This is a genomic window from Saccharopolyspora halophila (genome assembly GCF_039531955.1).
GTDB lineage: Bacteria > Actinomycetota > Actinomycetes > Mycobacteriales > Pseudonocardiaceae > Saccharopolyspora > Saccharopolyspora halophila.
The window spans coordinates 56785-114455 of the sequence record NZ_BAAARA010000015.1; the positions used below are offsets into that span (position 1 = coordinate 56785).

At 70.2% G+C, this 57671-nt stretch carries 52 protein-coding genes (1 of these 52 running past the window's edge); 11 read left to right on the plus strand and 41 right to left on the minus strand.

From position 1 onward, the window contains the following. From ABD289_RS18700 to ftsZ, 11 genes are all read right to left on the minus strand, one after another. On the minus strand, nt 1-266 hold the 5' portion of the coding sequence (locus ABD289_RS18700; RefSeq protein WP_344134226.1) for a hypothetical protein. Its footprint begins 10 nt before the window's first position; only the first 266 of its 276 coding nucleotides appear in the window; the start codon lies at nt 264-266; the stop codon falls past the left edge of the window. A 99-nt stretch (nt 267-365) separates the two neighbouring features. Beyond that, nucleotides 366-1250, minus strand: coding sequence for an RluA family pseudouridine synthase (locus ABD289_RS18705; protein ID WP_344135034.1), 885 nt, complete (start codon nt 1248-1250; stop codon nt 366-368). 41 nt (nt 1251-1291) lie between these two features. Next, on the minus strand, nt 1292-1873 hold the full coding sequence (lspA, locus tag ABD289_RS18710) for a signal peptidase II (protein ID WP_425564729.1): 582 nt from the start codon (nt 1871-1873) through the stop codon (nt 1292-1294). A gap of 131 nt (nt 1874-2004) precedes the next feature. Next, a complete protein-coding gene (gene ileS, locus ABD289_RS18715) occupies nt 2005-5157 on the minus strand; it encodes an isoleucine--tRNA ligase (protein WP_344134229.1) in 3153 nt (1050 codons plus the stop codon). 281 nt (nt 5158-5438) lie between these two features. Further along, complete coding sequence (locus tag ABD289_RS18720; RefSeq protein ID WP_344134232.1) at nt 5439-5852, minus strand: hypothetical protein; 414 nt, start codon at nt 5850-5852, stop codon at nt 5439-5441. 105 nt (nt 5853-5957) lie between these two features. Then, the gene (wag31, locus tag ABD289_RS18725) at nt 5958-6809 is read right to left on the minus strand and encodes a DivIVA-like cell division protein Wag31 (RefSeq protein ID WP_344134235.1); all 852 of its coding nucleotides are present in this window, start codon (nt 6807-6809) and stop codon (nt 5958-5960) included. A gap of 51 nt (nt 6810-6860) precedes the next feature. After that, nucleotides 6861-7148, minus strand: coding sequence for a YggT family protein (locus ABD289_RS18730; RefSeq protein ID WP_093413156.1), 288 nt, complete (start codon nt 7146-7148; stop codon nt 6861-6863). A 20-nt stretch (nt 7149-7168) separates the two neighbouring features. Next, a complete protein-coding gene (locus ABD289_RS18735; protein ID WP_344134240.1) occupies nt 7169-7780 on the minus strand; it encodes a cell division protein SepF in 612 nt (203 codons plus the stop codon). 72 nt (nt 7781-7852) lie between these two features. Beyond that, a complete protein-coding gene (locus ABD289_RS18740) occupies nt 7853-8587 on the minus strand; it encodes a YggS family pyridoxal phosphate-dependent enzyme (RefSeq protein WP_344134243.1) in 735 nt (244 codons plus the stop codon). Nucleotides 8588-8633: 46 nt separating this feature from the next. Then, entirely contained in the window at nt 8634-9350 is a 717-nt protein-coding gene (gene pgeF, locus ABD289_RS18745) for a peptidoglycan editing factor PgeF (protein WP_344134246.1), read from the minus strand. A 110-nt stretch (nt 9351-9460) separates the two neighbouring features. After that, on the minus strand, nt 9461-10966 hold the full coding sequence (gene ftsZ, locus ABD289_RS18750; RefSeq protein ID WP_344134249.1) for a cell division protein FtsZ: 1506 nt from the start codon (nt 10964-10966) through the stop codon (nt 9461-9463). Between the two features lie 452 nt (nt 10967-11418). Between ftsZ and ABD289_RS18755 the strand changes: the two genes are divergently transcribed. Next, entirely contained in the window at nt 11419-12336 is a 918-nt protein-coding gene (locus ABD289_RS18755) for an SDR family oxidoreductase (protein WP_344134252.1), read from the plus strand. Between the two features lie 211 nt (nt 12337-12547). Here the strand turns inward: ABD289_RS18755 and ABD289_RS18760 are convergent, their stop codons facing one another. From ABD289_RS18760 to ABD289_RS18810, 11 genes are all read right to left on the minus strand, one after another. Next, nucleotides 12548-13777 (minus strand): nitric oxide synthase oxygenase, encoded by a 1230-nt coding sequence (locus tag ABD289_RS18760; RefSeq protein ID WP_344134255.1) that lies wholly within the window; start codon nt 13775-13777, stop codon nt 12548-12550. 59 nt (nt 13778-13836) lie between these two features. Then, the gene (locus ABD289_RS18765) at nt 13837-14565 is read right to left on the minus strand and encodes a cell division protein FtsQ/DivIB (protein WP_344134258.1); all 729 of its coding nucleotides are present in this window, start codon (nt 14563-14565) and stop codon (nt 13837-13839) included. 2 nt (nt 14566-14567) lie between these two features. Then, nucleotides 14568-16010: a UDP-N-acetylmuramate--L-alanine ligase gene (gene murC, locus ABD289_RS18770; protein ID WP_344134261.1), complete on the minus strand. Its 1443-nt coding sequence runs from the start codon at nt 16008-16010 to the stop codon at nt 14568-14570. After that, nucleotides 16007-17131, minus strand: a complete 1125-nt coding sequence (gene murG, locus ABD289_RS18775) for an undecaprenyldiphospho-muramoylpentapeptide beta-N-acetylglucosaminyltransferase (protein WP_344135040.1) — start codon at nt 17129-17131, stop codon at nt 16007-16009. The genes murC and murG overlap by 4 nt, the downstream gene beginning before the upstream one ends. Nucleotides 17132-17151: 20 nt before the next feature. Beyond that, entirely contained in the window at nt 17152-18582 is a 1431-nt protein-coding gene (gene ftsW, locus ABD289_RS18780) for a putative lipid II flippase FtsW (protein WP_425564730.1), read from the minus strand. Nucleotides 18583-18589: 7 nt separating this feature from the next. After that, nucleotides 18590-19990 (minus strand): UDP-N-acetylmuramoyl-L-alanine--D-glutamate ligase, encoded by a 1401-nt coding sequence (gene murD, locus ABD289_RS18785; RefSeq protein WP_344134264.1) that lies wholly within the window; start codon nt 19988-19990, stop codon nt 18590-18592. 170 nt (nt 19991-20160) lie between these two features. Further along, nucleotides 20161-21231, minus strand: a complete 1071-nt coding sequence (gene mraY / locus ABD289_RS18790) for a phospho-N-acetylmuramoyl-pentapeptide-transferase (RefSeq protein WP_344134267.1) — start codon at nt 21229-21231, stop codon at nt 20161-20163. A gap of 1 nt (nt 21232) precedes the next feature. After that, nucleotides 21233-22687 carry a UDP-N-acetylmuramoyl-tripeptide--D-alanyl-D-alanine ligase gene (locus tag ABD289_RS18795; protein ID WP_344134270.1) on the minus strand — a complete coding sequence of 485 codons (1455 nt, stop codon included), beginning with the start codon at nt 22685-22687 and terminating at the stop codon, nt 21233-21235. Between the two features lie 117 nt (nt 22688-22804). Beyond that, complete coding sequence (locus ABD289_RS18800) at nt 22805-24376, minus strand: UDP-N-acetylmuramoyl-L-alanyl-D-glutamate--2,6-diaminopimelate ligase (RefSeq protein WP_344134275.1); 1572 nt, start codon at nt 24374-24376, stop codon at nt 22805-22807. A gap of 100 nt (nt 24377-24476) precedes the next feature. Next, complete coding sequence (locus tag ABD289_RS18805; protein WP_344134278.1) at nt 24477-24911, minus strand: hypothetical protein; 435 nt, start codon at nt 24909-24911, stop codon at nt 24477-24479. A 50-nt stretch (nt 24912-24961) separates the two neighbouring features. Then, the gene (locus ABD289_RS18810; RefSeq protein ID WP_344134281.1) at nt 24962-25234 is read right to left on the minus strand and encodes a hypothetical protein; all 273 of its coding nucleotides are present in this window, start codon (nt 25232-25234) and stop codon (nt 24962-24964) included. 236 nt (nt 25235-25470) lie between these two features. On the opposite strand from ABD289_RS18810, the gene ABD289_RS18815 reads away from it, so the two are divergent. Beyond that, a complete protein-coding gene (locus ABD289_RS18815; protein ID WP_344134284.1) occupies nt 25471-25968 on the plus strand; it encodes a CHAP domain-containing protein in 498 nt (165 codons plus the stop codon). A gap of 67 nt (nt 25969-26035) precedes the next feature. On the opposite strand, the gene ABD289_RS18820 is transcribed toward ABD289_RS18815, so the two are convergent. The 5 genes from ABD289_RS18820 to mraZ form a co-directional block, all read right to left on the minus strand. Further along, nucleotides 26036-27757, minus strand: coding sequence for an IlvD/Edd family dehydratase (locus ABD289_RS18820; protein ID WP_344134287.1), 1722 nt, complete (start codon nt 27755-27757; stop codon nt 26036-26038). 341 nt (nt 27758-28098) lie between these two features. Further along, entirely contained in the window at nt 28099-29940 is a 1842-nt protein-coding gene (locus ABD289_RS18825) for a peptidoglycan D,D-transpeptidase FtsI family protein (RefSeq protein WP_344134291.1), read from the minus strand. Beyond that, nucleotides 29940-30794: a cell division protein FtsL gene (gene ftsL / locus ABD289_RS18830; RefSeq protein ID WP_344134294.1), complete on the minus strand. Its 855-nt coding sequence runs from the start codon at nt 30792-30794 to the stop codon at nt 29940-29942. The genes ABD289_RS18825 and ftsL overlap by 1 nt, the downstream gene beginning before the upstream one ends. Before the next feature lie 8 nt (nt 30795-30802). Then, on the minus strand, nt 30803-31792 hold the full coding sequence (rsmH, locus tag ABD289_RS18835; protein ID WP_344134297.1) for a 16S rRNA (cytosine(1402)-N(4))-methyltransferase RsmH: 990 nt from the start codon (nt 31790-31792) through the stop codon (nt 30803-30805). Nucleotides 31793-32003: 211 nt separating this feature from the next. Then, nucleotides 32004-32435, minus strand: a complete 432-nt coding sequence (gene mraZ / locus ABD289_RS18840) for a division/cell wall cluster transcriptional repressor MraZ (RefSeq protein WP_344134300.1) — start codon at nt 32433-32435, stop codon at nt 32004-32006. Between the two features lie 777 nt (nt 32436-33212). Here mraZ and ABD289_RS18845 point away from each other — a divergent pair. Genes ABD289_RS18845 through ABD289_RS18855 form a run of 3 tightly spaced genes read left to right on the plus strand, consistent with a single transcriptional unit; the run spans nt 33213 to nt 37707 of the window. After that, on the plus strand, nt 33213-34241 hold the full coding sequence (locus ABD289_RS18845; protein ID WP_425564731.1) for an AAA family ATPase: 1029 nt from the start codon (nt 33213-33215) through the stop codon (nt 34239-34241). 2 nt (nt 34242-34243) lie between these two features. Continuing rightward, nucleotides 34244-35479, plus strand: a complete 1236-nt coding sequence (locus ABD289_RS18850; protein WP_344134305.1) for a DUF58 domain-containing protein — start codon at nt 34244-34246, stop codon at nt 35477-35479. Continuing rightward, the gene (locus ABD289_RS18855) at nt 35476-37707 is read left to right on the plus strand and encodes a transglutaminase TgpA family protein (RefSeq protein ID WP_344134308.1); all 2232 of its coding nucleotides are present in this window, start codon (nt 35476-35478) and stop codon (nt 37705-37707) included. The genes ABD289_RS18850 and ABD289_RS18855 overlap by 4 nt, the downstream gene beginning before the upstream one ends. Before the next feature lie 239 nt (nt 37708-37946). Here the strand turns inward: ABD289_RS18855 and ABD289_RS18860 are convergent, their stop codons facing one another. Together ABD289_RS18860 and ABD289_RS18865 are read right to left on the minus strand one after the other, a co-directional pair. Then, the gene (locus ABD289_RS18860; protein ID WP_344134311.1) at nt 37947-38375 is read right to left on the minus strand and encodes a DUF3040 domain-containing protein; all 429 of its coding nucleotides are present in this window, start codon (nt 38373-38375) and stop codon (nt 37947-37949) included. Nucleotides 38376-38703: 328 nt separating this feature from the next. Continuing rightward, nucleotides 38704-39432: a class I SAM-dependent methyltransferase gene (locus tag ABD289_RS18865; protein ID WP_344134314.1), complete on the minus strand. Its 729-nt coding sequence runs from the start codon at nt 39430-39432 to the stop codon at nt 38704-38706. A 106-nt stretch (nt 39433-39538) separates the two neighbouring features. On the opposite strand from ABD289_RS18865, the gene ABD289_RS18870 reads away from it, so the two are divergent. Then, nucleotides 39539-40399 (plus strand): ParA family protein, encoded by an 861-nt coding sequence (locus ABD289_RS18870; RefSeq protein ID WP_344134317.1) that lies wholly within the window; start codon nt 39539-39541, stop codon nt 40397-40399. A gap of 6 nt (nt 40400-40405) precedes the next feature. On the opposite strand, the gene ABD289_RS18875 is transcribed toward ABD289_RS18870, so the two are convergent. The 7 genes from ABD289_RS18875 to rimO form a co-directional block, all read right to left on the minus strand. After that, entirely contained in the window at nt 40406-41677 is a 1272-nt protein-coding gene (locus tag ABD289_RS18875; protein ID WP_344134320.1) for a uracil-xanthine permease family protein, read from the minus strand. Between the two features lie 162 nt (nt 41678-41839). Further along, the gene (gene pspM / locus ABD289_RS18880) at nt 41840-42655 is read right to left on the minus strand and encodes a phage shock envelope stress response protein PspM (protein WP_344134323.1); all 816 of its coding nucleotides are present in this window, start codon (nt 42653-42655) and stop codon (nt 41840-41842) included. A 17-nt stretch (nt 42656-42672) separates the two neighbouring features. After that, complete coding sequence (locus ABD289_RS18885; RefSeq protein ID WP_344134331.1) at nt 42673-43506, minus strand: PspA/IM30 family protein; 834 nt, start codon at nt 43504-43506, stop codon at nt 42673-42675. A gap of 272 nt (nt 43507-43778) precedes the next feature. After that, complete coding sequence (locus tag ABD289_RS18890; RefSeq protein WP_344134334.1) at nt 43779-44240, minus strand: helix-turn-helix domain-containing protein; 462 nt, start codon at nt 44238-44240, stop codon at nt 43779-43781. A gap of 204 nt (nt 44241-44444) precedes the next feature. Next, nucleotides 44445-44936 carry a CinA family protein gene (locus ABD289_RS18895; protein ID WP_344134338.1) on the minus strand — a complete coding sequence of 164 codons (492 nt, stop codon included), beginning with the start codon at nt 44934-44936 and terminating at the stop codon, nt 44445-44447. Next, nucleotides 44933-45526 carry a CDP-diacylglycerol--glycerol-3-phosphate 3-phosphatidyltransferase gene (pgsA, locus tag ABD289_RS18900; protein WP_344134341.1) on the minus strand — a complete coding sequence of 198 codons (594 nt, stop codon included), beginning with the start codon at nt 45524-45526 and terminating at the stop codon, nt 44933-44935. The genes ABD289_RS18895 and pgsA overlap by 4 nt, the downstream gene beginning before the upstream one ends. Continuing rightward, entirely contained in the window at nt 45523-46959 is a 1437-nt protein-coding gene (rimO, locus tag ABD289_RS18905; RefSeq protein ID WP_344134343.1) for a 30S ribosomal protein S12 methylthiotransferase RimO, read from the minus strand. Before rimO ends, pgsA begins: the two co-directional genes overlap by 4 nt. 124 nt (nt 46960-47083) lie before the next feature. Here rimO and ABD289_RS18910 point away from each other — a divergent pair, with 124 nt between their 5' ends. The 3 genes from ABD289_RS18910 to ABD289_RS18920 all read left to right on the plus strand — a co-directional run bounded on the left by ABD289_RS18910 (nt 47084) and on the right by ABD289_RS18920 (nt 48930). Beyond that, nucleotides 47084-47596 (plus strand): amino-acid N-acetyltransferase, encoded by a 513-nt coding sequence (locus ABD289_RS18910; RefSeq protein WP_344134347.1) that lies wholly within the window; start codon nt 47084-47086, stop codon nt 47594-47596. A 54-nt stretch (nt 47597-47650) separates the two neighbouring features. Then, the gene (locus ABD289_RS18915) at nt 47651-48169 is read left to right on the plus strand and encodes an amino-acid N-acetyltransferase (RefSeq protein WP_344134350.1); all 519 of its coding nucleotides are present in this window, start codon (nt 47651-47653) and stop codon (nt 48167-48169) included. 194 nt (nt 48170-48363) lie between these two features. Continuing rightward, nucleotides 48364-48930, plus strand: coding sequence for a phospholipase (locus tag ABD289_RS18920; RefSeq protein WP_344134353.1), 567 nt, complete (start codon nt 48364-48366; stop codon nt 48928-48930). A 113-nt stretch (nt 48931-49043) separates the two neighbouring features. Here the strand turns inward: ABD289_RS18920 and ABD289_RS18925 are convergent, their stop codons facing one another. Both ABD289_RS18925 and ABD289_RS18930 read right to left on the minus strand, forming a co-directional pair. Then, the gene (locus ABD289_RS18925; protein WP_344134356.1) at nt 49044-50321 is read right to left on the minus strand and encodes a sialidase family protein; all 1278 of its coding nucleotides are present in this window, start codon (nt 50319-50321) and stop codon (nt 49044-49046) included. Between the two features lie 224 nt (nt 50322-50545). After that, nucleotides 50546-53107 carry an FtsK/SpoIIIE family DNA translocase gene (locus ABD289_RS18930; protein ID WP_344134359.1) on the minus strand — a complete coding sequence of 854 codons (2562 nt, stop codon included), beginning with the start codon at nt 53105-53107 and terminating at the stop codon, nt 50546-50548. A gap of 391 nt (nt 53108-53498) precedes the next feature. Here ABD289_RS18930 and ABD289_RS18935 point away from each other — a divergent pair, with 391 nt between their 5' ends. Together ABD289_RS18935 and ABD289_RS18940 are read left to right on the plus strand one after the other, a co-directional pair. Beyond that, nucleotides 53499-54239, plus strand: coding sequence for a lysophospholipid acyltransferase family protein (locus ABD289_RS18935; RefSeq protein WP_344134362.1), 741 nt, complete (start codon nt 53499-53501; stop codon nt 54237-54239). Between the two features lie 577 nt (nt 54240-54816). After that, a complete protein-coding gene (locus tag ABD289_RS18940) occupies nt 54817-55080 on the plus strand; it encodes a hypothetical protein (RefSeq protein WP_344134365.1) in 264 nt (87 codons plus the stop codon). Nucleotides 55081-55367: 287 nt separating this feature from the next. On the opposite strand, the gene ABD289_RS18945 is transcribed toward ABD289_RS18940, so the two are convergent. From ABD289_RS18945 to ABD289_RS18955, 3 genes are all read right to left on the minus strand, one after another. Further along, the gene (locus ABD289_RS18945) at nt 55368-55559 is read right to left on the minus strand and encodes a hypothetical protein (protein ID WP_344134368.1); all 192 of its coding nucleotides are present in this window, start codon (nt 55557-55559) and stop codon (nt 55368-55370) included. Between the two features lie 50 nt (nt 55560-55609). Next, nucleotides 55610-56818, minus strand: coding sequence for a YcaO-like family protein (locus tag ABD289_RS18950; RefSeq protein WP_344134371.1), 1209 nt, complete (start codon nt 56816-56818; stop codon nt 55610-55612). Nucleotides 56819-56882: 64 nt separating this feature from the next. Continuing rightward, a complete protein-coding gene (locus ABD289_RS18955) occupies nt 56883-57020 on the minus strand; it encodes a hypothetical protein (RefSeq protein WP_344134374.1) in 138 nt (45 codons plus the stop codon). Nucleotides 57021-57671 lie beyond the last annotated feature (651 nt).

A 57671-nucleotide genomic window follows, 5' to 3' on the forward strand; every position in this document is an offset into this window, starting at 1 on the left:
CGGAGGAAGCCCATTCCGCGCGGACGTTCCCGACGCTCCCTGCGCTGCAGGGCTGGCCAGTCACCGGCGTCGCTCTCCCGGTTCTCGCGGGGCTCGGGCGCTCCCAGCACCGACGGCGACGCGGTCCCCAGGTCCTCGTTGTTGATCAGATCGCCCAGGCCGATCCCCTCCGGCGGAGTGTCCATCTCCGCGTTCGGGTCCACGATCGGCATCCCCCGAGGCGGAGTGGGCACATCGGAGCCCGCGAACTCATCCCGCTCAGCCATGCGGCCCCTTTCGGTTCGACGCCTTGGAAGTCACACGTTACCCGGATCGCGCCCCGCGCGAGCGGGATCGGAGCGTGTCGGCGGCATGCGCGCCGGTTCTCAGCCGTCCTGGGCGCGCAGCTCGTCGAGCGCGTGCTGCAGATCGGCCGGGTAGTCGCTCTCGAACTCGACCCAGCCGCCCGAGGGATGCTCGAAGGCCAGGGCCCGCGCGTGCAGCCACTGCCTGCTGATGGCGAGCTTCCGGGCCAGCACCGGGTCGGCGCCGTAGGTGAGGTCGCCGACGCACGGGTGCTTGACCGCCGAGAAGTGCACCCGGATCTGGTGGGTGCGACCCGTTTCCAGCTTGACGTCGATCAGCGACGCGGAGCGGAAGGCCTCCACCATCTCGTAGTGCGTGACGCTCGGCTTGCCGCCGGTGACCACCGCGAACTTGTAGTCGTGCCGCGGGTGCCGGTCGATCGGCGCGTCGATGGTGCCGCGGCTGGGATCGGGATGGCCCTGCACGATCGCGTGGTAGCGCTTCTCCACCGTGCGTTCCTTGAACGCTCTTTTGAGCACCGTGTAGGCGTGCTCGCTCTTGGCCACCACCATCACGCCAGTGGTACCCGCGTCGAGCCGGTGCACGACGCCCTGGCGCTCGCCCGCGCCGGAGGTCGCGATGCGCACGCCCGCGGCGGCCAGCCCGCCGACCACGGTCGGGCCCTCCCAGCCGGGACTCGGGTGCACGGCCACGCCGATCGGCTTGTTGATCACGACGATGTCGTCGTCCTGGTGCAGGATCTCCATGCCCTCGACGGGCACCGCCACGACCTGCGGCCCGGGTTCGGCATCGGGCAGCGTGACCTCGAGCCAGGACCCGGTCATCAGCCGATCGGACTTGCCGACGGGGTCGCCGTCGACGAGCACGTCGCCGGATTCGGCCAGACTCGCCACCGCGCTGCGCGAGAGGCCGAGCAACTTGGACAGCCCGGCGTCGACCCGCATGCCCTCGAGGCCTTCGGGAACGGGAAGGGTTCGCAGTTCGCTCACGAGTCGGTGGCCTTCTTCTTGCGGTGCACGGTTCCGTCGTAGTCGCGACCGAGCAGGGACAGCAGCACGACCAGGACGCCACCGACCACGATGCAGCTGTCGGCGACGTTGAACACCGGCCACACCCGGCCACCAGGGGCGAGGAAGGACAGGAAGTCCACCACGTGCCCCTGCAGCGGACCGGGGGCGCGGAAGATGCGGTCGACCAGGTTGCCGCAGGCACCGCCGAGCACCAGTCCCAGCCCGATCGCCCAGCCCGACGAGCGCAGCTTGGGCGCGAGCCACACGATCACGCCGACCACCACGATCGCCAGCAGCGCCAGCACCCAGGTCAAGCCGGTGGCCAAGGAGAACGCCGCACCCGGATTGCGCAGCACGTCCAGGTAGAAGAGCCCGCCGAGCACCTTCACGGGCGGGCCGCCCTCGATGTTGGCCACCGCCGCCACCTTGGTCACGATGTCGATTCCCAAGGCCACCGCGGCGATGCCGAACAACAAGGCCAACGACTTGCCCGCCCCGCTGCGCGATGCGTCGCGGGGCCCAGCGGGCTCTTCTCCGGAGGACTGGTCGGTGCTCACCACTCCATTGTCCCCGACCCACCCACCACCTCGGCCGCGGGACGGGTCGGAACGACAGTTTTGCCTAAAACCGTGAGCCTTCGGCGCCCAAGCCTCAGAACTGAAGTACCTCCTTCGGCAGAACTGTCACCTCAGCGGCGGGTGACCGCTGCCTTGATCTCCGTGCCCTCGCCGACCGAGCCCGTGGTGCCCTCGGTGAGCTCGGTGAGGGTGAGCTCGTCGGCGAGGGTCTCGCCCGCGATGAAGTCGCGGTGCTTCTCGATCGCCGGGACCGCCTCGGCCGGGGCGTCGATGCGGACCTCGATGCGGTCGGAGACCTGCAGGTCGGCGTCCTTGCGGGCCTGCTGGACCACGCGCACCACGTCCCGCGCCAGGCCCTCGGCGGCGAGCTCGGGACCGACCTCGGTGTCGAGCACGACCAGACCGTTGCCGCCGGGCAGGGCGGCTGCCGCACCCGGGTCGGTGGAGACCAGCTTCTCGGTGTACTCGCCGTCCTGCAGCTCGACGCCGGCGGCGGTCACGACACCGCCGCTGCGCTCCCAGTCGCCCGCCTTGACCGCCTTGATCACCTTCTGCACGTCGCCGCCGAGGCGCGGGCCCGCGGCGCGGGCGTTGACGGCGATCTCGAAATGACCGTGCGCGGCGACGTCGGTGCTCAACCGCAGGCTCTTGACGTTGACCTCGTCGGTGATCAGGTCGCTGAACGGGCGCAGCGCCTCGGCCTCCGGCGTGGCCACCACGAGCTCTGCCAGCGGCAGGCGGACCCGCAGCTTGTTGGCCTTGCGCAGCGCCAGCGCCGAGGAGCAGATCTGCCGGACCTGGTCCATCGCCGAGACCAGCGCGGCGTCGGCGGGCAGCTCGTCGACCAGCGGCCAGTCCGCCAGGTGCACCGAGCGGCCACCGGTCAGACCGCGCCACACGGCCTCGGCCGTCAGCGGCAGCAGCGGCGCCACCACTCGGCTGGTCACCTCCAGCACCGTGTGCAGGGTGTCCACCGCGTCCTGGTCACCCGCCCAGAACCGGTCGCGGGAGCGCCGCACGTACCAGTTGGTCAGCACCTCGAGGAAGTCGCGAACCGTGGCGCAGGTGGTGGCCAGGTCCAGCGAGTCCATCGAGGACTGCACGTCGCCGACCAGCTCGTGGGTCTTGGCCAGGACGTAGCGGTCGAGCACGTGCTCGCTGTCGGTGCGGAACCTGCCCTCGATGCCCTCGGCGTTGGAGTACAGCGCCAGGAAGTACCAGGAGTTCCACAGCGGCAGCACCGCCTGGCGCACCGCGTCCCGGATCCCGCGCTCGGTGACCACCAGATCGCCGCCGCGCAGGATCGGGCTGGCCATCAGGAACCAGCGCATCGCGTCCGAGCCGTCGCGATCGAAGACCTCGTTGACGTCCGGGTAGTTCTTCTTCGACTTCGACATCTTCTGGCCGTCGTGGCCCAGCACGATGCCGTGCGCGACGACGTTGGAGAACGCCGGCCGGTCGAACAGCGCGGTGGCCAGCACGTGCAGCGTGTAGAACCAACCGCGGGTCTGACCGTTGTACTCGACGATGAAGTCGCCCGGGTAGTGGTGCTCGAACCACTCGGCGTTTTCGAACGGGTAGTGCACCTGCGCGAACGGCATCGAGCCGGACTCGAACCAGCAGTCCAGCACCTCCGGCACCCGGCGCATGGTGGACTCGCCGGTCGGGTCGTCCGGGTTGGGCCGGGTCAGCTCGTCGATCTCCGGGCGGTGCAGGTTGGTCGGCCGCACGCCGAAGTCGCGCTCCAGCTCGTCCAGCGAGCCGTAGACGTCGGTGCGCGGGTGGTTCGGGTCATCGGAGACCCACACCGGGATCGGCGAGCCCCAGAAGCGGTTCCGCGAGATGTTCCAGTCGCGGGCGTTCTCCAGCCACTTGCCGAACTGCCCGTCGCGGATGTGCGAGGGGACCCAGTTGATCTGCTGGTTGAGCTCGACCATCCGGTCCTTGAACTGGCTCACGGACACGAACCAGGACGTCACCGCCCGCTGGATCAGCGCGTTGTCGCAGCGCCAGCAGTGCGGGTACTGGTGGTCGTAGGTCTCGTGCCGCAGCAGCAGACCCTTCTCCTTGAGGTCGCGGGCGATGTTCTTGTTCGCCTCGAAGACCTGCATGCCCTCGTACGGCGGCACCTCGGCGGTGAACTGGCCGCGCGTGTCGACCGGCACGACCGGCACGATGCCCGCGGCGTCGGTGACCACCTTGTCGTCCTCACCGAACGCGGGCGCGATGTGCACGATGCCGGTGCCGTCCTCGGTGGTGACGTAGTCGGCTTCCAGCACCCGGTGGGCGTTCTCGCGTCCGGCGAAGAAGTCGAACGGCGGCTCGTAGCCGCTGCCCAGCAGATCGGTTCCCTTGAAGCGGGCCACCACGTGATCGGCGATGTCCTCGCCCAGCTCGCGGGCGTAGGCGCTCAACCGGGCCTCGGCCAGCACGTAGCGCTCGCCGTTGACCGGCGAGGCGACCAGCACGTAGTCGATCTCGGGATGCACGGCGGCGGCGAGGTTGGACGGCAGCGTCCACGGGGTCGTCGTCCACACCAGCGCCAGCGCGCCGTCGAAGTCCTTGCCCGGCGCGCGCAGCCGCAGGCCGACGGTCACCGCCGGGTCCTGACGCGGCCGGTAGCCGTCGTCCATCCGGGTCTCGGTGTTCGACAGCGGCGTCTCGCAGCGCCAGCAGTACCAGAGCACCCGGTGGCCCTCGTAGACCAGACCCTTGTCCCACAGGGCCTTGAACGCCCACATGACGCTTTCCATGTAGTCCAGGTCGAGCGTCTTGTAGTCGTTCTCGAAGTCGACCCAGCGGGCCTGGCGGGTGACGTACTCCTGCCACTCGTCGGTGTAGCGCAGCACCGAGGTGCGGCAGGCCTCGTTGAACGCGCCCACGCCCATCGCGTCGATCTCGGCCTTGGAGGTGATGCCGAGCTGCTTCTCGGCCTCGACCTCGGCGGGCAGCCCGTGGGTGTCCCAGCCGAAGCGCCGCTCGACGCGCTTGCCCCGCATGGTCTGGTAGCGCGGAACGGCGTCCTTGACGTAGCCGGTGAGCAGGTGGCCGTAGTGCGGCAGGCCGTTGGCGAACGGCGGGCCGTCGTAGAAGACGAACTCGTTGGCGCCGTTGGTGCCGGCCTCGCGGTTCTCGACCGAAGCCCGGAAGGTGTCGTCCTGGGCCCAGAAGTCCAGCACCTGGCGTTCGACGACCGGGAACGCGGGCTGGGCCGCCACGCCGCGCTCGTCGGGGTCGCCGAAGGAAACCTTGGGGTATGCCATCGCGGAGCTGCTCCTCGCAGATATGTCGTTGCCGCCACCACGGCGGGGACGACATCCCCGGGCACGCCCGAGGATCCGCGGTACCACCCCGCTTGCCCTCGCGCGGTTGCCCGAGGGCCGCTCAGTTGCCGGCTGTGTCGGGCCGGACCCGTCCGGTTCTACTGAGGCAGTCGATGCCCGTTCTTCCGGAGGCTCCCCGGTGATGGCCGGATCGTCGCCGTGTCTGATTCAAGAGTACCGGGATGCCGCCACCCCGTTTCACGGGTGTCCGGCCCGCCGGATCACGGTCCGCTTCGAGGCTTCTCGGCCGCGATGGTCGCGTTCGGCGCGCACCGGGCGCACGGCGTGAAGCCGAGCTCGCGGGCCTCCCGCAGGGTCAGCTTGATCGTGTCGCTGTCGCCGACCCACTCGCAAGTGGCCACGTGGTAGCGCGGCCGCTCGTCGATCACCACGACTCCGGCGTCCGGGTCGGCCGAGTCGGCGGCGTTGCTGCGCTCCTCGGCGGGCTCGGCGCCCTGCGGGGTCTTGCGGGTCGGCTTGCGCCGCGACCGGTCGTAGACCAGCAGGGCCGCTCCCAGCGCGCTGGCCAGCAGCGACAACCACGCCAGTCCGGCGCCGCCGCCGAAGACGGCTCCCACCAGCGCCACCGCGGCCACCACCGCCAACGCCAGCACGACCAACAGCACGCGCGTCATCCTCGATCCTTCGCCGCACAACGGCCCTGACATGCACCGGCGGCAACGGGTGCGCCGCACCCGTTGCCGCCTGACACGCCGGGGAACCCGTGACCTGTGAGGTCGTTAGCCTGCTTCGGCCGCTCGCGCCCCGAAGTTGTAGCTCGCGGACTGGCCGGACGACCGGTTGCCGTTCCCGTTGCCGCTGCTGCTCTCTTCGGCTGGCGCGGCAGACCCCCGGTCCTGCAGCTCGCGGAGCTGGGATTCCAGGTAGGTCTGCAGTCGAGTGCGGTATTCGCGCTCGAAGGTTCGCAGCGTCTCGATCTTCTTCTCGAGCGCGTTCTTCTCGTTGGTGATGTTGCCCATCACCTCGGCGTGCTTGCGCTGCGCATCGCGTTCAAGGCTGGCCGCCTTGTCACGAGCCTGCCGTTCCAGGGTCTCGGCCCTGGTTCTGGCGTCGTTGAGCATCGTCTCGGCCCGGGTCCGGGACTCGTTGACCATGCTGTCGGCCTTCGAGCGCGCCTCGGAGAGCAGCTGCTCGGACTTGGTCCGGGCCTCCGAGAGCATGCCGTCGGCCTCGGCCTTGGCCTCACCGGTCAGCCGGTCGGCCATCTCCTGCGCGAGGCCGAGCACCTTGGCGGCCTGCACGTGGTGATCGCCACCGGGGTTGGTCTGCTCGGCAGCGGTCGGCGCCGGAACCGGGGTCAGCCGGCGCGGCTCCTCCGGTGGGGCGGCCGGGGCCGAGGCCGCCTGGGCCGCTTGCGAGCGGGCGTCATCCAGGTCGACCTGAGCGGACTGCAGCTGTCCCTCCAGCTGCTCCACCTGGCTCCGCAGGTCGTTGTTTTCCTCAACCAGCCGGGCAAGCTCGGCTTCAACCAGGTCGAGGAATGCATCCACCTCGTCCTCGTTGTAGCCCCGCTTGCCGATCGGAGGTTTGCTGAACGCGACGTTATGCACGTCTGCGGGGGTCAGGCCCACAAGATCACCTCACGCACTCCTTCGGCAGCTGCGGGTCGGTCGGGTTCCCCGTCACCCGGCCGGTTGCACCAGTCGCATCAATATGAACACGACTAGCAGCAGCACCATAATCGATAGGTCCAGTCCGACGCCGCCGATCCGGACCGTCGGAATCACCCGACGCACCAACTTTACGGGTGGGTCGGTCACTGTGTAGATGCTCTCCAACGCGATTGCAACCCCCCCGACAGGCCGCCAATCGCGGGCGAACACCCGAACGAGTTCCACCACGATACGGGCCGTGAGCAGCAGCCAGAAGAAGAACAGAACGTAGAAGAGGACGATCTGTACCGGGTTCACGCTCACAACTGTGCCACCACTCACCCGTAGTTGAAAAAGGCCCCCTCCGCGAGGCGCCGCTTGTCCTCCGCCGCAACGTCCACGTTCGGCGGTGAGAGCAAGAACACGCGGTTGGTGACCTTCTCGATCGAACCGCGCATCGCGAAGGCCAGACCTGCGGCGAAGTCGACCAGACGCTTGGCATCGGCCTCCTCCATCTCGGTCAGGTTCATGATCACCGGAGTACCGTCGCGGTACTGCTCGCCGATCGTGCGCGCCTCGCTGTAACTGCGCGGATGCAATGTTGTGATCTTACTCAAGTTGAACTGGGTGCCCGTGTCGGTCACCGCCCGCAGTCGCGAGACGTTGTCGCCGGAGCGCGCCGCCTCGTTGTGCGAAGCGCCACGCGAGACCACCTCGGAAGCCCACTGCCGCCGCTGCCGCGACGGCTCGCGGAACTCGTCGGCGTAGCTCTCGGTCTCCGCATCGGCGCGGTATCCACCCCGGGTTCCCACCCGACGCGCGCCGGAGCGCTCGTCGTCGTAGGCGTCGTCCTCGTAGTGGTCCCGGTAGGCCAGCTCGTCGTCGTAGGCGTCGACCTCGTCGGCCGGAACCATGCCGAAGTAGGCCTTCAACTTGTGCAAAGCGCTCATCGGCATGCCCTTCCTCTGCGGCTCCTACGCCGAAGCACGAGGCGGCCGGCCTCCGACCCCCTGTTTAGCGGCTCACGGCGAGATTAACCGCCGCCCGCCGAGCAGCGCGGTTCCGACACGCACCCTGGTCGAGCCGTGGGCAACAGCACTTTCCAGGTCGCCGGACATCCCCGCCGATACATCGACAGCCTCGGGGTGATCGACGCGAACACGCTCGGCGATCTCCGAAAGTGTGGCGAACGCCATATCCGGGTCGCCGCCCAGCGGGGCGACGGCCATCACACCACGCAACCGAAGTTCGCTCGTTCTAGTGATCATCTCGGCGAGTCGTGGAACCTCGGCAGGGGGCGCTCCCCCGCGTCCTACCGCCTCGTCAAGGTTGACCTGCACCAACACGTCCAGGGGATGCTCCCGGTCGCCGGCGTCGAGCGCGTTCGCCGTCGCTCGCGCCAGAGCCTCGGCGAGCCGGTCACTGTCGACGGACTCGACCACATCGGCCCACCGGACCACCGAACGGGCCTTGTTCCGCTGCAGCTGCCCGACCATGTGCCAGCGCGCGGAGCCGTCCGGGCGCAACCCGGCGTACTCGGCGACCTTGTTGCGCGCCTCCTGCTCCCGGTTCTCCGCGAAGGAGCTCAACCCCAGCTCGGACAACTTCACCACATCGGAGGCCGGGAAGTTCTTGGTGACCGCGAGGAGCTCGACCTCCGCCGGGCTGCGTCCCGCGGCGCGGCAGGCCCGATCCAGCCGTCCCCGCACCTCCGCGAGGGATGCCGCGAGCTCTTCGCGGCGCGCCTGCTCACTCACACGTTCCCCCCGAGAGATCCGCCACGCGTGTTGTTCATCGCACCGATCACGCGTCCTCCCGATCCATCCAGATCACCGAGGCGAACCGGCCCGTCCTGCCGTCCTCCCGGCGATGGCTGTAGAGCTCCGGAGTCTCCACGGTGCAGCGCGGGTCCGCACCGACCTTCGCGATCCCCACCGCGGCCAGCTGCTCCCACAGCCCGGCGCGCAGATCCAGTCCCGGAGTGCCCTTGCGGGTCTTGCAGGAGCTTCCCGGGAGGTGCTTCTCCACATCGGCCTGCATCTCGGCGGGGACCTCGTAGCACAGGCCGCAGGCGGCCGGGCCCAGCAGCGCCTCGACCTTGCCGAGATCGGCGCCCGCGTCGCGCATGGACTGCAGCGCCGCGGGCAGCACACCCACCCGGGCGCCGACGCGGCCCGCGTGCACCGCGGCGATGACACCGGATTCCGGCTCGCCGAGCAGGATCGGCACGCAGTCGGCGGTCAGCGCGATCAGCGCGAGACCGGGCTGATCGGTCACCAGCGCGTCGGTGGCTTCCACCGACTCGGGCTGCGGTCCGTCGACGGTGGTGACCGTGCGGCCGTGGATCTGCTCCATCCACACCAGGTTTCCGGTCGGCAGGCCGATCCCCTCGGCGAGCTTCTCGGTGTTGGCCCGCAGCGCCTCCGGGTCGTCGCCGACCTTGCCGCCCAGGTTGAAGGAGTCGAACGGCGCCTTGGAGCTGCCGCCCTCTCGCGTGGTGATCACGCGCCGAATCCGCACTTGCTCATCCTCCCCGCACAAAAAAGAATCGACACCGGAAACGTCGCGTTCCCGGTGTCGATTCTCGCTCATGGCTTCCGCCGCGCCCCTGCGGCGCGGACCCGCGGTGATCAGCGCCGCATGAACGGGGGGATGTCCACGTCGTCGTCGGAGTCGTCGGACACCGGCGCCGGACGGGACGGCAGCCCGCTGCCGTGGCGGTTGCCCGCGTTGTTCGGGTTGTTCGTCGGGTAGTTCCCGGCCGGGCGGGACGGCACCGAGGTGCTCTGCTGACCGGCCGAGGAACCGTCCCCGCCGAACAGCCCGGGACGCTGACCGGCGCTGGGCCGGTTCTCCGCCTGCGCGGGCTCTTCCTGCGGTTCCGGCTCGGCCTGCCCGACCTGCTGGCCGGGCGCCGCCGGAGCCGACGGCTGCTGGCTGGGCGCGGCGGGTTGCTCGGAAGGCTGCGGAGCCGGGTTGCTCGGTGCTGCCGGAGCGCTCGGCGCGGCCGGTGCTGCCGGGGCGCTCGGCGCGGCCTGTGCGCTCGGTGCGGCCGGAGCCTGCGTGGTCTCGGCACCCGGGGCCGCCTGCCCGTCGGACTCCGACTCCGAGGTCCGGTCCGGCTTCGGCGCGCCCTCGACCTCGTCGCGGCCGCCGACCCGGGTCGGCTCCAGCTTCTTGTGCGTGGGCGTACCGGAGTCGAAACCGGCGGCGATCACCGTTACCCGCACCTCGTCACCGAGCGAGTCGTCGATGACCGTACCGAAGATGATGTTGGCTTCGGGGTGCGCGGACTCCTGCACCAGCGAGGCCGACTCGTTGATCTCGAACAGGCCGAGATCGGACCCGCCCGCTATGGCCAGCAGGACGCCGTGCGCGCCCTCCATGGACGCTTCCAGCAGCGGCGAGTTGATCGCCTTCTGCGCAGCTTCCACGGCTCTGCCATCACCTCTGGCCGAGCCGATGCCCATCAAGGCACTGCCCGCCCCGGACATGACGCTCTTGACGTCGGCGAAGTCCAGGTTGATCAGACCCGGCGTGGTGATCAGATCGGTGATGCCCTGGACACCGGACAGCAACACCTCGTCGGCGGACCGGAAGGCGTCCATCAGGCTCACCCCGATGTCGCCGAGCTGCAGCAGCCGGTCGTTCGGGATGACGATCAGGGTGTCGCAGCAGTCCCGGAGCTCCTTGATGCCCGTTTCGGCCTGGGACGCGCGGCGCTTGCCCTCGAAGGAGAACGGCCGGGTGACCACGCCGATGGTCAGCGCGCCGAGCTTGCGCGCGATGTTGGCCACCACGGGCGCGCCACCGGTACCGGTGCCGCCGCCTTCACCGGCGGTCACGAAGACCATGTCGGCGCCCTTGAGGACCTCTTCGATCTCTTCCGCGTGGTCCTCGGCGGCCTTGTGGCCGACCTCCGGCGCAGCACCTGCCCCGAGACCGCGGGTGAGTTCCCGACCGATGTCGAGCTTGACGTCGGCATCGGACATCAGCAGGGCCTGCGCGTCGGTGTTCACCGCGATGAACTCGACGCCTTTGAGCCCGACCTCGATCATGCGGTTCACGGCGTTGACGCCGCCGCCACCGATGCCGACGACTTTGATCACCGCGAGATAGTTGTGCGGGGGCGTCATCGGATCCGCCTTCCTGATCGTGGCTGGTGTGCTCTTCCCATCGACCGCCGGGACGGCCGCTGAGCCGGTGCCGCCGATGCGGCTCCCCCTGGTCGTCGACGCGGAATCCGAGGTACCACCGAATCCACGCCCGATCCGGACCGTAGGCGCGATCGCACCCAGGAGTCCAGCAGCCACGCCGGTTTCGGCAGCGGGTGTGTTGGGTTCACCTCGAAGTTTCCGCCTCGACCCTCGCTCAGCGGGTCCGTCCGGTCAGCGCGGACGAGCCCAGTCTTTCCTCCCCTTGCGGTGAACACGTCGCGAACGTGATCACCACAGCCGACACCGTACCTGGCCACCTTCGTCCCCGGTCGAGGTACTCGCGGTAAAGGCGCTGGGAAACCGGACTGCGGGTGTCGTGGGCGGATGGAATCGTCACCCCTCGTCGCAGCCGGAGAGAAAGGGATTTGGCGATGCCAACGGATTTGCGGGACGCGGTGGCACTGGTGGCGGGAGCGACGCGCGGCGCGGGACGCGGGATCGCGGTGGCGCTCGGCGAAGCCGGGGCCACGGTCTACTGCACGGGGCGCAGCACGCGCGCGCAGCGCTCGGACTACGAGCGCCCGGAGACCATTGAGGACACCGCCGATCTCGTCGACGCCGCCGGCGGGCGCGGAATCGCGATGGCGGTCGACCACACCGACCAGGAGGCGGTGCGCGAGCTCGTCTCTCGCGTCGAATCCGAGCAGGGGCGGCTCGACGTGCTGGTCAACGACCTCGGCGGCGAACACCTGATGGACTGGAACAAGCCGATCTGGGAGCACGACCTGGACAAGGGCCTGCAGCGGCTGCGCACCGGCATCGAGGCGCACATGATCACCAGCCATTTCGCCCTCGCCCTGCTGAGCAGACGGCCCGGCGGGCTGGTCGTGGAGCTCACCGACGGAACGCAGGAGGTCAACGAGCGCTTCTACCGCGGCGAGTGCGGCGCCTTCTTCGACGTCACCAAGTTCGCCACGCACCGCATGGCCCGCGCTCAAGGCGAGGAACTCGCTCCCTTCGGCTGCACGGCGGTGTCGCTGACCCCGGGCTGGCTGCGCTCGGAGATGATGCTCGACGAGTTCGGGGTGACCGAGCAGGACTGGTGGACCTCGACGAGCGCGCCCGAGGGGTTCCGCACCTCCGAATCGCCCGCCTACGTCGGCCGCGCCGTGGTCGCGCTCGCCGGTGACCCGGACGTGTCCCGATGGAACACCCGGTCGCTGTCCAGCGGATTCCTGGCCAAGGAGTACGGGTTCACGGATGTCGACGGGTCGCAGCCGGACGGCTGGCGCTACCTCATCGAGGTCGAGTGGGGCGGCGGCCGAGGCGACCCGGCGGACTACCGCTGACGGCCACTGCCAGACGACAGTTTTGCCTAAAACTGTACGGACATCTCGGACGCCGAGGACTCACAGTTTTAGGCAAAACTGTCACGACCACGCGCACGTCCGGCGGCTTCGCGGTGAGTAGTGCCGTGGATTTGGTCGGGAGCGCGGCGGAGCCGCTGTCCCAGGTGCGGGACTCAGCCGGCACCGCCGTACAAGGCACCAACTCCTCACTTCACTGGAAGCGGGGTGGGCCTCCGTTGGTGGCTCGGTGGGCTGCGTCGTCGTCGAGGAGGAAGTCCGGGCGTTGCGGGTCCGTGTCGTAGTCGCGGTGGAAGACCGGGGTCAGCGAGCCCGACATCGGGGGCACGATCCAGGTCCAGTCGACCGGGCACTTGCGGCCCGCGGACTCCTCCTTGGCCAGGTGAGCGAGGAACCGCTGCGACTCGGTGTGGTGGTCGGTCATGGTCACCCCCGCCTCGCTGTAGGAGTGCAGCACCGCGCGGTTGAGCTCGACCAGCGCGCGGTCCTTCCAGAGCGTGGTCGCCTTGGAGGTGTCCAGCCCGAGACGTTCGGCGACCACGGGAATCAGGTCGTAGCGGTTGGTGTCCCCGAAGTTGCGGGCGCCGATCTCGGTGCCCATGTACCAGCCGTTGAACGGCGCGGCCGGGTACGAGACCCCGCCGAGGGTCAGCCGCATGTGGCTGATCACCGGAACCGCGTGCCAGCGCAGCCCCAGCTCCGCGAACCACGGAAGCTCGGGGTGGGTGATCGGCACCTCCTGGACGACCTCCGGGGGCAGCGCGAACATGTGCGGCCCCTCCTCGGCGGTCTCCACCACCAGCGGCAGGACGTCGAAAGCCGTTGGCTCGCCCGGCGGTCGCCAGCCGAAACGGGTCACCGCGTCGGTGAAGGCCGCGTAGCGCGGGTCGCCGAGGACCCGGTCATCGCCGTGCCGGTGGCCCGCGTAGCGCACGAGCTGCTCGTTCCAGATCCGCGGCGCGGGCCGTTGCGGGGTTTCCGGCGGGAAGATGCTGATGACCGGGCGAATCTTGCCGCCGTTGGTGGCCATCCGCAGGTGTTGCGCGCAGTGCGCGGCCACCCCGCCCGCGGTGTGCACGTCGCGCAGGTCGCGCACCTTGAGGCTGCGCCAGTACAACCGGCCGATGCAGCGCGCGCTGTTGCGCCAGGCCACCCGGGCGCCGAAGGTCAGCTCCTCGGGGGTGTGCCGGTAGGTGCCGACCGTCTCGACTTCGTAGCGCATCCGGTCCAGCCGCGGCCGGACCGGACCCGCACCCGGGTTCTCGGCGTGGAACAGCCGAAGGAACTCCTCCGCCTCGGCCACGTCCACCGGATGCGCCGAGCGGGAGGGCGGACGGACCGGCCGTAACCGGCGCGTCTGCTGCGTCGCACCGGACGCGCCGGAGAAGAACTTCTCCGGCGCCTCACCACTGACCCTGAACACGCTGCACACGTTAGCGCGAACGGGCGCGGTCCCGTCCGGTAGTCCCGGATCCGGGCCGTTCAGCGGACCGTGGGCAGCTCAGGTGTCGTAACGTCGTAGACCTTGCCGGGCCGGGTCAGCAGCGGTGGCAGAATCCGCGCCTTGCGCCGCATCTCATCCGTCGCGCCCCACTCCACGACCCGATCACCGGTCAGTCGCAGCCGCACCGAACCGGGCTTCTCGGCCAGCACCGCGGTCACCTCGCCGCGCACCTGCCCGGGCAGCGCGTTGAGCACCTCGAGCGCGGCCGAGGCCGCGGGGCCGTCCAGTTCGGGCACCCGCAGCTCCGGAACGCCATCCGGGGCTTGCCGGACGGTTTCGAAGGCCACCCCGTGCGAGTCCACGAGGCGAGCACCGCCGCGAGCGCGGAAGTAGACCGCCGGGGTGCTCTCGGTGATCTCGACGCGCACCGTGGACGGCCAGTCCAGCATCACCTCGGCATCGGCGACCTTGGGCATCTCGACCAGCCGCTCCTGCACCTCGCCAGCGTCGACGCGCAGCATCGAGGTTCCCGGCCGGATACCGGCGGTCTCGAGCACCTTGTCATCCGACAGCGTCGGATTGCCCTCGACCTTCACCTCGCTGACGCCGAGCAGCGGCGAGAAGTACAGGACCAGCACCACGGCGGTCACCACCGCCATCAGCGCGGGCAGCACCCAGCGGGACGGCGTCGGCGCCGGGCGCACCGGGCGGCCTCGCGTGCTGCGCCGCCCGGGGCGCTCGGCCGCTCCGGTACGCGTCGAGGCCACCGTCAGATCTCCTCCGAGCTCCCGGTCGTGCGTTCGATCTCGGAGAGGATCTCCGGGCCGAGCATGGTCACGTCGCCCGCGCCCATGGTCATCACCAGGTCACCGGGCTTGACCAGTCCGACGACCGTCGGAGCCGCGTCGGTCAGCGACGGCTCGAAGTGCACCTGCTCGGCGGGCAGCTTGATCTTCTCGGTGATCAGCTTGCCGGTCACGCCCGGCTGCGGGTCCTCCCGAGCGCCGTAGATGTCGAGCACCACGACCTCGTCCGCGAGACCGAGCGCCTCGGCGAACTCGTCGGCGAACGCGGCGGTGCGGGAGAACAGGTGCGGCTGGAACACCACGACCAGCCGACCGGCCCCGGCCACCGGCCGCGCGGCGCGCAGCTGCGCCTCCACCTCGGTCGGGTGGTGGGCGTAGTCGTCGTAGACGGTGATGCCACCGGCACGGCCCTTGAACTCGAAGCGGCGCCGGACTCCGCCGAACGCGGCCAGGCCCTCCATCAGCCCTTCCAGCGAGGCCCCGAGCTCCAAACCGGCCAGCAGCGCGGCCACCGCGTTGCCCGCCATGTGCTCGCCGGGCACCGCCACGTGCACGTCGACCGGTTCCGCCACGAGGCCTGCCAGCTCGACGGTGACCACGCCGACGCCGTGCTCGGCCCGGTAGCCGAGCATCCGCGCGTCGCCTTCGGCGGCAGCGTTCGCGCCGTAGCGGCGCACCCGCACGCCCGCGTTCTCGGCCCGGTCCGCGAGCGCGGCCGCCCCCGCGTCGTCGGAGTTGGCGATGAGCACACCACCGGGCGCGATGCGCTCGATGAAGTCCTCGAAGACCTTGGTGTAGGCCTCGGCGGTGCCGTGGTGGTCGAGGTGGTCCGGCTCGACGTTGGTCACCACCGCCACCGACGGCGCGAACACCAGGAACGAACCATCGCTCTCATCGGCCTCGGCCACGAAGATGCCGCCGTCGCCGTGGTGGGCGTTGGCCCCGGAATCGTTGAGGTCGCCACCGATGGCGAAGGACGGGTCCACCCGGCAGTGCTGCAGCGCCACCGTGAGCATCGAGGTGGTGGAGGTCTTGCCGTGCGTTCCGGCGACGCAGGCGACCCGGTGGTCGTCCATCAGCGCGGCCAGTGCCTCGGCGCGGCGCAGCACGGTGATCCCGCGTTCCTCGGCCGCGACCAGCTCGGGGTTGTCCGGGCGGATCGCGGTGGAGACCACGACCGCGGTCGGCTGCTCGTCCAGCAGGTCGAGGTTCTCGCCGCGGTGCCCGATGCCCACGTGCGCGCCCTGCGCGCGCAACGCGAGCACGGTCCGCGAGTCGTGGGCGTCGGATCCGGAGACCTCTCCGCCGCGGGCCAGCAGGATGCGGGCGATGCCGCTCATCCCGGCACCCCCGATGCCCACCAGATGCACTCTGGCGAGCACGTCACCCCCATCAGTAGTCGTCATTGTCCGGCAACCTCCAGCACGATCCGGGCCAGCACCTGGTCGGCTTCCCGGTGCCCGCTGTTCATGGTGGCCCGGCTCATCGCCTGCAGCCGAGGCGCGTCGAGCGCGAGCGGGATGATCTCGTCGATCACCCGCTGCGGGGTCGTCTCCTCGTCGGAGACCATCCGCGCGCCGCCGGTGGCGACCACCGGCTGGGCGTTGAGCGCCTGCTCGCCGTTGCCGTGCGGCAGCGGCACGAACACCGCGGGCAGCCCGATGGCCGAGACCTCGGCGACGGTCATCGCTCCCGACCGGCAGACCACCAGGTCGGCCGCGGCGTAGGCCAGGTCCATCCGCTCCAGGTAGGGCACGGTCCGGTAGACCGGCGCGGCCGGGACCTGCTGGACGGCGATGGTGTTCTTCGGGCCGTGGGCGTGCAGCACGCCGATGCCGGCCCGGCCCAGCGCCTCGGCCGCGCCGGAGAAGGCGGTGTTGAGCGTCTGGGCGCCCTGCGAGCCGCCGAAGACCAGCACGGTCGGGGCGTGCGGGTGCAGCCCGAAGTGCTGGCGGGCCTGCATCCGCAGCTGCCAGCGGTCCAGCGTGGTGATCGACTGCCGCAGCGGGATGCCGATGGTCTGCGCGCCGGACAACCCGCTGTCCGGGGTCGCCGAGAGCACGCGGGCGGCGAACTTGGCGCCGACCTTGTTGGCCAGCCCGGCGCGGGCGTTGGCCTCGTGCACCACGATCGGCGTCTTGCCGCGCGCGGCCAGGTAGGCGGGCAGCGACACGTAACCGCCGAAACCGACGACCACGTCCGCGCCGACCTTGTCCAGCACCTCACGGGTCCGCTTGACCGACTCGCGCACCTTGAGCGGGAGCTTCAGCAGGTCGGCGTTCGGCTTGCGGGGCATCGGCACCGGCGGGACCAGCTCCAGCGGGTAGCCGCGCTCCGGCACCAGCCGGTTCTCCAGCCCGCGCTCGGTGCCCAGCGCCGTCACCCGGGCGTCCGGGCGCATCCTGCGCACGGCATCGGCCAGCGCCAGCGCCGGCTCGATGTGCCCGGCGGTCCCGCCGCCCGCGACGACCACCGACAACGGCTTGCGGCCCATGGGAGCGCCGTAGGGCTGGCCGACCGCCTGCATGCGGACCGTCTCATCCCCGTTCAACGGTGTCCTCCTCGTGTTTGCGCCCGGGAGCCGGGCCCGCTGCGCGCGCCTCGCGCGCGGGTTTGTGCACCGCTCCTGGCCGCCGTCGAGCGTTGCCGTCCAGGCGCGCCGGAGCTCTTCGCACCGGGCCGCGTGCTCGGGGCGGGCCGGGAGGGCCGCCGCCGTGCCGGTGGCCGGTACGGCGCCGGGGTGGGCAGGCGCAGCAGCTTGCCGACCTTCCCCGGCCCCAGAGACCGTAGCGCGGCGATGGCTTCGGGTTCGTGCCGGGCGAAGTTCGCCAGCAGGCCGAACACGATCATGCTGGTGACCACCGACGAGCCGCCCGAGGAGATCAGCGGCAGGGGCAGTCCGGTGGTGGGCAGCAGGCCCACCACGTAGCCGATGTTGATCACGGCCTGGCCGACCAGCCAGGTCGTCAGGGTCGCCGCCACCAGCCGGATGTAGGGATCGGTGTTGCGGAATGCGATGCGCATCCCGACGTAGGCCGTGGTGCCGTAGAGCATCAGCACCACGGCGCAGCCGATGAAGCCGAGCTCCTCACCGATCACCGCGAAGATGAAGTCGTTGTGCACGTTGGGCAGGTATTGCCACTTCGACCAGCCCTGTCCGAGACCGCGGCCGAACAGCCCGCCGTCGGCGAGCGCGTACATCGCCTGCATCGCCTGGTAGCCCTGCCCGGTGGGGTCCTCGCCCGGGTTGAAGAAGCTGGTCAGCCGCGCCATCCGGTAAGGGGCGATCACCGCCAGCCCCACGGCACCGGTGACGACCCCGAGCACGATCACCAGGAACAGCCGCAGCGGCGCGCCCGCGAACCACAGCAGCGCCAGCATCACCACGAACAGCGTCGCCGTCGACCCCAGGTCGGGCTGCAGCATCACCAGCGCGCACATCAGCAGCGCGGCGGGCACCACCGGGACCAGCAGGTGGCGGTACTGGCTCAGCAGCCCGCGCTTGGTGACCAGCACGTGCGCGCCCCAGAGCGCGAAGGCGATCTTGGCGAACTCCACCGGCTGGAAGGAAACGCCGCCGACGTAGAACCAGCTGCGCGCCCCGTTGAGCTCGCTCCCGAGCGGGGTCAGCACCAGGGCCAGCATCAGCAGGCACGCGCACAGCAGCGGGAAGCTCAGCCAGCGGATCACCCGCACCGGCACGCGCAGCCCCATGTAGAACAGGCCCAAGCCGCCCAGCACGTAGAGCACCTGCTTGACGAACACGGTGTAGGACGAGCCGTCCTCGTTGAACGAGTCCACACTGGACGCGGAAAGCACCATGACCAGCCCGAAGACCGTGAGCAGGCCGCACACGGCCAGCAGCAGGTGGAACGAGGCCAGCGGCCGGGTCAGCCACGCGGTCAGCGGGGAGAACAGGCCCATCGCGGCGCGCTTGCGAGGCCTGCGCGCGGCGGCGGACTTCGTCGCGGCGGTCACGGCGGGCTCACCCGCCGTGGGTGATCGCCGGGTTCTCGGCCAGCACCGACGTCACCGCGTCGGCAAAAGCTCGCCCTCGCTGGGCGTAATCGGTGAACATGTCCATCGACGCGGCGGCCGGTGCGAGCAGCACCACCGACCCGGGCCGCGCGAACTCGTGCGCCAGGCGGACCGCTTGCAGCATGCTCGCATCGTCCCCCGCTTCGACCTCGCGCACCGGTACATCGGGCGCGTGTCGGTCGAGTGCGGCGGCGAACTCGGCCCGGTCCCGGCCGATCAGCACCGCGGCGTCGAGCCGCCCGGCGTTGTCGGCGACGAGCCCGTCCACATCGGCCCCCTTGAGCAGGCCGCCCGCGATCCACACGACGCGCTCGTGCGCGCGCAGCGCGGCGTCGGCCGCGTGCGGGTTGGTCGCCTTGGAATCGTCCACGTAGGACACTCCGGCGGCCTCGGCGATGATCACCGACCGGTGCGCGCCCGGCTCGAACGTGCGCAGCCCCTCGGCCACGGCAGCGGGCTCGACGCCGTGCGCTCGGGCCAGGGCGGCCGCGGCCAGCGCGTTGACCAGGTTGTGCGGGCCCGCCGGACGCACATCGGACACCGCGGCCAGCGCGGCCCGCTCGCCGAAGGCGCGGTCGACCAGCTCCGCGTCCGCCACGCCCAGCTGGCCCGGACCGGGCTCGCCGAGGGTGAACGAGACCCGCCGCAGGCCCGCCCCGGCGGCCAGCCGGACCGACCATTCGTCGTCGGCGTTGGCGACCGCGACCTCGTTGCCCTCGAAGATCTTCGCCTTGGCCGCGCCGTAGGCCTCCAGCGAGCCGTGCCAGTCCAGGTGGTCGTCGGCGAGGTTGAGCACCACGGCGGCCTTCGGGCGCAGCGCCTGCTGCCAGTGCAGCTGGAAGCTGGACAGCTCCACCGCGAGCACCCGGTTGCCCGCGCGGACCGCGTCCACCACCGGCAGCCCCACGTTGCCGCACGCCACCACGTCGGCGCCGGCCGCTCGCAGGATGGACTCCAGCATGGTGACCGTGGTGGTCTTGCCGTTGGTGCCGGTGACGGCCAACCAGGTCGACGGCCCCTCGGGCTTCTCCTGATCGAGCCACCAGGCGAGCTCGACCTCGCCGATCACCTCGATCCCGGCGGCGGTGGCGGCCGCCAGCAGCGGCGCGTCGGCCCGCCATCCGGGGCTGGTAACCACCAGGTCGGTGCCCTCCGGCGGCTCTTCGATGCCCGGCCGCATGTCCGCGCCCTGGGCCTGCAGCGAGGCCAGGGCCGCCAACCGGTCGGCCGAGGCATCGGTCACGGTGACCGACGCTCCGACCGCCAGCAGCGCTTCCGCTGCCGAGCGCCCGGACACCCCGGCTCCGGCGACCAGCACCTGCAGACCCCGGTACCGGCTAGCAGCCATCCCAGTCTCCTTCGTCGTCTCGCACTCACCGCAGCCGCGAAGCGGTCAGCCCGCCGGAGCTTCCCGCAGCGTCGTGCACGAGTCTCGGTCGCTCAGATCGTTCCGGTGTGCGGTAGCCGCGCGCGGTGCGGGACTCGGCCCGCACCACCGCGCGCATCACGAACTCCTGCTCAGCGCGCCAGCGCCAGCCAGTCCGCGTAGAACAGACCGACACCGAACATGCAGGAGATCCCGGCCAGCACCCAGAACCGGATGATGACCGTGGTTTCGGCCCACCCGGCCAGCTCGAAGTGGTGGTGGAACGGCGCCATCCGGAACAGCCTGCGCCGGGTGGTCCGGAAGACCACGATCTGCATGACCACCGACAGCGCCTCGACCACGAACACGCCACCGATGATGACCATCAGCAGCTCGGTGCGGGTCACCATGGACAGCCCGGCCAGCAGACCGCCGAGGGCCAGCGAACCGGTATCGCCCATGAAGATCTTGGCGGGCGCGGCGTTCCACCACAGGAACCCGACGCAGGCGGCCATCGCGGCCGCCGCGACCACGGCTATGTCCAGCGGGTCGCGAACCGTGTAGCAACCCGGCGCCGGTCCGGACTGGGCGAAGCAGTCGTTGCGCAGCTGCCAGAACGAGACGAGCACGTAGGTGGCCAGCACCATGGCACCGGTACCGGCCGCGAGGCCGTCCATGCCATCGGTGAAGTTGACCGCGTTGGACCACCCGGAGATCGCCACGTAGGCGAAGATCACGAAGCCGACCGCGCCGAACGAGATCACCGTGATGTCCCGAAGGAACGACAGATCCACCGAGGCGGGCCGCACGCCGTTCTCGTCCGGGAACTGAATGGCCAGGATCGCGAACAGCACCGAGGCGACCAGCTGACCGACCAGCTTGGCGGTCTTGTTCAACCCCAGGTTGCGCTGCTTGCGGATCTTGATGAAGTCGTCGAGGAAGCCGACGATGCCGAGCGCCGTGGTCAAGCCCAGCACCAGCAACCCGGTGATGGTGGGCGTGTCGCCCAGCACCAGATGGGTGACCAGGTAGCCGACCCACATGGCCACCAGGATGGCCATACCGCCCATGGTCGGGGTACCGCGCTTGGCCGAGTGCGTCCCCTGGACCTCTTCGCGGATCTCCTGGCCGAAGCCCTGCTTGGAGAACAGGCGGATCAGGTAAGGCGTGAAGAGGATCGAGACGACGAGGGCCACCGCGGCGGCGATCAGAATCGGTTTCACGTCAGCCCTCGCCCTCGTTCAGCAGAGCTTCCGCGACCCGCCACAGTCCGGCGGAGTTGGACGCCTTGGTCAACACCACGTCACCGGGACGCAGCTGCTCGCGCAACAGCGCGACGGCCGCATCGATGTCCGGCACCAGAACCGACTCCTCTCCCCACGACCCTTCCAGCGATGCCGCTTGGTGCATCACCCGGGCCCCATCGCCGACCACCACGAGGTGGTCGATGTTCAGCCGGACGGCGAGCCGCCCGATCTCGTCATGCGCCTCGGTATCGGCCTCGCCGAGCTCGGCCATCGGGCCGAGCACCGCCCACGCCCGGGCCGGCTTGCCCCGGGTCATCGCGGCCAGCGTCTTGAGCGCGGCGCGCACCGATTCCGGATTGGCGTTGTAGGCGTCGTTGACCACGGTGACGCCGTCGGAGGTCTCGGCGACCTCCATGCGCTTGCCCGACATCCGCTGCACCGCGCCGAGGCGCTCGGCGACCCCGGTCAGGCTCGCGCCGAGCTCGAGGGCCACCGCGGCTGCCGAGAGCGCGTTGCCGATGTGGTGCTCGCCGAACAGCGGCAGCGTCACCCGCTGCTTGCCCTCGCCGGTGGCCAGCGTGAAGGTGGGCCGCGCGAGGTCGTCGACCTCGATGTCCTCGGCGCGCACGTGCGCGCTCGGGGACTCCCCGACGAACACCACGCGCGCCCGGGTGCGCTCGGCCATCGCCGCGACCAGCGGGTCGTCGGCGTTGAGCACCGCGACACCGTCGGCGGCCAGCGCCTCGACCAGCTCGCCCTTGGCGGTCGCGACCGCCTCCTGGGAGCCGAACTCGCCGAGATGCGCGTGGCCGACGTTGAGCACCACGCCGATCTTCGGTGGCGCGACCTCGCAGAGCGCGGCGATGTGCCCGGTGCCGCGCGCGGACAGCTCCAGCACCAGGTGCCGGGTGTCCTCGTCGGCGCGCAGCACGGTCCAGGGGTGCCCGAGCTCGTTGTTGAACGAGCCCGGTGGCGCGACCGTCGGCCCCATCGGGGTCAGCAGCTGCGCGATCAGGTCCTTGGTGGACGTCTTGCCGGACGAGCCGGTCACCCCGACCGTCCGCAACCGCGGCAACCGGTCGACCACGTGGCGGGCCAGCTTGGCCATGCCCGCCAGCACCGCGGCCCCGGAGCCGTCGTGGTCGCCCGCCAGGGCCATGGCGTTGGAGTGCTCCGCCGTGACCGGTGGCACCAGCACCGCCGGTGCGTCCACCTCGCGAGCCGCGAGCACACCGGTGGCCCCGTCGGCCACCGCGCCCGCGGCGAACTCGTGCCCGTCGACGCGCTCTCCCGGAACGGCCACGAAAAGCCCACCGTTCTCGACCTTGCGGGAGTCGAACTCGACTCCCGCACTGACGATTTCCGAGCCTTCCGCACGGTGAAGCCTGCCGTCCACCGCCTGTGCGATGTCAGCGAGGCTGAGCCGGATCAACCTGCCTCCTCGGTTCTCCGCGGGACACCCGCTGTTGGTCGGCTCCGCTGAGCAATGATCACCGAAATCATCGCTCACGGCCGCGACAGCGGCGCCCCACCCCCGACGATCATCGGTTCACTCACTTCGGCCAAGCCTATGGCGCAGCGCGGCGGCCAGCTCTTCCCGGTCCGAGAAGGGGTGCACCACGCCCGCCACCTCCTGGCCCGTCTCGTGGCCCTTGCCCGCCACGACGACGATGTCGCCGGGATCGGCGGCCTCGACCGCCGCGGCGATGGCCTCCCGCCGGTCACCGATCTCGCGCGTCGCACCGCACTCGCCCTCGGGCACCTCGTGGGCGCCCGCCAGCATCGCCGCCCGGATCTCGGCCGGGTCCTCGCTGCGCGGGTTGTCGTCGGTGACGATGAGCAGATCGCTGCGGCGCGCCGCAGAATCGCCCATCAGCGGACGCTTGGCGGTGTCCCGGTCCCCTCCGCACCCGAGGACGACGATCACCTTGCCGTCGACCTGCGCGCGGGCGGCGTCCAGCACCGCCGAGACCGCACCGGGCTTGTGCGAGTAGTCCACCACGGCGGTGAAGTCCTGACCGAGGGCGACACGCTCCATCCGCCCGGGCACGTCCACTTCGGCCAGTCCGCGCTCGATCGCCCACAGCGGCACCTCGGCGGCGTGCAGCATCCCGATCGCCAGCAGTGCGTTGGCCACGTTGAACGGGCCGGGCAGGCGCAGCCGGATGTTCATCTCGATACCGCCCGGGCCGTGCGCGGTGAAGGTCTGCTCGCCGGTGGCGTAGGCCTGCACACCGGTGGCCGTCCAGGACGCGTCACCGCTCTCGGCGGAGACGGTGATGACCCCGTCCTTGGCGGCCAGCCGCCCGCCCCACTCGGTGTCCACGCAGACCACCTCGCGCTCGGCGCGGCCGTCGAACAGCAGCGCCTTGGCCTGGAAGTAGTCCTCCAGGTCGCGGTGGAAGTCCAGGTGGTCCTGGGAGAGGTTGGTGAAACCGCCGACGGCGAACTTCGTCCCCGACACCCGGCTCATGGCGAGCGCGTGGCTCGAGACCTCCATCGGCACGTAGGCCACCCGCTGCTCGGCCATCACGGCCAGCAGCGCCTGCAGATCGGGCGCTTCCGGCGTGGTGAAGGCGCTGTCCAGGCGCTCACCGGAGATGCGGGTCTCGACGGTGCCGATCAGCCCGGTGCCGTAGCCGGCCACGCGCAACGCCGACTCCAGCAGGTAGCTGGTGGTGGTCTTGCCGGAGGTACCGGTCACGCCCAGCAGCTTCAGCCTGCTCGACGGGTCCCCGTAGATCAACGCGGCGGCCGAGCCCAGCACGGCGCGCGGATCGGGGTGCTCGAGCAGCGCGACCCGGCCCTCGAGCACACCGGGGTGCTCGGCCAGGCCCGCGCGATCGATGCCCTCGGCGTTGGTCAGCACCGCGCTCGCACCGGCCGCCAGCGCCTGCTCGGCGAAGTCGGCACCGTGCACGCGGGTACCCGGCAGGGCGGCGAAGACGTCTCCGGTGCGCACGTGCTGGGCGCGCAGCGTCGCCCCGGTCACCGCTACTTCCGCGGCAGGGCAACCGGGAACGCGCACGACGCGCGCACCGATCTCATCGGCGAGTTTCTTGATCTCCACCGGCTCGACGTGCGAAGGACGAGGCGGGGCAGTCGCGACTGCGGAAGGCACGCGCCGAGGCTACCTGCACCACTTCTGTCCGCATCTCCATGGTCGAGCCACCCACCACCGCGCGTCACCCGCCCGCGACGTCCCGCCCGCGCTCGCCGGATCACCGTCCCGGCTCGGTATCGGCGACGCAGCCCCCGGGCGCTCGCCGGCGAGCCATCCGGCGGGAGGTCCAGACTCCGAGGGCCGGAGCGACGACCAGCAATACGACCAGAACCGCGATGAGGAACCCGACGCCCACTTCCTTGGGCGGGTCCTTCAGGTTCGACTCGACGGCCGACACCTGCCACCAATACAACGAGCCGTACAGAGCCCAATACAACAACGCCCCGAGCACGGGCGCTGCGATCAGCCCGACCACGACTACCCATTTCCCCAGGTGGAACCGGAGATACGCAAAAATCGCCAACTCCGCCAGGAGAGCTGCCGACCACATGGCGCATCCGATCGCAGAACTCGCGAGCGAACCGTACTGCACCACGCCCGTCCGCATCCCCAGGTAGATCCCGCCGTGCAACAGCACCAGGAGGGAAGCCACAGCGAGCTGAATCCTGAACGACCGAACCCGCTGCTGCCGAGAAATCTCGTTCATTCCGAGGTCCGGTCTTCCGAATCCAACACTTCCCCACCACCGCGTGACCACCGCTCGCAATTCACGACCGGCCGATGGCGCAATACCTCGTGAGCACCGAGCGCGGCATATGCCACGACCACGAGCGGCAGAATCCGGGGAAGCAGATCCGCCACGCCGCGGACATGTCCGGCCACCACGAGAACGACCCACGCACCCATCGAGAGCGCGGCCAGAAGAATCAGAAGAACCTGGAGCCTGGTGCGCTCCGGATCCCGCGAAGCAAACACGCGCCACCCCTATCCCACGTGGCCTGTAGACCGGCTCCGGCGCGCACGGTATACGCCATCTGCTCCCCGCGGCCGATCTGAGAGACACGTCACCGCCGAGGCCGCCGTCGGCGCGGCTCACCCCCGTGGCGAAAAGCCGTCAGCGGCTGGGCCGTTCGGGCAATCTTCGTGGATTCGGGCGATATGCCCCGATAGCGTCTCGGCCGTCAATGATTTTTGCGACATCGGAGGATGCTGTGAATCAGTACCGACTCGCTCGATTCATCGGAGCGGCGGGCGTGGCCGCCGCCCTCGCGTTCGCACCGCTGGCCGCTCCCACCGCCATCGCCGATCAACCCGCACCGGACAACATCGCGGTCCAGCTCGCACCCGCCGACGGCACCCCGCAGGGCGCCATCGACTGGTTCGTAGCCAACACAGGAGCCACCTCGCACGAGGGCTTATGCGAGATGGCCGTGGAGAACGCCTACGGCACCACCGGCGTCTGGCCCTCGGCGATCTCGCACTGGAACGGCGCGGTGGCCGCGGGCAAGGCGCACACCGACGGCTCGCTGCCGCCGAAGGGCGCGTTCGTGTACTGGAACATCTCGCAGTACGGGCACGTCGGCATCGCCGACGGCAACGGCGGCTTCTACTCGACCAGCGTCGGCGGCGCGATCGGCCACGCCTCCACCGTCCACCACTTCGCCAACTACCTCGGCTGGAGCGACCCGCAGGTCCCCGCTGGAGGCTGACCGCGCGAACGAGCGGGCCCGGGACGCGCGTGCGCCCCGGGCCCGCTCGCGAGCGCCTGCCCGCGGGTCAGTGACCGTCGCGAGGAACGTAGCGACCCGACTTGCCGACCAGGAAGTCCAAGTCGGCTCCGTCCGAAGCCTGCATGACGTGCTCGATGTACATGCGCGGCCAGCCCCGGTCGTAGGGGTTCTCCGGTTCCTTCCACTCGGCCCGGCGGCGCTCGAACTCCTCGTCGGGGATCTCCAGGTCCAGGCGCCGCTCGACCACGTCGAGGCTGACCACGTCGCCGGTGCGGACGAAGGCCAGCGGCCCGCCCGCGGCGGCTTCCGGGGTGACGTGCAGGACGACCGTGCCGTAGGCGGTCCCGCTCATCCGGCCGTCGGAGATGCGGACGATGTCGTCGAAGCCCGCGTCCTGCACCTTCTTCGGAACGGGGACGTTTGCGACCTCGGGCATGCCCGGGTAGCCCTTCGGGCCCGCGTTGCGCACGATCAGCACCGTGTTCTCGTCGACGTCGAGGTCGTCGTCCTTGCACACCGCGTAGTACTCGTCGACGTCCTCGAAGACCATCGCCGGGCCGCGGTGCTTGAGCAGCCGCGGGGAGGCCGCCGACTGCTTGACCACCGCACCGCCCGGGGCGAGCGAACCGCGCAGCACTGCCGTTCCCGTGCCGACCGGCTGGAACGGCTCGGCGATCGGGGTGATCACCTCGGGGTTGGCGATCTCGGCATCGGCGATGTTCTCCCCCATCGTCCGGCCGCTCACCGTGATCGACTCGCGGTCGACGAGCCCGCCCAGCTCCTTGAGCACCGCGGGCAGGCCGCCCGCGTAGCAGAAGTCCTCCATCAGGAACTTGCCGCTGGGCTGCAGGTTCACCAGAGTCGGCACGTCGCGGCTGTCCAGGTCGAAGTCGTCGACGGTCAGCTCCACCCCGACCCGCTTGGCGATGGCGACCAGGTGGACGACCGCGTTGGTCGAACCGCCGATCGCGGCGTTGGCGCGGATGGCGTTGCGGAAGGCCTCGCGAGTGAGGATGTCCGAGGGCTTCTGGTCCTCGGCGACCATGTCCACGATGCGCTTGCCGGTGTCCTGCGCGGTGGCGAAGCGGCGCGCGTCCACGGCGGGCCAGGACGCCGCGTAGGGCATCTGCATGCCCAGCGCTTCCACGATGCAGGCCATGGTCGACGCCGTGCCCATGGTCATGCAGTGCCCGTTGGAGCGCGACATGCACTTCTCGATGAAGTAGCACTCCTCCTGGTCGATCCGGCCAGCGACCAGATCGGCCTCGGCCTGCCACACCGCCGTGCCGGACCCGACCTCGGAGCCGCGGTACTTGCCGTTGAGCATCGGCCCACCGGTGATCATGGCGGTGGGCAGATCGACGCTGGAGGCCGCCATCAGCAGCCCGGGAGTCGTCTTGTCGCAACCCGAGAGCAGCACCAGACCGTCCAGCGGGTTGGCGCGAATGGTCTCCTCGGCCTGCATCGCCAGCAGGTTCCGGTACAGCATGGCCGTCGGGCGCATCAGAGTCTCGCCGAGCGCCATGTTCGGGAACTCCAGCGGGAAACCGCCCGCCTGCCACACCCCGCGCTTGACCGACTCGGCGATCTGCTGCTGGTGGGCGTTGCACGGCGCCAGCTCGGACCAGGTGGTCCCGATGCCGATGACCGGTCGCCCATCGAACACCTCATCGCTGTAGCCCTGGTTCCTGACCCAGGACCGGGCGGTCATGCCCGCCCGCCCTTCGGCTCCGAACCAGTTGGCGCTGCGCCGCGACGGCGTACTCATGCGTCCTCCCGTACTTCGCGAACTCCGGTGGCGTCGCCGGATGAATGCGACGTAACCAGCTTCACATCCGGATCGCAATAGCCCATCCGGAATTTCGAACGGGGGTTGTCATGTCGAACGCCGAGCCCGGAGGGCCTTGACACACCGCGTCCAGACCCAAACCTATGGGAGACATCACACGAATCACCCGCACCGCACGCCCACCCAGGGGCGGTGACAGTTTTGCCTAAAACTGTCCGGACATTTCGGGCACCGAGGGCCACAGTTCTAGGCAAAACTGTCACGGACCCCGCTCGGGTCCGGCCGCGTTGCGGGGCTCGTCCGGGGTGGTCGAGCGGGTGTTAGTTCGCCTGGAGGACCTGGAAAGGCGCTTCGTTCTTCGACAGCGGGATCTGGAAGCGCTGGGTCAGGTAGGCCGCCAGGTCGTGGAACAGCGGCGCCGCCGAGGTCGCCTGCTCGGACCCGTGCGGCTGGTCGAGCATCAGGCCCACCACGAAGCGCGGGTTGTCCGCCGGAACCATGCCGGCGAAGGTGATCCAGTACTTCTCGTTGCTGTAACCCTTGATCGCCGGGTCGTACTGCTGCGCGGTGCCCGTCTTGCCGGAGATCTGATACCCCTCCAGCGCGGCAGCCTTGCCGGTGCCGTCGTTGATGCTGCCCGGCCCGTCCTGGACCACCGCGCGCAGCATGTCCTTCACGGTGTCGGCCGTTTTCGGGCTGACCACGCGCACGCCCTTGGGATCCGGCGTGGGCACCCGAGTCCCGTCCGGCCGGATCGTGGCGTCGACGATCCGCGGTGGCTTCCGGACGCCGTCGTTGGCGATGGTCTGGTACATCCCGGCCATCTGCAGCACCGTCATCGAAAGCCCCTGTCCGATGGGCAGGTTCGCGAACGACGAGCCGGACCACTCCTTCGGTGGCGGCAGGCTGCCCGCGCTCTCCCCGGGCAGTCCGATACCGGTGGACTTGCCCAGGCCGAACTTGCTGGCCAGGTCGTACCACTTCTTCCCGCCGAGCTTCTGCGCGATCTCGATCGTGCCGACGTTGGAGGACTTGCCGAGCACGCCGGTGAAGGTCAGCGGGATCGTGCCGTGCGGCCAGGCGTCACCGACGGTGCGGTCGGCCACCTCGATCTTGCCCGGGACCTGCAGCACGTCCTCCGGCTTGACGACACCGTTCTCGATGGCGCCCGCTGCGGTGATCACCTTGTTCACCGAGCCCGGTTCGAAGGGCGTGGTCACCGCCGGATTCCCGATGTTGTTGTTCCACGGGCCGCGCGGATCGAACGTCTTGTCGTTGGCCAGCGCATAGACCTCACCGGTCTTGGCGTCGAGAACGACCGCGCTGGCGCTGCGCGCGTTGGCGCGTCGCGCGTAGTCGTTGAGCCCGCGCTGAACCATGAACTGCACGTCCGAGTCGATGGTCAGCTGCACGTCCGAGCCGGGCACCGCCGGCCTGAGCTCCCGTTCGGTGCCCGGGATGACCAGGCTCGAACCCATCGCCGTGTCGGAGAGCTTGACACCGTTGCGACCGCCCAGAGTCTTGTCCATGGCGGCCTCGAGGCCGATCTGCCCCTCGACCTTGCGGTCGTCCATCCGCCAGTTCGCCGCGCCGATGACGTTGGCGGCCAGGTTCCCGGCCGGATATTCCCGAGTCGCCCGGTATTCGGCACCGATCTGCGGGTACTTGTCGGTGATCTTCTTGGCCTTGGCCGGGTCGATCTCCGGACCGAAGTAGCTGAACTGGTCGTCGCTCATCAGGACGTCCAGGACCTGCTTCTCAGTGATCTTGCCCTGCAGCGTCCGGGCGATGAAGCGGGCGATCTCCTGCTTGTACTGCGTCGCCGTCGGCTCGGTCGGATCCTTGGCGTGCGCTTCCTCGAGCGTCTCGGTCATCCGCCGAGGTGTGGCGTAGAGCTGCTTGGCCTCGCTGGAGAAGGCGAGCACGTTCTCGTTGCGGTCCACGATGGAGCCGCGGTCGGCCGGTATCACGTCCTTGGTGATGCGCTGCTGCTCGGCCTTGGCCGAGAGCGTGTTCGCCTGCACGCCCTGCACCATCACGAGCTTGCCGCCCGCGAGCAGCAGGGCGATCACCATCAGCAACCGCCCGACCAACAGCCGCCGGCTGCTTCCGGCGACGTTGGTGCGGGCGGTGCGTCCCCGGGCGACCGGCCGACGCGGCATCAGCGACCCGCCGCCAGGTCCTGCTCCGCAGGCTGCTCCGCCTGCTGGTTCTGCTGGTCCTGATCCTGAGCCTGCTGGTCCCGGTTCTGCTCAGCGGACGCCTGGTCCTGCGCGGGCGGCTGGCCGTCCTGCGCACCCGCCTGCTGGTCGCCCTGCTGACCCTGCTGGCCGTCCGGCCCGTTCTGCTGCGCGGGCGGGGCCGGCGGCGCGGGCGGCGGTGGGGCGGTTGCCTTCTCCGGCTCGCCGATGAGCTTGACCGAACCGTCCGGCTGCGGCACCAGGTACGCGGGCCTCGGCGCCTTGACCATGCCGAGCTCCTGCTCGGCGCGCCGCTGCAGCGCCGGGGTCGAGCTCATCGAGCTGACCTCGCGCTGCAAACTCTCCTTGCGGTTGGTCAGGGCGTTGATCCTCGCCTCGCCCGCCTTGAGCTCGTAGCTGCCGCTCACCGCCGCGATGGACAGCCACAGCGTGGAGGCCAGACCGGTGGCCAGCACGACCATCACCACCACGACCAGCGGCAGCCGGGCCAGGCTGGAGACCTTCTCCTGCAGCTGCTGCCGGGTTCGCGAACGCGCCGCGACCGGGCGGCGCTCCTCGGCGTTCTGCCGGACCTGGCTGGGACGCCGGGCAGACTGGTCCCGGCGCTCGTCCCGCCGCGCGTAGGCGCGTTCGGCTGCGGCCGAACGCCCCCGGCGCTTCTCCGACTTCTTCGGTGCGGTCTTCAGCCCGCTGGCCTGCTTGGTGGGCTGCTTCGACGTGGACTTGGTGGGCTGCTTGGTCGCGGTGCGAGCGGTCTCGGCACGCTCCTCGGTCCGGGTGCGCGCGGCGGCCTTGCTCCGTGCCGGTGCTGTCATCTCGCCTCCTATCCCTGGCCACCGGGGCCGATCCGTTCGGCTGCGCGCAGCCGCACCGATGCCGCCCTGGGGTTGTTCTCGATCTCGGCGTCCGGGGCCTGCTCGGCGCCGCGGGTGAGCAGCCGGAACTCCGGCCCGTGCCCGGGTAGTTCGACGGGCAGGTCGAGCGGTGTGCGCGACTTCGACCGATCGGCGAGGGCGCGCTTGACCATCCGGTCCTCCAGCGAGTGGTAGGACTCGACCACGATCCGACCGCCCGAGGTCAACGAGCTCAGCGCCGCGGGAAGCGCCCGCTCCAGGACCTCCAGCTCGGCGTTGACCTCGATGCGCAGCGCCTGGAAGGTGCGCTTGGCCGGATGCCCACCGGTGCGCCTGCTCGCCGCGGGCACCGAATCGTAGAGCAACTGCACCAGTCGCGCGCTGTTGTCGAACGGCTCCTTCTTGCGCTCCCGGACGATCGCCGAGGCGATCTTGCTCGCGAACTTCTCCTCGCCGTAGACGCGCAGGATCCGCGTCAGCTCACCGGCCGAGTAGGTGTTGAGCACGTCGGCGGCGGTGGTCTCGGCGGTGGGATCCATCCGCATGTCCAGCGGCGCGTCCTGGGCGTAGGCGAATCCGCGCTCACCCTCGTCGAGCTGCAGCGAAGACACCCCGAGGTCGAACAGCGCACCGTCCACTGCGGACAGACCGAGCTCGTCGAAGACACGCTCCCACTCGTCGTAGACCGCGTGCACCAGGTGGATTCGGTCGGCGTAGGGCTCGAGCCGCCGTCCCGCCAGTTCCAGCGCGTTCGGATCCCGGTCCAGCCCGACCAGGGTCAGCCCGGGGTGCGCGGCGAGCATCGCCTCCGCGTGCCCGCCCATGCCCAGGGTCGCGTCGACGACCACGGCGCCATCCCTGGACAGCGCCGGATCGAGCAGTTCGAGAGTGCGTTCCAGCAGAACCGGGACGTGCTTGTCGCGGGCGGAACCGCCTCGCTCGTGCGGCGTTTCGGCCACAGCGGTCCCTCCCTCCCGCGTGCCAAAAGTCATGTCTGAATACACCGGCGGTCGGCGCGCGATTCGGCGCGCCGACCGTGGTTCCCCCCTCATCGCAACCGGATCCCGTCAGGTCCCCGCCCGCCCGTCGCTTCCTGGTACCGGGGAAGATGCACCAGGAGGCGAAAGCCGAGCGGACCGAGGCCTCACGAAACCCGGACCGCGAGCGCCGCTAGAAGACGCCGGGCAGCACCTCCTCCCGAGCCTGGGCGTAGCCCTCCTCGTTCTCCTCGAGGTAGCTCTGCCAACGGTCGGCCTGCCAGATCTCCAGCCGCGTCATCGCACCGACGACCACGCACTCCTTGTTCAGACCGGCATAACGGCGCAGTTCGGGCGCGATCGCGATCCGCCCCTGCCCGTCGGGCCGCTGCTCGTCGGTGCCGGCGAACAGGTACCGCTGATAGGCGCGGACCGCCTCGTTGGTGAACGGCGCCTCGGCGACCTTGCGCGCCATCTGCTCGAACTCGTCACGGGGGAAGACGTAGAGGCAGTGGTCCTGTCCTTTGGTGACCATCAGACCCCCCGCCAGTGCGTCCCGGAACTTCGCAGGCAGCGTCAAGCGCCCCTTGTCGTCCAGCTTCGGGTGGTGGGTGCCGAGAAACATCCCGGACCACCTCCCTCGGCCCGGGCCGCCGCTGCGGCCAACCCGGTCCACGCCCCGATCGCGATCGACTCCCGCTCTGCGACCGCGCGGGCCGCAGCTCCAAAAGCCGGCTCATCGACCGAGCCAGCGCTCCGCCGAAAGCCGACGATCAACCGATCCCACTCGCTTGATCAACAACTGCCGACACGAGCGGCAGGACCCCCGTTTGCCCCACCGCGGACCACACTACCCCACTTCCCCCCACCGTCAACACGAAACACCCCGGTTCCCCCGGCGGTGTTGCAGTCGTTTTCGCAGGTGGCGCGAGGTGGGGGCAAAGTGGGGCATTTCGGAGGGGCGCCCCCAGGCTCGCACGAGACCCGAAGCCGCTCCGGGTGCGAATCCGCCGGTCGGCGCACTTCTAGATCAACTGCACGGGTGAGCCGTTATGCTCGGCGATTGGCCACCCTGGTCCGGGGCGGGTACCCGTGGTGGGGTGTGGTGGGGCGAACGGGCTCGACCACCCGGCGACCACCGGTGCGGGTGTCCAGGCCGGGGACCCCGGTTTGGCACACTGCTCGTGCACGCCGACCGGATCCACCCGTGCGGCCGCGGGTGAATCGGACGGTCCCGGCTGCCGAGATAGGTGCCGGCTCGGATCACCGCTGTCGCCGAGGGAGATGCCCGCCCGAGCAGCAGCGGTTTCGTGACGGAGGTCAGCATGCGCGAGGACAGAGGCGAGCCGACCCGGCACGACCGCGACCGGCACATCCGGCCCGGCGACATCCTGGAGGTTGCGTGAATCCCCAGCTGACCGGTGCGGCGAGCACCGAACCCGGCACCGCGTCCTCCGCAGCACCACCCGCGATCGAACGGGTCCACGAGGCGATCACCCGCATCGCGGCCAACGTCGAGCAGGTCCTGGTCGGCAAGCCCGACGTCGTGCGCATCGCGCTGGTCACGCTGCTGTCCGAAGGCCACCTGCTGGTCGAGGACGTGCCGGGGGTCGGCAAGACCTCGCTGGCCAAGGCCCTTGCCCGGTCCATCGACTGCTCGGTCAGCCGGGTCCAGTTCACCCCGGACCTGCTGCCCAGCGACATCACCGGCGTGTCCGTCTACAACCGGCAGGCCGAGTCCTTCGAGTTCCGCCCCGGCCCGGTCTTCGCCAACGTGGTGGTCGGCGACGAGATCAACCGCGCCTCGCCCAAGACGCAGTCGGCGTTGCTGGAGTGCATGGAGGAGCACCAGGTCACCGTGGACGGCGACACCTACGAGCTGGGCTCGCCCTTCATGGTCATCGCCACCCAGAACCCGGCCGAGATGGAGGGCACCTACGCGCTGCCCGAGGCCCAGCGCGACCGGTTCACCGCGCGGGTCTCCATCGGCTACCCGGACCCGGCCGCCGAACTGGCGATGGTCGACGAGCACTCCGGTCACGACCCGCTGGCCGAGCTGAGCCCGGTCACCGACACCGCGGAGGTCCACGAACTGCTGCGCGCGGTGCGCGATGTGCACGTGTCCACCGAGCTGCGCCGCTACGCCATCGAGCTGGTCACCGCCACCCGAGGGCTTCCCGAGCTGCGGCTGGGCGCCTCGCCCCGCTCGACGCTGCAGCTGGTGCGCGCGGCGCGGGCGCAAGCCGCCCTGGCCGGCCGCGACTTCGTCACCCCGGACGACCTGCAGTCGGTCGCCGTGCCGGTGCTCGCGCACCGGCTGGTGCTGTCCGGCGAGGCCCGCGCGGCCCGCCGCTCGGGTGCCGATCTGGTGCAACAGCTGCTCAACCGCATCCCGGTGCCGCACGGGGACACCGACGGCGAACGAGCCTGACCGTGCTCTCCGGCTTGACCATCCGCGGGCGCTGCCTGCTGGCCGCCGGCGTGGCCGCCGGGATCTGCGCACTCGTGCTCGACGAGCGCGATCTGCTGCGCGTCTCGGCGTTCGTCATCGCGCTGCCGCTGCTGGCGCTGTTCCTCGCCGGACGCGTGCGCTTCGGCCTGCGCGGACGGCGGCGGGTGGATCCGCCGCGGGTCCCGGTCGGTTCACCGGCGCAGGTGGAGCTGCACCTCACCAACGGCAGGCTGCCGGTCGAGGGACTGATCTTGGAAGACGACACCCCGCACGCGCTGGGCAACCGCCCTCGGTTCCGGCTGAACGCGCTGCGCGGCAACGGCGCGCGGCTGGACTACACCGTCACGCCGTCGTTGCGCGGCATTCACCAGATCGGCCCGCTGCGCACCTGGATCGGTGACCCGTTCGGCCTGGCGCGCTACGAGCGCGAGCTGACCGACCGCTCACGACTGGTGGCGATTCCCAAGGTGTTCGAGCTGTCCGGGCTCCCACCGGGTTCCGGCCTGGGAACCGGCGAGAACGGCACCGCGAAGACGCGCGCCGGGCACGGCAACGACGACTCGATGGTGCGCGAGTACCGGCACGGCGACGACATCCGCCGAGTGCACTGGAAGTCCACCGCGCGGCGCGACGAGCTGATGGTGCGGGTGGAGGAGCGGCCGTGGCAGGGCGGGGTGACCGTGCTGCTGGATCGGCGCTCGGCCGCGCACCGCGGCGCCGGCGCGGACAACAGCGTGGAGTGGGCGATCTCGGCGGCGGCCAGCATCTGCCTGCACCTCGACAAGCACGGCCAGCAGGTCCGGCTGCTCACCGAGGACGGCTGGCCGCTGACCCGCGACGCCGAGACCTTCGACGACGGGCAGGACGACGCGGTTCTCGACTCCCTCGCCGCCGTGCGCCCCTCGCCGCAGCGCGATCTGTTCTGCAATCGCGACCCCGGGGAGGGCCACGAGCTGATCGCGGTGCTCGGCAAGATCACCACGGCGGGTGTCGCAGAGCTGACCAGGCTGCGGCCCCAGGAGTCGCACAGCCTCGCCATCCTGCTCGACGTGCCCGCGTGGGGCGCCGAGGGAAGCAGCCAGGACGTGCACGAGGCGGCCGGACAGCTGCGCGGCGCGGGCTGGGCGGTGGCCATCGCCGAAGGCCCGCGCACTCCCATCCCCGAGGTGTGGCGGCGGTTGTGCCACGAGGTACCGGCCAGGGAGGTGGCCCGGTGATCCGGCTCAACACGTCCGTGGTGGCCACCGTCGCCGCGGCCGTCGCGGTGCTGTGCTCGGCGAGCGCGTTCGCGGGCATCCTCGGTGATGCTCGATGGCTCCTTCCCGGTGCGCTGACGATCGCCGCGGTCGCCGGGGCGGGCGCGGTCGGCAGGCACTTCCGCCTGGGCCTGACGCTGACCGCGCTGGCTCAGCTGTGCGCGCTGCTGCTGGTGCTGACGTGGCTGTTCACCACCGGCGCGGTGTTCGGGCTGCTCCCCTCCCCGGCTTCGGTCGGGCAGCTGGTGGAGCTGCTCGGCGGCGCCCGGCAGGTGGTGCGCTCCGGAGTACCGCCCGTACCAGCCGATCTGCCGCTGCAGGCCATGCTGTGCCTCGGGCTCGGCGTGGTGGCCCTGCTGGTCGATCTGATCGCGGTGGGCGCGGGCAGTCCGGCGGTGACGGGTCTGGTGCTGCTGTGCGTCTACGCGATCCCGGCCTCGCTCGCCGAGCGGATGCTGCCCTGGTGGACCTTCGCGCTCGGCGCAGCGGGTTACGCGCTGCTGCTGGCCTCCAGCGGCGGGCACCGCCGGTGGCGGCGCCAGGAGAGCGCCGACCGGGTCGCGCACACCATGTTCGGCCGCACCAGCGCAGCGGTCGCGGGCACCGCAGGCGTGATCGCGGTGCTGGCGGGGTCGGTGTTCACCGGCGTCGGCACCGAGGGCCGGCTGCCCGGGTCGGTGCCGGACCAGTTCGGCGGCACCGACGGCATCGGGCTGCAGCCGTTCACCTCGCTGCGCGGGCAGCTCAACCGCGACCGCGTGGTGGAGCTGTTCCGGGTGCGCGGGCTGGATCAGGACACGTATCTGCGCGCGTTGACACTGCGCAGGTTCGACCCGAACCAGGGGTGGAAGATCGACGGTCTCACCCAGGGCGTGGACGCGGACAAGCCGTTGCCGCTGCCGCAGGGCACCACGATCGCCCGGGGAAAGCGGGACACCATCCACGTCCAGCCGATCGGATACCGGGATCCGTGGCTGCCGGTGTTCGGCGCCCCGCTGCAGGTCTTCGGGATGGGCAAGCAGTGGCGCTACGACCCGGCCGCCGGGATCGTGTTCACCCAGCAGAACCAGGAGAGCCGCCCCTACACGCAGCGGGTCCTGCTCCCCGACCCCTCGCCCGAGGAGCTGCGCAACGCGCGGGGGCCGATGCCGATCAGCACCGCCTACCTGGACACCACCGGCGTTCCCCCGGAGGTGGCCGATCTGGCTCGGCGGCTGACCGCGGGGCGGTCCAACGCGTTCGACAAGGCGGTGGAGATCAACAGGTTCTTCACCGACCCGGCCAACGGCTTCCAGTACACCCTGCGGACGGCTCCGAACACCGGCCGGGCAGCGCTGGTCGACTTCCTCTTCCACGGCAAGCGCGGGTTCTGCGAGCAGTACGCCTCGGCGATGGCCGTCCTGCTGCGCTCCGCGGGCATCCCCGCACGGGTCGCGGTCGGCTTCACCAGCGGCTACCAGGACGGCGACGAGCGGGTGATCACCACCGACGACGCGCACGCCTGGGTGGAGGCCTTCTTCCCGGGCTGGGGCTGGCAGCGATTCGACCCCACACCGCTGGGCGACGGCCGCACCTCGCTCCCCCAGTTCCTGGACAACAGCCTGCACCCGCCGCAGAGCCCGGCCCCCGGCCCGTCCGAGTCACCGGAGCCGACGACGCCGGGCACGCAGCCCGCTCCGGCCCCGGACGCGGGGCAGCAGGCCCAGGACCCGCCTCCGCCGCAGCAACGCCGCGAGGTCTCGACCCGCACCGACTGGACGACGCCGGTGCTGATCCTGGTGCTCGTGCTCGGTTGCGCCGCGCTGGGCACTCCGCTGGCCGCGCGGGAGCTGCGCCGCAGGCAGCGCACCGCGAGGATCGACTCCGGGGAACGCGGCGCCGCCGGAGCCGCGTGGGCCGAGCTCCTCGACGAGTTCCGCGATCGCGGTGCGATGCCGAACAGCACGACGACCGCTCGCCAGCTGGCCGAAAACCTCATCACCGAGCACGACCTGGACGCCGCGGGCGCAGAAGCCCTGCGCAGCTTGATCACCGCGGTCGAGCGCGAGTGGTACGCCCCGGTCGGCGCCGCCACCGGCGACGTGGCCGCGCCCTTCCGCGGGACGCGCGAGGCGCTGGCGCGGTCGGCCCCGCTGGACCTCCGGTCGCGCTTGATCCCCCGCTCGGCGACGCCCCCGTGGCGCCGCTGACCGCGCCGGCTCGACGCCGCTCGAACGCGAAGGCTCAACAACGGCCCAGCCGCGAAGCGCGGCCAACACCCGGCATGGCCGAGCGCTCGGGGGTTCACAGTTTTGCCTATAACTGTCCGGACATTTCGGGTACCAGGCCTCACAGTTTTAGGCAAAACTGTCACGCGCCCAGAAGGCGCGCATGAAAGATCGTCGCCTGCCCGGTTGGGTGGCGACGATCTCCAGGCGGTCCGGAACGGTTACCGCTCGAAGCGCTTTCGGAACCGGTCTTCCATGCGCTGGGCGAACGAACCACCGCTCGCTGCTCCACGGTCGCGGGCCTTCTTCTTGGGCTTTCCGCTGCCATCGTCCTTGGCCGAGGACTCCTCCTCCGAGTCCTCGCCACCACCGCGCAGCGCGGCAAGGACGATCACTGCTCCGCCGAACATCACGAGGAAGCCGACAACGCTCAAGACGGGGATGTCCGCAGGCCGCAGGGCCGGCATCACGGCGCCGACCACCAGCAGGGCAAGGCCCAGCACGAACACGGCGATGCCCTGCAACCGGCGACGTCGAGAGGGACGTTTCATCCCTCCGCCGCGCACGGTTGAGGCGAACTTGGGGTCCTCGGCGTAGAGCGCGCGCTCGATCTGCTCGAGCTGTCGCTGCTCGTGCTCGGAGAGTGGCATGACTCCTCCTCCGGCACTGGTGTCTCGGTGGCGCCGGAGTCCGGGTTGAGCGGGCTCACCCGGCTGGGGACCGGCGAACGCTTGGGGGCGTCACTTATGAGGATACGGTTCCCGCGAGCCGACGACTACCCGGTCTTGGCACGGGAGCCGCACCGAGTTTCCCGGGCAGGCACCCCGGACGGGTGATCAACATCTCCGCCCGCTCGGGCAGGGCATCAACGACCAGCGGTAATCACGCCGGGAACCCTGAGTAGCCGGTTTCCGAGATCGGTCCGAGGTGTCGCAGGAATCATCCGCCGGGACGATCCCCACGTCCCGGCGGAGGCCATCAAGCGGGCTTGCGCGCGATCGCGTGCAACCGGGTGGCGATGTCGCGCAGCGGCGGCTGCTCGGCGGCCGTCACCTCGAGCTCGGTCATCGCCTCGGCGGCGCGCGGGTTGTTGTCCAGCACCGAGCCCGGCACCAGATCGGTGAGCACGCCCTGGCCCAGCACCCGCTCCACGGTCAGCCCGGCCGCGGCGAGCACCCGCTCGAGCTGCTCGGTGTCGAAGCGGCGCTGCAGGGCGTCCGAACCGCCCAGGTTGCCCTGCGGGTCGCGCAGCACGCCCAGCGCCTCGCTGACCCGGCCCGCCAGTGCCCAGGCGAGCACCGCCGCGTACCGGTTGGCGACCAGCACCGAGACCGCGCCACCGGGAGCGGTGGCCGACGCCAGCGCGGCGGCCGCGGCGGGCACGTCGTCGACGTACTCCAGCACGCCGTGCCCGAGGACCAGATCCGCACCGCCCTCCGGGCTCAGCGCGGCCAGCGCGTCCGTGTCGCCCTGCAGCGGCGTCACGCGATCGGCGACCCCCGCGTCCGCGGCCCGGCGGTGCAGCGTGGCCAGCGCGTCCGGACTGGGATCCACCACCGTGACGTGGCAGCCCGCCGAAGCGAGCGGTACCGCCCACACGCCACTGCCGCCGCCGACGTCGAGCACGCGCACGGGGCGTCCGTCGCGCCGCCGCCCGGCGTCGGCGATTTCGGTTTCCAGCACCTGGTGGACGGCGTCCGATCTCATGCCTAGCAGCGTAAATGGCCGGGCGCCGCGACGAACCACCGGCGTGCCGCACGGCGAATGGGCGCCAGCGCTCCAGAGGGTGGCATCGATTAACTAGGCTACGAGCGTGCAGACGGTTGCGGTACTGAGTCTCAAAGGTGGTGTCGGGAAGACGACCGTGGCGCTCGGGCTCGCCTCTGCCGCCATGCGTCGTGGCGTTCGGGCGCTCGTGGTGGACCTGGACCCGCAGTGCAACGCGACGGCCTGTCTGGAGCCGGGCCGCACCACGAAGAACCTCTCCGACGTGCTGGCCGACCCGCGTCCCGAAGTGCTGCGCGCCGCGGTCGCGCCCAGCGAGTGGGACGAGGAGGTCGACGTGCTGGTCGGATCCGAGCAGGCGGAGGACCTCAACGGGTATCGCTCGGACGGCAAGCACCTCTCCCGGCTGAGCGAGGCGCTGTCCGAACTGGACAACCTCATCGCCGAGGGCGAGCTGCCGTACCAGCTGGTGCTGCTGGACTGCCCGCCATCGCTCGGGCGGCTGACCCGCTCGGCCCTGGTCGCCGCCGATCGCGCCCTGCTGGTCACCGAGCCGACGATCTTCGCGGTCTCCGGCGTCCAGCGCGCCTTCGAGGCGGTGCAGAACGAGCGGGCGAACAACCCGCGGCTGCAACCCCTCGGGGTGATCGTCAACCGGGTGCGCGCGCGCTCGCAGGAACACCAGTTCCGCATCGACGAGCTCCGCGACATCTTCGGTCCGCTGGTCATGCCGGTGGCCCTGCCGGACCGCCTGGCGGTTCAGCAGGCGCAGGGAGCCTGCCTGCCGATTCACCGGTGGGGGACGCCCGGAGCCCGGGAAGTGGCCCTGGCGTTCAATCTCATCCTCGCGAGGACGCTGCGCGCGGGCCGCACCCGCGGTTCCGAGCCGGACGACGACGTGGTCGACGAGGACCTGCTCGACGACGACGTCCGGGAGGACGACGAGTAGGGCCGGTCAGGAGGCTTCGTCGCGGGCGTCCGCGATCGCGCGCAGGATCGGGTAGGCGATCACGATGCCCACCGATCCCCAGACCATCCCGGTGACGCGGAGTTCGCCCACCTGCAGGGTGAGGTCGCCGACGCCGGCGATGATGGCGGTGCCGAGGACTACCAGGTTGATCGGATCGGTCAGGTCCACCCGGGCGTCGAGCCAGATGCGGACTCCGACGAGCGCGAGCATGCCGAAGAGCACCAGCGTGGCACCGCCCAGCACGCCCAGCGGGATCGTGTTGATCAGCGCGGCCAGCTTCGGCGAGAACGACAGCACCACCGCGGCCAGCGCCGCGACCGCGCAGGAAGCCGTGGAGTACACGCGGGTCGCGGCCATCACGCCGACGTTGGCCGCGTAGTTGCTGACGGCGGAACCGCCCGCCGAGCCGGCGAACATGGTGGCCAATCCCCCGCCGATGAGCGCGTCGCCGACGTAGGGGTCGAGATCGCGACCGCTGACCGCCGCGATCGCCTTGACGTGCGCGACGTGCTCGGCGACCAGCACGAAGGCCAGCGGCAGCACGAACGGGACAACGGAAATGTGCACCTGCGGCGCGATCAGCTGCGGGAGCCCGATCCAGGGCGCGCCGTCGAGCTGGGCGAGGCGTTCGGGTACGAGCTGCCCGGAGGTGGCGGCGTACGCCCAGCCGACGAGCACTCCGATCAGCACCGCGGCGCGTCCGGCCATGCCGCGGCTGATCACGATCAGCAGCACCACGGTTCCCAGCGTCAGCGCGGCGGGAACCCGGTTCTGGTCGAAGGAGGTCACCGACTGCGGGGCCAGGCTCAGCCCGATCATCAGCACGATCGCTCCGGTCACCACCGGCGGCATCGCCGACTCCAGCAGGCGCACGCCCAGCGCCTTGACCGCCACGCCGACGGCCAGCACGACCAGGCCGACGACCATGATCCCGCCGAGCAGCGCCGCCGGGGCCGCGCCGACCTCGTTGACCGCGGCGCTCATCGGGACCACGAAGGCCACCGAGGCGCCCAGGTAGCTGGGCACTCGATTGCGGGTCACCAGCAGGAAGAGCAGGGTGCCGAGGCCGGACATCAACAGCGTGGTGGCGACCGGGAAACCGGTCAGCAGCGGGACCAGCGTGGTGGTGCCGAACATCGCGAGCAGGTGCTGCAAGCCGAATCCGATGGTCAGCGGCCAGCTCAGCCGTTCCTCCGAGGACACCACGGAATCGCGCAGGAGTCGCCGACCGTTGCCGTGCACGGCCCACAACGCCACAGCAGCCTCCCCGACGACCACCCGTTCAGGCGGAAATCTGTCACTTCACGTAGCGACAGGGGGAAGATTACTATTCGGTTTCACATAATCAAGCCATCCGGTCCATTGATCGGTGAAACCCCTGATTACAAACGGTGAAACCGGATCGTGGTGTGTCGCGGTTCAGCCACGAAGCTCCGTGCCGGATGAGCCCGAGTCGTCGAAGACCACCCGCATCCCCTCGGCAAGACCGGCCAGCCGGTCGGTGGCGTCCTGCAGCAGATGCGTCTGCTCGACCGATCCGCTGGCGGCCACCGCTTGACCCGCCGCGGCCACCAGGCCGCCGTAGCCGTCCACGCCCTCGTCGAGCTCGCCGCGCAGTCGTTCGACGTCGTCGCGAAGCCCGCCCCGCTGCGACTCGGGCGCGTGCCGCAGCGCCGATTCCACGGCGACCAGCCGCTGCGCGCCCCGGCGCAGCTCAGCGGCGGTGTGGTCGGCCGTGGCGCGGGCGTCGGCCGCAGCCGCGCCCGCACCAGCATCGCTGAGCTGGGCCAGTGCGGCCTGCAGGCTCTGCTCCGCGTCGCGCAACCGCTCCATCGACGGACGAGCCGCCGACCCGGGAGCCGGCAGCGGCTCCGGCGTCGAGCTCTCGGGCAGCGGCGTGTTCTTCAACCGCCGGTACTTCACGCCGAACTTCACGGCCACCGCCGCGCCGACCGCGGCGAAACCACCGAGTCCGACGGTGGAGACGTCCCAGACGAACGCGGGCACTGCGGCAACGGCCTCCATCGTGCCGGTGCCGACGGCACCGGCACCGAACACGCCCGCCGTGGTCGCACCGCTGACCGCCGTCCGCTTGGCCCGCTTGCGCTGCCGGATCAGCCGCGCGCGGGGGTCCCGCCAGTCCGCGAGCCGCCGCCGGACCTCGCTGAAGACCGGGCCGCGCAGTTGCTCCAGCGCGACCTCGCCCAGCTGCGCCAGCTCACGCTTGCGGGACATAGCCGCCTCCGCTCGACTCAGGCTTGACCGGCCTGCGGGTTCTGCTGCTGCTTGGTGGCCGGTTCGGCCGGGGTCTGCTCGTTGCCCGTGATCTGCTGCTGCGAGCCACCGGACACCTGCTGCTGCTCACCGCTGCCCATCGAGGCGCGCAGCTGGGCGAGCCTGCTGGAGCCGGCAGCTTCCTGGGAGGCCCGCTCGACCTCCTGCATCCGGCCTTCCACGCTGTTCTCGGCCAGCTCGGCCTCGCCCAGCGCGGTCGTGTAGCGCTTCTCGATCTTGTCCCGGACCTCGTCCAGCGACGGCGTGGTGCCCGGCGCGGAGAGCTCGCTCATCTGCTTCATCGAGTCCGAGACCTGCTCCTGCATCTTGGCCTGCTCGAGCTGGCTCAGGAGCTTCGTGCGCTCGGCGATCTTCTGCTGCAGGATCTGCGAGTTGCGCTCGACGGCCTCCTTGGCCTTGTCGGCTGCCTGCAGGGACTGGTCGTGCAGCGTCTTGAGGTCCTCGACGCCCTGCTCGGCGCTGACCAGCTGGTTGGCCAGGGTGGTCGCGGTCTCCTCGTACTTCTGCGCCTTGGCCTCATCGCCCTCGGCGCGCGCCTGGTCCGCCATCACCAGGGCCTGCTTCGCGGAGGACTGGAGCTTCTCGACCTCGCCGAGCTGGCGGTTGAGCTTCATCTCCAGCTGCCGCTGATTGCCGATCACAGAGGCGGCCTGCTGCGAAAGGGTCTGGTGCTGCCGCTGGGCCTCTTCGATGGCCTGCTGGATCTGCACCTTCGGGTCCGCGTGCTCGTCGACCTTCGACGAGAACGCCGCCATCAGGTACTTCCAGGCCTTCACGAACGGGTTGGCCATCTCCTCCGCCTGCCTTCTCTCCGCTATGCCGGCTGCCCCTCACACAACGCACCGAGCGCGTCACTCGGTTCCATCGTGTCAGGTCGTTGTGTCCGGTTCCACCAAACACGGCAGATCTCCGGGAATTGCCCCCGGTGACCCCCCAAGATCGAACCAGCCCCCCGCGAGCGGCGCCGCATCGGGGGCCAACCGTAATCCCCCGAACACTCGGCCGCCCCATGTCCCCGGGCGGACCGGGGGCACGGGGCGGCCGGATCGTGTCTTGGTGTTGTTCAGGCGGCCACCACTACGCCCTTGCGAACCGGTGCGCTGATGCGCTGGCTGAGCACGGGCTGCAGCCGCTCGGAGACGCGCGGCTCGGCGTCGGCTCCGGCCTCGGCACCCGCGAGCTGCTCCTCGCCCCGCTCGGCTTCGGAGAGCTCGGTGCCGATGAGGCTGGGCACCAGCTGACCGTCGTCGATGTCCGCGGTCGTCGGTTCGACCATCGACGGCACGACCATGGACCCGTCGAGGTCCCCGGCCACGGTCACCAGCAGTTCCGGCAGTGGCAGATCCAGGGCGTCGCAGATCGAGGCGAGCAACTCGCTGGACGCCTCCTTGCGGCCCCGTTCGACCTCGGACAGATATCCGAGACTCACCCGGGCAGCGCGCGAAACGTCCCGCAAGGTCCGAGACTGTGCGGTCCGGGCGCGGCGCAGCCGTTCACCGACCGCCTCCCGCAACATAACGGTCATCGCGCGCCTCCCTTCCTTCGTCGCCTTCCGCGTGCACTACGCGTGAACGCCCCCTACGTTACTCATCGATGGGCCCGAACGAGAACGATCGAGCCGAAGTCCGCCCAGGGCGAACGTGTCATGATCGATCGGACTAGTCCACCGCCGTGCGTGTTCTCGCAGCGCACGGTACAACGTCGCCCGCTGGTTTCCCCACACCCGAATTCAACCAAGCAACTCGCCGAAGTGTTCCAGCGACACCCGAACGGCGGCCGATCGCACGGCATGCCGGTCGCCGGGGACCTGCACGGTGCGCACCCGGGTCCCGTCCGGCCCGGTAAAGCCCAGGTGAACGGTGCCGGGAGCCACTCCGTCCTGCGGGTCCGGGCCCGCCACCCCGGTCAGTCCCAGACCCCACTGCGCGCCGCAGCGGTCCCGGGCGCCTCGGGACAGCTGTTCGGCCACCTCGGGGTGCACGGCGCCGTGCGTGGCGAGCAGCTCGGGGTCCACGCCGGCGAGCTCGGTCTTGAGCTCGGTGGCGTAGACGACGAGCCCGCCGCGCACCACGCTGCTGGAGCCGGGCACCTCGGTCAGCACCGAGCACACCAGCCCGGCGGTCAGCGACTCGGCGGTCGCGACCGACTCGCCGCGCCGCTTGAGCGCCTCCACGATCCCGGCCACCTGCGCGAAGGTCGGCCCGACCGGCTCCAGGATCATGCCGCCGCCCGACCGCCCGCGCGCAGCCGCAGCGCGCGGACCACGTAGTCCAGACCGGTTCCGACGGTCACCGCGAGCGTCGCGCCGAGCACGATCCAGCGCGGGATGTCGGCCCAGGAACCCAGCGGCATCAGGTAGAAGCCGATGGTGATCCCCTGCAGCAGGGTCTTGATCTTGCCGCCGTAGCTGGCCGCGATCACGCCGTGCCGGATCACCCAGAACCGCAGCAGCGTGATGCCCAGCTCGCGGAAGATGATCACCAGCGTGGCCCACCAGGCGAGGTCGCCGAGCAGGCTCAGCCCGATCAGCGCGGCGCCGGTGAGCGCCTTGTCCGCGATCGGGTCGGCGATCTTGCCGAAGTCGGTCACCAGACCGCGCCTGCGCGCCAGCTCCCCGTCGACGCGATCGGTCAGCGAGGCCAGCGCGAACACCGCGGTGGCCACCCACCGCCACAGCTCGTCCTGGCCGCCGGACCAGAACAGCACGACCAGGAACACCGGTATCAGCACCAGGCGGGACACGGTGAGCACGTTCGCGATGTTGAGCAGCGGCACCGGCTGGGCCTGCGGGCTTCCGCTCTCGGCTGTCATGGTTGCCCTCCGGAGCGGTTCGATGCGGGCTCGCCCTGGATCGGCCGCACCACGAGGTCCACACCCTCGGTGGCGATCACCTCGCAGCGCAGCATCTCGCCCACGCTGACCGTTCCAGGGTCGGTGACGAGACATTCGCCGTCCACCTCGGGTCCCTGGTGGTCCGCGCGGCCCGCGCAGTCCTCGGAATCATGGCGTTCGATCAGCACATCCACCGAGGATCCCACGCGGTCCTCCGCGCGTTGCGCGATGAGCTCGTCGACCAGCTCGGACAACCGGTCGACGCGCTCGTCGACGACCTCCTGGGCGAGCTTGCCCTCGAAACCGGCTGCCTCGGTGCCGTCCTCGTCGGAGTAGCCGAACACGCCGACGGCGTCCAGCCGGGCACTGGTCAGGAACTCGCACAGCTCGTCGAAGTCCCCGTCGGTCTCGCCGGGGAAGCCCACGATGAAGTTGCTGCGGATGCCCGCTTCCGGCGCCAGCTCGCGGATCTGCTCGATGAGGTGCAGGAACGACCCGGTCGAGCCGAACCGGCGCATCCGGCGCAGCAGGGCCTCGTTGCAGTGCTGGAAGGACAGGTCGAAGTAGGTGGCCACATCCGGCGTGGTGGCGATGGTCCGCAGCAGGCTGGTGCGGGTCTCGGCGGGCTGCAGGTAGGACACCCGGACCCGGCGCACGCCATCGATGGCCGCCAGCTCGGGGAGCAGGACCTCCAGCGCCCTCGGATCGGCGAGGTCCTTGCCGTAGGAGGTGGAGTTCTCGCTGACCAGGAACAGCTCACGGGCTCCGTGCTCGGCCAGCCAGGTCGCCTCGCCCAGCACCTCCTCCGGCGGGCGGGACAGGAAGGAACCGCGGAAGGACGGGATCGCGCAGAACGTGCAGCGGCGGTCGCAACCGGAGGCCAGCTTGACCGCGGCCACCGGCGAGTCGTCCAGCCTGCGGCGAGCCACCGAGCGCTGCGAGGGCATCCAGCCGTGCCCCGGCACGGCGACCTCCGCGGCAGCGGCGGGCCGTTCGACCGGGGTGATCGGCAGCATGGTGCGCCGGTCGCGCGGCCGGTGCGCTTCGATGGCGCGGCCCTCGAGCACGTCGTCGAGGCGCTCGGCGAGGCTGTCGTAGTCGTCGAAGCCGAGCACCGCGTCGGCCTCGGGCAGCTGCTCGGCGAGCTCGTTGCCGTAGCGCTCGGCCATGCAGCCGACCGCGACGACCTTGGCTCCGGTGTCGGACGCGGACAGCAGGGTGTCCACCGAGTCCTTCTTCGCCGATTCCACGAAACCGCAGGTGTTGACCACCACCACATCGGCCTCGTCGGGCTGGGCGAGCTGCCAGCCCTGGCCGTCCAGGTCGCCGGCCAGCTCCTCGGAGTCGACTTCGTTGCGCGCGCAGCCGAGCGTGACCATTGCGACTCTGCGGTGCTGCTGCTCGGCTGACATGCGTCTGAGCGTAACGCCCGACCCGGCGCTGCCCACCGGAGAGCCTCCCGGGAACGGATGGGTGGCCGAAATTACCGTTCGGGCGGCAGCGCGGAGATCGGCAAGTTGGTTAGGCTTACCTAACGTGAATGCCGCCATCGAGGTGCGCCCGGCGCGAGTCCGCGACGCCCGCGCGATCAAGTCGCTGATCGACCACTACGCCGGAAAGGTGGTGCTGGGCAAGGAGCTCGTCACCCTCTACGAGGACATCCAGGAGTTCCACGTCGCCGAGTCGAACGGACGGCTCGTGGGCTGCGGCGCGCTGCACGTGCTCTGGGAGGACCTCGCCGAGATCCGCACCGTGGCCGTCGACCCCAGGCGCAAGGGCTCCGGTGCGGGGCGCGCGCTGGTCGAGGAGCTGATCGCCACGGCGGGCGGGCTCGGCATCTCGCGGATCTTCGTGCTGACCTTCGAGACCGAGTTCTTCGGCAAGCACGGCTTCCGGCCGATCGCCGACACGCCGGTCAGCGATGAGGTCTGCGAGCAGATCCGCCGCTCCCCCGACGAGGGCGTCGCGCAGTTCCTGGATCTCGCCCACGTCAAGCCGAACACCCTGGGCAACACGCGGATGCTGCTGGAGCTGGAGCGCGCCGCGTAGCGCGGCGGCGACGGCTTGCGAGCCCGCCTCCGCGGTCGGCGCTACGATGGATGCATGAATGATTATGCGCCGTCGGCGATAGCGATCCGGCGTGCGCGGATCGCCGACGTCCCGACGATCAAAGCGCTGGTCGACACCTACGCGGGCGAGGTCCTCCTGGAGAAGGAGCTGGTCACGCTCTACGAGGACGTCCAGGAGTTCTGGGTCGCCGAATCCGATCAGCGCATCGTGGGTTGCGGCGCGCTGCACGTGCTCTGGGAGGACCTCGCCGAGATCCGCACCGTGGCCGTCGACCCGATCGTGAAGGGGCGCGGCGTCGGGCACCGGCTGGTCCAGCAGCTCATCGAACTGGCCGTGGACCTCGGCCTGTCCCGGATCTTCGTGCTGACCTTCGAGACCGAGTTCTTCGGCAGGCACGGCTTCCACACCATCGACGGCGCGCCGGTCACTCCCGAGATCTACGAGCAGATGCGCCGCTCCGCCGACGCCGGCGTCGCCGAGTTCCTGGACCTGGCCAACGTCAAGCCCAACGTCCTCGGCAACACCAGAATGCTCCTCGAGCTCCCCGAGTGACAGTTTTGCCTAAAACTGCCCCGAACGTATCGGTCGCAGCCCGCTCACAGTTTTAGGCAAAACTGTGAATCTCGCCCGTTCGGGTGGCTTTTTGTTGACGGGGTGGCGTCCAGTTCCTGAAGAAGTTCGATCACGGGCCGTTCAGGCGTTATAACGATGAGCGCGTGTCAGTTCCGACAAAAGGGAGACAAGCCTTGGAACGCGCCCATCGTCGCGGTGTCACCGCCACCGTAACCGCCGCTGCCGCCCTGCTGCTGACCACCGGTACCGCCTTCGCGGCGCTGCCGCCCGAGGAGCTCCAGGAGACCACCGACCGCTACCTCTACGAGGTCTCGCTGGACTCGTTCCTGCAGATCAAGGCCGAAAAGCCCTACGACGACCAGCTGGACTGGTCCGATGACGGCTGCTCCTACTCCCCCGACGAACCGCTGGGCTACGAGTTCAAGGAGCCCTGCCAGCGCCACGACTTCGGCTACCGCAACTACAAGGCGCAGTCGCGCTTCAGCGAGGACAACCGGCTGCGCATCGACGACAACTTCCGCGACGACATGTACGGCACCTGCGACGACGACTCCAACTGCGAGTCCGCCGCCGACGTCTACTACTGGGCGGTCCGCCAGTTCGGCTCCTCGACGATCTCGGTCCCGGCCGCGATCGACTCCGCCGACATCGAGGAGGTCCGCGCGGACAACGGCGAACTGATCGCCTTCACCGCCAAGGACCGCTCCGGCAGGACCGTGACCCACCCGGTGCACGACTGAGCACCGGGCATGATGATCACGGGCCATTATTAGTGATCACTAGGAACGACTGAGCACCGGCGAAACGCGGCGGGGCGGGCCCGGTTCCAGGGCCGCCCCGCCGGGTTTCGCGGTCAGCGTCCCGGCAGCGGGTTCATCGGCTGCACGTCGCCGGCGCCCGTCGCGGCCGAGCCGTCGATCGGCCCGGTGCCGAAGTAGGCCTCGCACGGCCCGCCGATCCACTTCTCGAAGTCGGTCGTGATGTGGATGACGTCCTCGCCGTCGGAGGTCGGCAGCAGCGTCGGGCTGAAGTTGCGGCAGGTGCTTCCCTGGTTGTAGCTGATCTGCACCGGCGCCGGGATCTCCCGCCACGGTCCGGCGAGGTCGGACGGATCGTCGTTGACCATGATCGTCTTGCCGTTGCCGGGCGCCCAGCCGCCTTCGTCGTTGCCCAGCATCTGGTAGCCCAGCAGCAGCCGCCCGTTCGGGCCCGGCCCGGGCGCCCAGGAGATCGTCGGCGTGCCCAGCGGCTGCGCCCCGGTGTTCGAGGTGATCTCGGTGCCCAGGTCGGCCGGATCGCCGAAGTCCCAGCCGTCGGCGGATTTCCGCATCCACACCGTGCAGGTGTGCACCGGGTCGTAGTTGCAGACCTCGTAGACCATCACGTAGGTGCCGTCCGGCAGCCGCCGCACGCCCGACATCCCGGGGCGCACGGTGAACTCGTCGTTGCGCACCGTAATGCGCGGCTCGCTCCAGCTCTCGCCGTCGGAGGACCGGATCTGCACGAGCTTCTGGTCGCGCTCGGGATCGCCGTCGTCGGAGTAGAACAGCCCCAGGTCGCCCTGCCCGGTGACGCTCAGCTCCGGTTCCCACACGCCCGGGCCGACGGGCGCCCGCACGGGCGTGGACACGAACTGCCAGGTGCGCCCCTGATCGTTGCTGCGCCACAGCCGGATGGTGGTGCGACGGGTGTCCACGTCGTCGCCGATCCCGGCCGTGCCCGCCCACAGCAGGGTCCCGGCGGGCATGTCGCCGACCGGGCTGGGCAGCTCGTAGAGCGTCGAGCAGCACATGCCCTCGGTGTTCTCACCCGCCGGATCGCGGATCTCGCCGACCGGCTGGAACGACTCGCCGTCGTCGGTGCTCTCGTAGATCACCGCGAAACCGGCGCTGTCGGCGTAGGTGGTCATGCTGGCCAGCACGCGGCCGTTGGCCGCGCCGCTGTGCTCCAGCCGTACCATCCGCGGATAGCTGCTGCCGCCTTGGCGCAGCATCTCCCCGCGCTCCACATCGGACGGCCCGGTGTCGGGTCCCGCGGTGGGCTCGGAGACCGCCAACTGCTGCGTTCCTGCCGCTAACAGCAGCACCGCTAACAGCACGAACAAAGCGCCGCGAAGTTTGGCCACGACCATGCGATTTACCCCTTAAATGCGCGGGCGGATTCACCGTCGGCAAGCGGGGACGCTATCGCAGAGAAGTCCTGGTTAAACCCCCTAGAACAATTCCGTTCAGAGCAATTATTCGGACGCAAACGGAGCAGTGGAAAAACGCGGAACAACACGCGCGAACATCCGTTGAAAAATGCGGAAAACGGCAATCGGGCCCGCGTTCCGGTCGGCGGAGGCGGGCCCGATGTTCACTCGTCTTCCGGTGGCGGGCCGCCGCGGATCGAATGCAGCGCGTTCTCCAGCTCCTCGGGCTTGACCAGCACATCGCGGGCCTTGGAGCCCTCCGAGGGGCCGACGACGTTGCGGGACTCCAGCAGGTCCATCAGCCGCCCGGCCTTGGCGAAGCCCACGCGCAGCTTGCGCTGCAGCATCGAGGTCGACCCGAACTGGCTGGTGACCACGAGCTCGGCGGCCTGCAGCAGCACGTCGAGGTCGTCGCCGATGTCGGAGTCGATCTCCTTCTTCTCCCCGGCCTTGGCCGCGGTGACTCCGTCGGTGTAGTCCGGATCGGCCTGGTCCTTGGTGTAGGAGACGATCCGGTTGATCTCCTCGTCGGCGACGAACGCGCCCTGCACGCGGACCGGCTTGGAACCGCCCATCGGCAGGTACAGCGCGTCACCCATGCCGATCAGCTTCTCGGCGCCGGGCTGGTCGAGGATGACCCGCGAGTCGGTCAGCGACGAGGTCGCGAAGGCCAGCCGCGAGGGCACGTTGGTCTTGATCAGACCGGTGACCACGTCCACCGACGGCCGCTGAGTGGCCAGCACCAGGTGGATGCCGGCCGCGCGCGCCTTCTGGGTGATGCGCACGATGGCGTCCTCGACGTCGCGCGGCGCGGTCATCATCAGGTCCGCGAGCTCGTCGACGATGGCCAGGATGTACGGGTACGGCTGGTACTCGCGCTCGCTGCCGGGCGGCGTGGTGATCTCGCCGGACTTCACCTTCTCGTTGAAGTCGTCGATGTGCCGGACCCGGTTGGCCTGCATGTCCTGATAGCGCTGCTCCATCTCCTCGACCAGCCAGGCCAGCGCCGCCGCGGCCTTCTTCGGCACGGTGATGATGGGCGTGATCAGGTGCGGGATGCCCTCGTACGGCGTCAGCTCGACCATCTTCGGGTCGATGAGGATCATCCGGACCTCTTGCGGGGTGGCCCGCGCGAGCAGCGAGACCAGCATCGAGTTGACGAAGCTGGACTTACCGGAACCGGTGGAACCGGCGACCAGCAGGTGCGGCATCTTGGACAGGTTCGCGGTGACCATGTGGCCCTCGATGTCCTTGCCCAGGCCCATCACCAGCGGGTGCATGTCCTTGGCCGCCTCGTTCGAGCGCAGCACGTCACCGAGGCGCACCATCTCGCGGTCGGTGTTGGCCACCTCGATGCCCACGGCCGACTTGCCGGGGATCGGCGCCAGCAGCCGCACGTTCTCGGTGGCCGCGGCGTAGGCGATGTTCTTGGTCAGCGCGGTGATCTTCTCGACCTTCACGCCGGGACCGAGCTCGACCTCGTAGCGGGTGACGGTCGGGCCACGGGTGAAGCCGGTGACCATCGCGTCGATCTTGAACTGCTCGAGGACCCCGGTGATCGCCTCGATCATCGAGTCGTTGACCTTGCTGCGGGTCTTCGGCGGATCGCCGTCGGTCAGCACGTCCAGCGGTGGCAGCTGGTAGTCGCCCTCGACGTTGCGGCTGATCTGCGGCAGCTCGCTCTTCTTCGGCTGCTTCGCGGGCTTGTCCTCCGGCTCGGCCGCGGGAACCTGCTCGGCGGCCTTGGGCTTGTCCGCAGCGGCCTGCTTGGCCGGTCCGGCGGGCACGTCCTCCAGCGCCAGCTGCTTGTCCTCGTCGGACATCGCCGCCTGGCGGCGCCGCGAGGGCCTGCGCAGCTTGACCTCGGCCTCGGTCTCCAGGTCCCTGGGTGGCTCGTCGACGACCTCCGCGTCGTCGCGGAACTTGTCCAGCAGGTCGCGCATCGGGGTGCCGGTGAGAACCAGCGCGCCGAACAGCCCGACCAGCACCAGCACCGGCGCGGCGACCCAGCCGGTGAGCCCGTGCGCGAGCGGTCCGCCCGCCACGAAACCGAGCGCACCACCGGCCACCGGCCACTGCTCGGATTCCAGCGGCGCGCCGGAGAGGATGTGGATGACGCCGAGGGTGGACAGGATCAGCAGGGCGGAGCCGAGCACCACGCGGGGACGCGCGTCCGGTGTGGTCTCGGTGCGCATCAGTATCACCGCGGTGACCGCCAGCACGAGCGGCAGCACGACCGCTCCGATACCGATCACCGAGCGCAGCGCCCAGTCGAACCAGTGACCGACCGGACCGCCCGCCTTCCACCACACACCGGCCGCCGCGATCACGGCGGTGGCCAGGAAGATCAGCGCGAGCCCGTCCCGGCGGTGCGCCGGATCGAGCTCGGGGCGGCCGATGGCTCGGACCACGTTGCCGATGCCGACCGCCAGCCCGCCGCCGGACTTCTTGGTGCTCTTCTTCGCGGGCGCGCGCTTGGCCGGCTGCTTGCGCGGCGCGTGCGTCGAGCTCGGGCGCGGCTTGCTGCCGCCGGTGCCCTTGCCGGCCGAGGACTTGCCGGTCGAGGACTTCGCGGTGGACTTGCCAGCCGAGGAGTTGCTCGTCGAGGTGTTGCGCTTGGTGCTCGCCGAGCTGGACTTGCCGCGCCCGCCAGTGGACCCGCTGCCCTGCGCGCCGGCCTTGCCGCGCGACGAATCACGTCCCCCGTTTGTTGTCCGGCTCGCCATGCCCCACACGGTATCGGCCACCCGCCTCTTCCGTCACAACAACCACAGGAGTGCTGCGGCCGGTCCCGCACGAGCCATCACCCGTGAGAGTCTTGGTAGATGTTTCCGTTTGCGGTTTGCGTAGCGGCGCGGGTAGCGGAACCCCGGACGCCGCCGGGCTGCGGGATCCGCAACTCGAGCAGCGACCTGCGCGGAGCTGCGGTTGTCCTCGCCCGACGACACCTGAGAGCCCGCGGCGGCGCAGGCTGAGTCCCACACCGCATGCGCGGGCGCCGCATGCTGAAAGGACCTCTTAACCATCATGGTTGCCGTACCAGCCGAGCCGGGACCGACACACCGGAGCGACCGCGAGAAGCTGTTCCGCCGATCGCCCCGGCTCTGGCGTGCGATGATGCGGATCAACCGCGCGGTGATCGGGCTGACCGGCCGCCTGGAAGTCACCGGCGACGTCCCGACGGAGTCCGAGGGACCGATGCTGATGGTGGCGAACCACATCGGCAACATCGACCCGCTGGTGCTCGTCGCCGCGTGCCACGAGCGCCGCATCGCCCCGCGCTTCGTGGCCACCGGCGGCCTGTTCAACACCCCGGTCCTGGGCGCTGTGATGCGCAACGCCGGTCACGTCCGCGCCGACCGCGGCAAGGCCACCGCGGCCGAGGCGCTGGGCTATGCCGTCGCCTCGCTGACCGAGGACTCCCGCCCGCTCATCGTCTACCCGGAAGGCCGGATCACCCTCGAGCCGGACATGTGGCCGGAGCGCGGCAAGACCGGCGCGGCCCGAATGGCGCTCGCCTCCGGCGCCCAGGTGGTCCCGATCAGCCAGTGGGGCGCCCACGAGACCATGTGCTACGGCATGGTCCGCGTACGAACCGCCCGTGACCTGTGGATCCTGTTCTCGTCCTGGCTGCGCGCGGTGCGCCGCCGCCCCGTGCTGCGAGTCCACTTCGGCGCGCCAGTGGACCTGACGGACCTCTCCCCGGAACGCGTCGGAGACGCCGCGCGCGCCCGCGACCGCATGATGCGCGCGGTCACCGAGGGCCTGGCCGACCTGCGGGTCGGAGAACTCGGTCACCCGCATCACCGGGACCCGACCCGCCCGGCAACCACCAAGCGCTCCCCCTACCGCGCCTGAATCGCGCCCCCAATTCCCCCGACGGTCGTGGGTGCATCGATCTTCTCCCCAGCCCGGTGCGCCCGCACGGTTCGCCTCGTCAACTGTCCACACTGGGCTTCGCGGCAGGCGGGACGATCGGGCAGACGGGGACGCTCACGAAGAATCACCACCACCGGCCGCCACCGGACCCGGAGCTGCCGAACACCCCCGACCAGCAGCGCGCACGCCGCGAATCTCTTGCGGTGCGGGTACTGACCGGGGGGCGGACTCGCCTGGGTCGAGGACCACGAGCAACCCACCCCGATGCTCATGCCCGATGCAGAATCGGACTCTTGGATCCATTCGGCCGATTCGCCCGCACGCCTGGGTTGCCAGGTTCACGAGGTTTGCGCAGAACGGGACCGACGAGAGGGCCCGATCTGCTGGAGCACGACCGAACACGCGCACCCTGGGGGATTTGTGAAGTCTTCTCGGCTGGTCACGGCATTCGCGGCATCGGTGGCGCTGGCTGCGGCCTTCCCTGCCGCCGCGTTCGCTGCCGACCACAGCATGTACACCCACGACGACGTTTTCCGGCGAGGATCCGGCCGGTCACATGTGGTTCAACGAGTACGGCGACGTCGTCACGCTCTGCGACAACGATGCCGATGGCGAGAAACCCATTCTTCACGTCGCCCTGGGCGATCCGTACGCCCCGGATCGCTACACCCTCACCGTCGGCGGCGGGGGAAACTGCGTCACCGCGCGCGCGAGTGACGGCGGCTCCCACAACCTGCCGGAGAACACCGACATCGGGTTCTTGATCTGCGTCCACCCGGACAGCTACTGCAATGCCAACACCTGGCACAACGACAACTGAGCTCGTCCGCATCGCCCCGCTGTGAACCCGCCCGGGCACGGGTCCTCGTCGAAAGCAGCGGACTGCCGGGCGGGTGCCTGCACGGCGGCCGCAACCCTTCCGCTCCCGGGCAGGCACCCACGAGTCTCGACCGCCGAGGACCGAGACTGCAGGGCCGAAAGACCTGCGGCGAGACCCAAGAGGCTCCCGCCCCAAACCACAGCGCGTCCTGCCGGCGCAACCGATGGCGGGGTCCGGGCAGGGAACGGCTGCCCGGATCCCGCCTCCCGAGCACCGAACAAGACATATCAGCACATGCCGGTCGATTTGCGGCGAATCGACATCGCGAGGCGCCGGCCCTCGACCATGCTGCTCGGGGTTGCGGAACATCCATGTCGGATCGCTGAGCCCTCGGCGTCCCCGCTGCGGCTCTCGGCAATGTCGGAGTCGTGCCCCGCCTCGTCACGCTGCGAGGACGTGAACTTCTCCAGGGCCGCCATCAGCACGAATTGAGTTGCGCAGATGGTCCGGCCGGGTCGTCGCCCGAGCGTCAGTACGTTCGGCCGCGGGGACCGGGAACAACGAGCGCCCCGTTGACGATGGCAAAAAAACGTTCCAGTCCTGGTACCAGGGTGTGCACAGCGCTCACGTCGTCCGGTAGTACGGCTAGGTGCCGTTGGTAGGCGGTGAACCCGGCCGCGGCCAGACGGGCGAGAACCGCGCGCAATTGTGCACGCGGGGATTCGGGCGAAGGTTGGTCGAGGAACGCTGTGGTGTGCGCCCCTCGCAAAGCGTCGGTGAGGTCGAAGCGAGCGCAGCGGTGCAGTGCCGGATAGGGCTTCAGCGGGGTCAGGGCAACGGGCGGCGGCGCGGTACGAGGCATTTGGGATTGGAGGAGCTCGGTGATCGCGCCGCTGACGGCGTCGCGTGTGGCGAGCGCGGCAGCTTGACCTCGGCGATAAGCGGGGCCGTCGCTGGGGGTGCAGTAGGCGAGAACGGTCGGGATGCCCAGGTCGGTCGTGGCGTCGACGAGGTAGATCGTGGCGCTGACTTCACGCTGGGCCTGGCTGTGGAGCAGGGCGAGCTCTTCCGGCAGGGTGCGCGGGTCGATGACCGTGGGCGGCCGACCCGACATGAGAGCGCGAATCGTCAGAAGTGAGCACGCGTCACGTTCCACCGTCTCCAGCAAGGCGTGGACAGCGGCCTCGTCCTGGGTAGGTGCGAGGCCGTAACCGGACTGGACGGAGTACCGGGACAGCCCCTGGTAATCGGCGCGGTCGCCGACGCGATCCCGGTAGACGTGTCCATCGTGACCCGCGTACCACGGGGCACCCAGGTACAGCGGGAACGTCGCGCCGTCGCGGCCAGCATGAAGTGCCTGGTAGGGGTAGCACGCGATTTCGCTGCCGGTGAGCTGCCTGAGCAGTGGCGCGCTAGCTTCTTCGGCCAGTACGCCGTCGGCGAGCTCCTCGGCGGGGATGAAACGCACGGCCGCACCGTCCAGGCTCGCCGGACCTGTCACGAAACGCTCCAGCGCCTCGCTCAGCGCATAAAGGCGCGCTTCGGCCTGGTTGTGCCCCTTGCCGAGACCGTGAGCACCCGGTGCGGGCGCACCGGCATCATCGATCAGCTCACATTCCGACAGAGACACCACACCGGTCCGCGAGCGCCAGCGCGGCCGCAGGCCCACGCTCAGGGCGACCTGCTCGATGGTCGTCGTCGCCGGGCCAGCACCACCGAGGGTCGGCGGGGAGAACACCGAGGCCTCCCCAACCGACCCGCACCGGTGAGCGCTGTCGAGCTCACCTCCGGATGGCACGCGTTTACGCGTCCCCGGGTGCCGAGTTCGTCGTGGTCGTCGTGGTCGTCGCCAACTCGGCGGCCAGCGCCTCCTCGGTGGCCGTCAGCCGCGTGCCTTCCGGCTGCTCCGCCACCTTCATGTCGCCGTTGATACCAGCCACAGAGAATCCCTCCAGGATCTCGTTGAGCGTCCGAACGCGGCCGTGGATGCGCCGCCCTGCGACGGTATGGGCAAGATCAACCAGCGCACCACACCTAGCGCGCAGACGCACCTGATCGGAGCAGGACCGCAGGAAACCAGAACGCCCGCTGGCCGATCCACGCGTGAACCACCCTCAGGTCGATTCCGAGGACCGCTTCATCGCATCGAGCCTCACACCGGCAGGGTCGCGATAAGCGCTCTGCGGGCCGCCGGTTTTCACTCCGGCGCGGTTCGGGGGCGCCGCATCCGGGGGTCGGCACGCGCACCCGGAGGCCGCACCGCGAGCTAGTCATCGACCGCATCGGCGACCTCGACCGGCACTGCCAACCGCGCGACATCTTTGCGCGAGACCAGCGCGGCTGCGGTTCTGGTCTCGCGATATCGCCCGCGGCCGGGGTGCTCTCGATTCATCGAGGGCGCCCCGTTCACGTTTTTTCGAGCCGCCCACCGTGTACGCATTGCGACATTCAGGTGACTCCCGGAGTGATCAGCGGACCACTGTAGGGTGATGACCCTCATAGTGCTGACTGCCCCAGAACGCTGCGCGCACGCGCGGGCTCTGGCGAGAATGAGCAGCGCTCAGACGTGTCACACGAAGGATGGGGGAAGC

Coding starts and splice junctions, on each gene's coding strand:
- ABD289_RS18705 (WP_344135034.1), bottom strand. CDS start 1,250: ATGCGGGTCGACGCCGGGCTGTCCAAGTTGCTCGGCCTCTCGCGCAGC.
- ileS (WP_344134229.1), bottom strand. CDS start 5,157: ATGGCATACCCCAAGGTTTCCTTCGGCGACCCCGACGAGCGCGGCGTG.
- ABD289_RS18720 (WP_344134232.1), bottom strand. CDS start 5,852: ATGACGCGCGTGCTGTTGGTCGTGCTGGCGTTGGCGGTGGTGGCCGCG.
- ABD289_RS18735 (WP_344134240.1), bottom strand. CDS start 7,780: ATGAGCGCTTTGCACAAGTTGAAGGCCTACTTCGGCATGGTTCCGGCC.
- ftsZ (WP_344134249.1), bottom strand. CDS start 10,966: ATGACGCCCCCGCACAACTATCTCGCGGTGATCAAAGTCGTCGGCATC.
- ABD289_RS18755 (WP_344134252.1), top strand. CDS start 11,419: ATGCCAACGGATTTGCGGGACGCGGTGGCACTGGTGGCGGGAGCGACG.
- murC (WP_344134261.1), bottom strand. CDS start 16,010: ATGACGACTACTGATGGGGGTGACGTGCTCGCCAGAGTGCATCTGGTG.
- murG (WP_344135040.1), bottom strand. CDS start 17,131: ATGCAGGCGGTCGGCCAGCCCTACGGCGCTCCCATGGGCCGCAAGCCG.
- murD (WP_344134264.1), bottom strand. CDS start 19,990: ATGGCTGCTAGCCGGTACCGGGGTCTGCAGGTGCTGGTCGCCGGAGCC.
- ABD289_RS18820 (WP_344134287.1), bottom strand. CDS start 27,757: ATGAGTACGCCGTCGCGGCGCAGCGCCAACTGGTTCGGAGCCGAAGGG.
- ABD289_RS18825 (WP_344134291.1), bottom strand. CDS start 29,940: ATGCCGCGTCGGCCGGTCGCCCGGGGACGCACCGCCCGCACCAACGTC.
- ftsL (WP_344134294.1), bottom strand. CDS start 30,794: ATGACAGCACCGGCACGGAGCAAGGCCGCCGCGCGCACCCGGACCGAG.
- mraZ (WP_344134300.1), bottom strand. CDS start 32,435: ATGTTTCTCGGCACCCACCACCCGAAGCTGGACGACAAGGGGCGCTTG.
- ABD289_RS18860 (WP_344134311.1), bottom strand. CDS start 38,375: ATGCCACTCTCCGAGCACGAGCAGCGACAGCTCGAGCAGATCGAGCGC.
- ABD289_RS18865 (WP_344134314.1), bottom strand. CDS start 39,432: ATGAGATCGGACGCCGTCCACCAGGTGCTGGAAACCGAAATCGCCGAC.
- pspM (WP_344134323.1), bottom strand. CDS start 42,655: ATGTCCCGCAAGCGTGAGCTGGCGCAGCTGGGCGAGGTCGCGCTGGAG.
- ABD289_RS18885 (WP_344134331.1), bottom strand. CDS start 43,506: ATGGCCAACCCGTTCGTGAAGGCCTGGAAGTACCTGATGGCGGCGTTC.
- ABD289_RS18890 (WP_344134334.1), bottom strand. CDS start 44,240: ATGACCGTTATGTTGCGGGAGGCGGTCGGTGAACGGCTGCGCCGCGCC.
- ABD289_RS18895 (WP_344134338.1), bottom strand. CDS start 44,936: ATGATCCTGGAGCCGGTCGGGCCGACCTTCGCGCAGGTGGCCGGGATC.
- pgsA (WP_344134341.1), bottom strand. CDS start 45,526: ATGACAGCCGAGAGCGGAAGCCCGCAGGCCCAGCCGGTGCCGCTGCTC.
- rimO (WP_344134343.1), bottom strand. CDS start 46,959: ATGTCAGCCGAGCAGCAGCACCGCAGAGTCGCAATGGTCACGCTCGGC.
- ABD289_RS18915 (WP_344134350.1), top strand. CDS start 47,651: ATGAATGATTATGCGCCGTCGGCGATAGCGATCCGGCGTGCGCGGATC.
- ABD289_RS18925 (WP_344134356.1), bottom strand. CDS start 50,321: ATGGTCGTGGCCAAACTTCGCGGCGCTTTGTTCGTGCTGTTAGCGGTG.
- ABD289_RS18930 (WP_344134359.1), bottom strand. CDS start 53,107: ATGGCGAGCCGGACAACAAACGGGGGACGTGATTCGTCGCGCGGCAAG.
- ABD289_RS18935 (WP_344134362.1), top strand. CDS start 53,499: ATGCGGATCAACCGCGCGGTGATCGGGCTGACCGGCCGCCTGGAAGTC.
- ABD289_RS18940 (WP_344134365.1), top strand. CDS start 54,817: ATGTGGTTCAACGAGTACGGCGACGTCGTCACGCTCTGCGACAACGAT.
- ABD289_RS18945 (WP_344134368.1), bottom strand. CDS start 55,559: ATGGCGGCCCTGGAGAAGTTCACGTCCTCGCAGCGTGACGAGGCGGGG.